The 57671-nt window shown below is 71.8% G+C and carries 48 protein-coding genes and 4 pseudogenes (1 of these 52 running past the window's edge); 36 read left to right on the top strand and 16 right to left on the bottom strand.

All coding sequences use genetic code 11. The features are described 5' to 3' along the window. The 5 genes from dnaE to R6Y94_RS07650 form a co-directional block, all read left to right on the top strand. Positions 1-3170 carry the 3' portion of a DNA polymerase III subunit alpha gene (dnaE, locus tag R6Y94_RS07670; RefSeq protein ID WP_412102700.1) on the top strand. 418 nt of this gene lie to the left of the window's left edge, so 3170 of the gene's 3588 nt are visible here — the last part of the coding sequence; the start codon falls outside the window, past its left edge; the stop codon is at positions 3168-3170. Beyond that, a complete protein-coding gene (locus R6Y94_RS07665) occupies positions 3167-3487 on the top strand; it encodes a DUF6300 family protein (protein WP_318395059.1) in 321 nt (106 codons plus the stop codon). The genes dnaE and R6Y94_RS07665 overlap by 4 nt, the downstream gene beginning before the upstream one ends. 697 nt (positions 3488-4184) lie before the next feature. After that, entirely contained in the window at positions 4185-5093 is a 909-nt protein-coding gene (locus R6Y94_RS07660; RefSeq protein ID WP_318395058.1) for a polyphosphate polymerase domain-containing protein, read from the top strand. Between the two features lie 3 nt (positions 5094-5096). Then, positions 5097-5774: a DUF4956 domain-containing protein gene (locus tag R6Y94_RS07655; protein WP_318395057.1), complete on the top strand. Its 678-nt coding sequence runs from the start codon at positions 5097-5099 to the stop codon at positions 5772-5774. A gap of 71 nt (positions 5775-5845) precedes the next feature. Then, the gene (locus R6Y94_RS07650; protein WP_318395056.1) at positions 5846-7471 is read left to right on the top strand and encodes a CotH kinase family protein; all 1626 of its coding nucleotides are present in this window, start codon (positions 5846-5848) and stop codon (positions 7469-7471) included. Between the two features lie 247 nt (positions 7472-7718). On the opposite strand, the gene R6Y94_RS07645 is transcribed toward R6Y94_RS07650, so the two are convergent. Then, positions 7719-8330 carry a hypothetical protein gene (locus R6Y94_RS07645; protein ID WP_318395055.1) on the bottom strand — a complete coding sequence of 204 codons (612 nt, stop codon included), beginning with the start codon at positions 8328-8330 and terminating at the stop codon, positions 7719-7721. Between the two features lie 183 nt (positions 8331-8513). Here R6Y94_RS07645 and R6Y94_RS07640 point away from each other — a divergent pair, with 183 nt between their 5' ends. The 8 genes from R6Y94_RS07640 to R6Y94_RS07605 all read left to right on the top strand — a co-directional run bounded on the left by R6Y94_RS07640 (position 8514) and on the right by R6Y94_RS07605 (position 16394). Beyond that, positions 8514-9809: an efflux RND transporter periplasmic adaptor subunit gene (locus R6Y94_RS07640; protein ID WP_318395054.1), complete on the top strand. Its 1296-nt coding sequence runs from the start codon at positions 8514-8516 to the stop codon at positions 9807-9809. A gap of 30 nt (positions 9810-9839) precedes the next feature. Next, positions 9840-10544: a response regulator transcription factor gene (locus R6Y94_RS07635; RefSeq protein WP_318395053.1), complete on the top strand. Its 705-nt coding sequence runs from the start codon at positions 9840-9842 to the stop codon at positions 10542-10544. A gap of 2 nt (positions 10545-10546) precedes the next feature. Next, entirely contained in the window at positions 10547-12040 is a 1494-nt protein-coding gene (locus tag R6Y94_RS07630; protein WP_318395052.1) for a HAMP domain-containing sensor histidine kinase, read from the top strand. Positions 12041-12081: 41 nt separating this feature from the next. Then, positions 12082-13335, top strand: coding sequence for an efflux RND transporter periplasmic adaptor subunit (locus tag R6Y94_RS07625; RefSeq protein ID WP_318395051.1), 1254 nt, complete (start codon positions 12082-12084; stop codon positions 13333-13335). After that, positions 13332-14027 (top strand): ABC transporter ATP-binding protein, encoded by a 696-nt coding sequence (locus R6Y94_RS07620; protein WP_318395050.1) that lies wholly within the window; start codon positions 13332-13334, stop codon positions 14025-14027. The genes R6Y94_RS07625 and R6Y94_RS07620 overlap by 4 nt, the downstream gene beginning before the upstream one ends. Then, positions 14024-15214, top strand: coding sequence for an ABC transporter permease (locus tag R6Y94_RS07615; RefSeq protein ID WP_318395049.1), 1191 nt, complete (start codon positions 14024-14026; stop codon positions 15212-15214). Before R6Y94_RS07620 ends, R6Y94_RS07615 begins: the two co-directional genes overlap by 4 nt. Before the next feature lie 15 nt (positions 15215-15229). Beyond that, positions 15230-15706 (top strand): hypothetical protein, encoded by a 477-nt coding sequence (locus R6Y94_RS07610; protein ID WP_318395048.1) that lies wholly within the window; start codon positions 15230-15232, stop codon positions 15704-15706. Positions 15707-15971: 265 nt separating this feature from the next. Further along, a complete protein-coding gene (locus R6Y94_RS07605; protein WP_318395047.1) occupies positions 15972-16394 on the top strand; it encodes a hypothetical protein in 423 nt (140 codons plus the stop codon). A gap of 72 nt (positions 16395-16466) precedes the next feature. Here R6Y94_RS07605 and R6Y94_RS07600 read toward each other — a convergent pair whose 3' ends face one another. Next, positions 16467-16712 carry a hypothetical protein gene (locus R6Y94_RS07600; protein ID WP_318395046.1) on the bottom strand — a complete coding sequence of 82 codons (246 nt, stop codon included), beginning with the start codon at positions 16710-16712 and terminating at the stop codon, positions 16467-16469. A gap of 82 nt (positions 16713-16794) precedes the next feature. Between R6Y94_RS07600 and R6Y94_RS07595 the strand changes: the two genes are divergently transcribed. After that, on the top strand, positions 16795-17301 hold the full coding sequence (locus R6Y94_RS07595; protein WP_318395045.1) for a hypothetical protein: 507 nt from the start codon (positions 16795-16797) through the stop codon (positions 17299-17301). Between the two features lie 487 nt (positions 17302-17788). Here R6Y94_RS07595 and R6Y94_RS07590 read toward each other — a convergent pair. The 3 genes and pseudogenes from R6Y94_RS07590 to R6Y94_RS07580 form a co-directional block, all read right to left on the bottom strand. Then, positions 17789-18537 (bottom strand): annotated as a pseudogene (locus R6Y94_RS07590) (ISL3 family transposase); the annotation flags it as partial. A gap of 88 nt (positions 18538-18625) precedes the next feature. After that, the gene (locus tag R6Y94_RS07585; protein WP_318395044.1) at positions 18626-18937 is read right to left on the bottom strand and encodes a hypothetical protein; all 312 of its coding nucleotides are present in this window, start codon (positions 18935-18937) and stop codon (positions 18626-18628) included. A gap of 737 nt (positions 18938-19674) precedes the next feature. Next, a pseudogene (locus R6Y94_RS07580) lies at positions 19675-20059 on the bottom strand (sigma factor); the annotation flags it as partial. Between the two features lie 459 nt (positions 20060-20518). On the opposite strand from R6Y94_RS07580, the gene R6Y94_RS07575 reads away from it, so the two are divergent. From R6Y94_RS07575 to R6Y94_RS07560, 4 genes are all read left to right on the top strand, one after another. Further along, positions 20519-21160: a peptidoglycan-binding protein gene (locus R6Y94_RS07575; RefSeq protein WP_318395043.1), complete on the top strand. Its 642-nt coding sequence runs from the start codon at positions 20519-20521 to the stop codon at positions 21158-21160. Continuing rightward, a complete protein-coding gene (locus R6Y94_RS07570) occupies positions 21150-22166 on the top strand; it encodes a C40 family peptidase (RefSeq protein WP_318395042.1) in 1017 nt (338 codons plus the stop codon). The genes R6Y94_RS07575 and R6Y94_RS07570 overlap by 11 nt, the downstream gene beginning before the upstream one ends. Before the next feature lie 24 nt (positions 22167-22190). Continuing rightward, complete coding sequence (locus R6Y94_RS07565) at positions 22191-25574, top strand: BTAD domain-containing putative transcriptional regulator (RefSeq protein WP_318395041.1); 3384 nt, start codon at positions 22191-22193, stop codon at positions 25572-25574. A 268-nt stretch (positions 25575-25842) separates the two neighbouring features. Beyond that, on the top strand, positions 25843-26373 hold the full coding sequence (locus R6Y94_RS07560) for an RDD family protein (protein WP_318395040.1): 531 nt from the start codon (positions 25843-25845) through the stop codon (positions 26371-26373). A 66-nt stretch (positions 26374-26439) separates the two neighbouring features. On the opposite strand, the gene R6Y94_RS07555 is transcribed toward R6Y94_RS07560, so the two are convergent. After that, on the bottom strand, positions 26440-26991 hold the full coding sequence (locus R6Y94_RS07555) for a GNAT family protein (RefSeq protein ID WP_318395039.1): 552 nt from the start codon (positions 26989-26991) through the stop codon (positions 26440-26442). Continuing rightward, positions 26984-28396, bottom strand: coding sequence for an APC family permease (locus tag R6Y94_RS07550; protein WP_318395038.1), 1413 nt, complete (start codon positions 28394-28396; stop codon positions 26984-26986). The genes R6Y94_RS07555 and R6Y94_RS07550 overlap by 8 nt, the downstream gene beginning before the upstream one ends. A 112-nt stretch (positions 28397-28508) precedes the next feature. On the opposite strand from R6Y94_RS07550, the gene R6Y94_RS07545 reads away from it, so the two are divergent. From R6Y94_RS07545 to R6Y94_RS07540, 4 genes and pseudogenes are all read left to right on the top strand, one after another. Next, positions 28509-28982, top strand: coding sequence for an Lrp/AsnC family transcriptional regulator (locus tag R6Y94_RS07545; RefSeq protein ID WP_318395037.1), 474 nt, complete (start codon positions 28509-28511; stop codon positions 28980-28982). Between the two features lie 167 nt (positions 28983-29149). Further along, positions 29150-29488, top strand: a pseudogene (locus R6Y94_RS45060) (glycosyltransferase family 2 protein); the annotation flags it as partial. Positions 29489-29687: 199 nt separating this feature from the next. Further along, positions 29688-30542 (top strand): annotated as a pseudogene (locus R6Y94_RS45055) (YcaO-like family protein); the annotation flags it as partial. A gap of 211 nt (positions 30543-30753) precedes the next feature. After that, positions 30754-33708 carry an AfsR/SARP family transcriptional regulator gene (locus R6Y94_RS07540; protein ID WP_318395036.1) on the top strand — a complete coding sequence of 985 codons (2955 nt, stop codon included), beginning with the start codon at positions 30754-30756 and terminating at the stop codon, positions 33706-33708. Positions 33709-33841: 133 nt separating this feature from the next. Here R6Y94_RS07540 and R6Y94_RS07535 read toward each other — a convergent pair whose 3' ends face one another. Continuing rightward, positions 33842-34747 carry a hypothetical protein gene (locus R6Y94_RS07535; protein WP_318395035.1) on the bottom strand — a complete coding sequence of 302 codons (906 nt, stop codon included), beginning with the start codon at positions 34745-34747 and terminating at the stop codon, positions 33842-33844. A 354-nt stretch (positions 34748-35101) separates the two neighbouring features. Between R6Y94_RS07535 and R6Y94_RS07530 the strand changes: the two genes are divergently transcribed. Further along, entirely contained in the window at positions 35102-35674 is a 573-nt protein-coding gene (locus R6Y94_RS07530) for a hypothetical protein (RefSeq protein ID WP_318395034.1), read from the top strand. Positions 35675-35881: 207 nt separating this feature from the next. Here the strand turns inward: R6Y94_RS07530 and R6Y94_RS07525 are convergent, their stop codons facing one another. Continuing rightward, the gene (locus tag R6Y94_RS07525; protein WP_318395033.1) at positions 35882-37063 is read right to left on the bottom strand and encodes an alanine racemase; all 1182 of its coding nucleotides are present in this window, start codon (positions 37061-37063) and stop codon (positions 35882-35884) included. Positions 37064-37697: 634 nt separating this feature from the next. Here R6Y94_RS07525 and R6Y94_RS07520 point away from each other — a divergent pair. The 4 genes from R6Y94_RS07520 (at position 37698) to R6Y94_RS07505 (ending at position 44908) form a co-directional block, all read left to right on the top strand. Further along, entirely contained in the window at positions 37698-40718 is a 3021-nt protein-coding gene (locus R6Y94_RS07520; RefSeq protein ID WP_318395032.1) for a tetratricopeptide repeat protein, read from the top strand. A gap of 138 nt (positions 40719-40856) precedes the next feature. Continuing rightward, a complete protein-coding gene (locus R6Y94_RS07515) occupies positions 40857-41417 on the top strand; it encodes a GNAT family N-acetyltransferase (protein ID WP_318395031.1) in 561 nt (186 codons plus the stop codon). Positions 41418-41830: 413 nt separating this feature from the next. Then, a complete protein-coding gene (locus R6Y94_RS07510; RefSeq protein WP_318395030.1) occupies positions 41831-44026 on the top strand; it encodes an Hsp70 family protein in 2196 nt (731 codons plus the stop codon). 93 nt (positions 44027-44119) lie between these two features. Continuing rightward, positions 44120-44908 (top strand): hypothetical protein, encoded by a 789-nt coding sequence (locus R6Y94_RS07505; RefSeq protein ID WP_318395029.1) that lies wholly within the window; start codon positions 44120-44122, stop codon positions 44906-44908. Positions 44909-45113: 205 nt separating this feature from the next. On the opposite strand, the gene R6Y94_RS07500 is transcribed toward R6Y94_RS07505, so the two are convergent. Further along, positions 45114-45944, bottom strand: coding sequence for a CDP-alcohol phosphatidyltransferase family protein (locus R6Y94_RS07500; RefSeq protein ID WP_318395028.1), 831 nt, complete (start codon positions 45942-45944; stop codon positions 45114-45116). 113 nt (positions 45945-46057) lie between these two features. On the opposite strand from R6Y94_RS07500, the gene R6Y94_RS07495 reads away from it, so the two are divergent. The 5 genes from R6Y94_RS07495 (at position 46058) to R6Y94_RS07475 (ending at position 50895) form a co-directional block, all read left to right on the top strand. Then, positions 46058-47050 (top strand): zinc-binding alcohol dehydrogenase, encoded by a 993-nt coding sequence (locus R6Y94_RS07495; RefSeq protein WP_318395027.1) that lies wholly within the window; start codon positions 46058-46060, stop codon positions 47048-47050. Between the two features lie 44 nt (positions 47051-47094). Further along, a complete protein-coding gene (locus tag R6Y94_RS07490; protein ID WP_318395026.1) occupies positions 47095-47493 on the top strand; it encodes a 6-carboxytetrahydropterin synthase in 399 nt (132 codons plus the stop codon). Positions 47494-47531: 38 nt separating this feature from the next. Then, entirely contained in the window at positions 47532-48734 is a 1203-nt protein-coding gene (locus tag R6Y94_RS07485) for a glycosyltransferase family 4 protein (protein WP_318395085.1), read from the top strand. A gap of 9 nt (positions 48735-48743) precedes the next feature. Beyond that, positions 48744-49604, top strand: coding sequence for a class I SAM-dependent methyltransferase (locus R6Y94_RS07480; protein WP_318395025.1), 861 nt, complete (start codon positions 48744-48746; stop codon positions 49602-49604). 109 nt (positions 49605-49713) lie between these two features. Then, entirely contained in the window at positions 49714-50895 is a 1182-nt protein-coding gene (locus R6Y94_RS07475) for a lysylphosphatidylglycerol synthase transmembrane domain-containing protein (RefSeq protein WP_318395084.1), read from the top strand. 95 nt (positions 50896-50990) lie between these two features. On the opposite strand, the gene R6Y94_RS07470 is transcribed toward R6Y94_RS07475, so the two are convergent. Continuing rightward, the gene (locus R6Y94_RS07470; RefSeq protein WP_318395024.1) at positions 50991-51683 is read right to left on the bottom strand and encodes a RibD family protein; all 693 of its coding nucleotides are present in this window, start codon (positions 51681-51683) and stop codon (positions 50991-50993) included. 228 nt (positions 51684-51911) lie between these two features. On the opposite strand from R6Y94_RS07470, the gene R6Y94_RS07465 reads away from it, so the two are divergent. Next, complete coding sequence (locus R6Y94_RS07465) at positions 51912-52619, top strand: GTP cyclohydrolase II (RefSeq protein WP_412102698.1); 708 nt, start codon at positions 51912-51914, stop codon at positions 52617-52619. A 116-nt stretch (positions 52620-52735) separates the two neighbouring features. Next, on the top strand, positions 52736-53242 hold the full coding sequence (locus tag R6Y94_RS07460; protein WP_318395023.1) for a GNAT family N-acetyltransferase: 507 nt from the start codon (positions 52736-52738) through the stop codon (positions 53240-53242). 60 nt (positions 53243-53302) lie between these two features. On the opposite strand, the gene R6Y94_RS07455 is transcribed toward R6Y94_RS07460, so the two are convergent. Genes R6Y94_RS07455 through R6Y94_RS07435 form a run of 5 tightly spaced genes read right to left on the bottom strand, consistent with a single transcriptional unit; the run spans position 53303 to position 55570 of the window. Continuing rightward, complete coding sequence (locus R6Y94_RS07455; RefSeq protein WP_318395082.1) at positions 53303-53884, bottom strand: suppressor of fused domain protein; 582 nt, start codon at positions 53882-53884, stop codon at positions 53303-53305. 2 nt (positions 53885-53886) lie between these two features. After that, positions 53887-54333, bottom strand: a complete 447-nt coding sequence (locus R6Y94_RS07450; protein ID WP_318395022.1) for an HNH/ENDO VII family nuclease — start codon at positions 54331-54333, stop codon at positions 53887-53889. Then, positions 54326-54808 carry a hypothetical protein gene (locus R6Y94_RS07445; protein ID WP_318395021.1) on the bottom strand — a complete coding sequence of 161 codons (483 nt, stop codon included), beginning with the start codon at positions 54806-54808 and terminating at the stop codon, positions 54326-54328. Before R6Y94_RS07445 ends, R6Y94_RS07450 begins: the two co-directional genes overlap by 8 nt. Positions 54809-54818: 10 nt before the next feature. Then, complete coding sequence (locus R6Y94_RS07440; RefSeq protein WP_318395020.1) at positions 54819-55154, bottom strand: hypothetical protein; 336 nt, start codon at positions 55152-55154, stop codon at positions 54819-54821. Continuing rightward, a complete protein-coding gene (locus tag R6Y94_RS07435; protein ID WP_318395019.1) occupies positions 55151-55570 on the bottom strand; it encodes a YbaB/EbfC family nucleoid-associated protein in 420 nt (139 codons plus the stop codon). The genes R6Y94_RS07440 and R6Y94_RS07435 overlap by 4 nt, the downstream gene beginning before the upstream one ends. Before the next feature lie 319 nt (positions 55571-55889). Here R6Y94_RS07435 and R6Y94_RS07430 point away from each other — a divergent pair, with 319 nt between their 5' ends. Together R6Y94_RS07430 and R6Y94_RS07425 are read left to right on the top strand one after the other, a co-directional pair. After that, positions 55890-56870, top strand: a complete 981-nt coding sequence (locus R6Y94_RS07430; RefSeq protein WP_318395018.1) for an acetylxylan esterase — start codon at positions 55890-55892, stop codon at positions 56868-56870. Next, entirely contained in the window at positions 56863-57585 is a 723-nt protein-coding gene (locus tag R6Y94_RS07425) for a hypothetical protein (protein WP_318395017.1), read from the top strand. The genes R6Y94_RS07430 and R6Y94_RS07425 overlap by 8 nt, the downstream gene beginning before the upstream one ends. Positions 57586-57671: the final 86 nt, after the last annotated feature.

Genomic DNA, 57671 nt, shown 5'->3' with positions numbered 1-57671 from the left:
TCCGCTTGCAATCCCGGGCCTGGCTGGAGGGCCATGTCCAGAAGTACCCCCGGATGGACGACGAACTGCTCGCCGAGCACCGCCAGGGCATCATCGCCACGACCGGCTGCCCGTCGGGCGAGGTGCAGACCAGGCTACGGCTCGGCCAGTACGACCGGGCGGTCGAGGCCGCCGCGCGGTATCGCGACATCTTCGGCAAGGACAACTACTTCCTGGAGCTGATGGACCACGGCCTGGCCATCGAGCGCCGGGTTCGGGACGAACTGCTCAAGCTGGGCAGGGAACTCGACCTGCTGCCGCTGGCCACCAATGACTCGCACTACGTCACGGAAAGCCAGGCCGGGGCGCACGACGCTCTGTTGTGCGTCGGCACCGGCAAGCGACTCGCCGACACCGACCGCTTCCGGTTCAGCGGCAGCGGCTACCACCTCAAGTCGGCACAGGAGATGCGCACACTGTGGGACGATGCCGTACCCGGAGCCTGCGACAACACACTGCTGATCGCCGAGCGAATCGGCGACTACGCCGAGGTGTTCGCGCACCGGGACCTGATGCCCCACTTTCCCGTCCCGGAAGGCGAGACCGAGTCAAGCTGGCTGCGCCAGGAGACCCTGCGAGGAGCACGTCGCCGCTACGGCGAGAACCTGCCGCAGGAGGTGCTCGACCGAGTCGACCACGAACTGTCGGTCATCGACACCATGGGCTTTCCCGGCTACTTCCTGGTGGTCGCCGACATCTGCCGGTACGCCCGGGAGCACGGCATCGGCCTTGGCCCCGGCCGCGGCTCGGCCACCGGCTCGATCGTCGCCTACTGCACGGGAATCACCGAACTCGACCCGATCGAACACAAGCTGATCTTCGAACGCTTCCTCAACCCCGAGCGCGTCACCATGCCGGATGTCGATCTGGACTTCGACGACCGGCGGCGCGACGAGATGATCGACTACGTCACCCGCAAGTACGGCGAGGACCGGGTCTGCCAGATCGTCACGTTCAGCACCATCAAGGCCAAGGCCGCCGTCAAGGACTCCTGCCGCGTCCTGGGTCTGCCGTACGCCCTGGGGGACCGCATCACCAAGGCCTTCCCGGCGGCGGACGGCGGCAAGGAGATCCCACTGGCCGCCATCCACGACGAGCGCCACTCCCGCCACGGCGAAGCGGCCGAGTTGCGCCAGATGTACGAGCAGGACCCGGAGGTCAAACAGGTAATCGACACCGCGGTCGGCCTCGAGGGCCTCACCCGGGGCACCGGCATCCACGCCGCCGGCGTCATCCTCTCCAGCGCTCCCCTAGTCGACGTGATCCCACTGGTCAAGCCGAAGGCCGACGGCCCGGTGATCACCGGCTTCCCCTTCACCCAAGCCGAAGCCATGGGCCTACTGAAGATGGACTTCCTCGGCCTGCGCAACCTCACCGTCATCGGTGACGCGATCGCCAACGTCCGCGCCAACAAGGGCATTGACATCGACATCCTCGACGTCGCGCTCGACGATGCCAAGACCTACGGGCTGCTGGCACGCGGTGACACACTCGGGGTCTTCCAGTTGGACAGCGGCGGGATGCGGGTCCTGCTGAGACTCATGCAGCCCACCACCTTCACCGACATCGCCGCAGTGAACGCGCTGTATCGACCCGGCCCGATGGAGATGAACGCCCACACCAACTACGCCCTGCGCAAGACCGGCAAGCAGCCGGTCGAACCGCTCCACCCGGAACTCGAGGAGGCGCTCGAACCCATCCTCGGTGACACCTACCACCTGGTCGTCTTCCAGGAGCAGGTCATGGCCATCGCCCAGCAGCTCGCCGGGTACTCCCTCGGCGCGGCCGACCTGCTGCGCCGCGCGATGGGCAAGAAGAAGAAGGAGGTCCTGGACGCCGAATGGGACCGCTTCTCCGCCGGGATGCGCACACGCGGCTTCTCCGACCAGGCGATCAAGGCGGTCTGGGACGTGCTGGTCCCGTTCAGCGGCTACGGGTTCAACAAGTCACACACCGCGGGGTACGGCCTCGTCTCCTACTGGACCGCGTACCTCAAGGCCAACCACCCACACGAGTATCTGGCCGCACTGCTCACCTCGGTCCGGGACGACAAGGACAAGATGGCCGTCTACCTGTCGGACTGCCGACGTCTGGGCATCCGGGTGCTGCCCCCCGACGTCAACGCCAGCCAGTTGGACTTCGCCGCCGTCGGCTCCGACATCCGCTTCGGCCTGGGTGCGGTACGCAACGTCGGAGCCGCCGTCGTGGAAGCCATCACCACCACCCGGGAGGCCAAGGGCCCGTACACCGACTTCAACGACTTCCTCGGCAAGGTCCCGCCTGTCGTCTGCAACAAGCGGGTCATCGAATCACTGACCAAGGCCGGCGCGTTCGACGGCCTACGGCACCACCGCAAGGCCCTCGTCTCGGTCCACGAACAGGCCGTCGACGCGATCATCGACGTCAAGCGCAACGAGACCCACGGCCAGGACTCGCTCTTCGGCGTACTGGGCCAGAGCGCCGGCTTCTCGATCGCCATCCCGCAGGAAGAGTGGGACAAGGCCACCCTGCTCGCCTTCGAACGCGAGATGCTCGGCCTGTACGTCTCCAGCCATCCACTCGACGGCACCGAACACATCCTCGACGCCAACCGTGACACCACCATCGCCGACCTGCTCACCTCCGGACGGCAGGATCGGGCGATCCAGGTCAGCGGCATCGTATCCGGCCTACAACGCAAGATCACCAAGCAGGGCAACCCGTGGGCGATCGTCACCCTCGAAGACCACGACGCCGCCGTGGAGTGCCTGATCTTCCCCAAGACCTACGCCGTGTACGGCGACGCACTGGCCCAGGACCGGGTGATCTCCGTCCGAGGCCGGATCAACATCCGCGACGAGACAACGAGCGTCTACGGCGAGGAGATCACCCCGCTCGACCTCTCCCATGCGAACACCGAGCCACCCGTAGTGATCGCGCTCCAACAAACTCAGGTGAACCCGCGGCTCGCCCAGGAACTCAAGCACATCCTGACCACCCACCCCGGTCGCGCGCCCGTACACGTACGCCTGGACAGCCACGACGGAAGGAGCGTGCTGTTGAACCTCAAGCCGTTCCAGGTCGCCCTGGGGCCGGCGTTCTACGGCGATCTCAAGGCGCTGCTCGGAGCGGACGCGATCGGACGCGCATGACCGACTGGCCGTGCCACCGATGCGGCACAGACAACGTCCTCGCCGTTCTGCGCCGTCCCGGCACCTGGACCAACCTGTCAGGAAACCGGGTCCGGGTTGTCCATAAGCTTCATCTGTGCGCCCGCTGTGACGCGGACGATCCCCTGTCCGGCCCGGTCGTCGAATATCTCACCGCCGACGAGGCCAGACATCCGGGTGACGTTACTCGGCTCGCATGGGATCTGCTCCGCTGGATCGATCAGGCGCGACCGACGAAACCGGCCGAGAACGCGCTGACAGCAGAGATCGACGCCTGGTACCGCGGCGACCTTGACTAATCGCCTGGATACGTAGCTGCACCGAGCAATGATGAGGCGCGCTTAGCGGAGCCGACAGGGGACCTGAACGTCCACCGACAGTACCGTCGCTGTCCCGAGATAGGTCACCGCTCCTCACGGCCGCGACGATCGCCGGGGTGGCCGGCCCTCGTCGCGAGCGGGGCGATCGCTGCCGCGCCGCTTCGGGGCTTGCCACCGGAGTACGTGGCCCAAGCGCGGTGACCCGGCGCCACGGCAAACCGCCCCGGCCTTCGGGCCGTACGGAGGCCAGCCACTGGGCCGCCGCGTGGGCGATGAGGGGGCGGTCGGCGGCGAGGAGTGCCTGGATCGCCAGTGCGGTGGCGTCCACGTCGCTGACGCAGGTGGTCTGGGCGAACTGCAGGGGAAGCCGCCGTCGGGGCAGCGGCTGCCGGTCAGGAAGGAGATCGCCGCTGGGGGTGCTCCGCCGGCCCGGTCGAGCGCCAAGGGGGCGAGGGACTGGCTGAACATGTTGCTGAAGTCGCCGAATGCGGAGCGGTCGGTGAACCTGCCTCCAAATGTTGGTCATGACAGTCATCAACCCGCCGTACACCTTGCGTTCACGTCTAGTTCTGACGTGGTTCAAAGCTGGCTTTGAGGTTCATCTGGTTATGTCGCTTTCGTCCTTACCGTAAGCAGATGGGCTGTGAGAATGCGACTGCCGTTCCGACGACGTGCTATGCCGCCGGATCGCCCCGGCGGCGGTGAGCCGTCAGACTCCGACCGTTCGACGCCGCCGGGCAGCCCGGCTTCGGGCCGTAGTGGTGATCATGTCGGTCATGCGCTGCGGGCGCCGAGCGCGCTGCACGCCTTCAACCGCTACGAGATCAAGTATCTGATGCCGAGCACCGCGGTGCCCGCGCTGCGCACGGAACTCGCCAGGCGGCTCGATGTCGACAGTCACGGCGTCGGTGGCGGCTACGGCGTCTGGAGCGTCTACTACGACACCCGTGATCTCCGGTTCTACTGGGAGAAGATCGAGGGCTTGCGGTTCCGGCGCAAGTTGCGGGTGCGGCACTACGGCGACCGGTCGACCGTCGACGACGACAGCACGGTGTTCGTGGAGATTAAGCAGCGGATCAACCGGGTCACCCAGAAGCGCCGGGTGGCGTTGCCGTACCACCTCGCTCGTGAGCTGTGCGACCGCCGGGTGATGGTCGCGCACGAGCCGGGCCAGCGGGCGTTCCTCGAAGAGGTGTTGGATCTTCTGTGCCGGCTGGACCTGCGCCCGGTGGCGATGACCGGGTACCAGCGTGAGGCGTTCGTCGGTCGCGACGCCGAGGTCGGTCTGCGGGTCACCGTCGACCACCGGGTCCGTGGCCGCGACCGCGACTTCCATCTCGGCGCCGATGCCGAGAACCGGCTGATCGTTCCGGCTCGACTGACGGTGGTGGAGCTCAAGGCCAACGAGCGGGTGCCGTACTGGCTCACCGACCTCGCGGCCGGTCTGAGCATGTCGGTGGTGCGGATCTCGAAGTACTGCCAGAGCGTCGAGGCGTTCGGCCGCGTACCCCGATCGGTTTTTCATGTTTCCGATGACGACCCCGCCGGCGCCCCGGTGTCGGCTGCTGCCCGAAGTGAGGCCTGACCCATGCCATTCGACGTCCAGGATCTGTCCGGCACGTTCAGTGTCGGTGACATCGCGATCGCGCTGTCGCTGTCGTTCGTGCTGAGCGCCATGATCGGCTGGGTCTACCGGTTCACCCACCGCAACGTCTCCTACAGCCAGTCCTATGTGCAGACGCTCGTCATCCTCGGCATGCTCATCGCGTTGATCATGCTGGTGGTCGGGTCGAACATCGCGCGTGCTTTCGCTCTGGTAGGTGCGCTGTCGGTGGTGCGGTTCCGCAACGCCATCAAGGAGACCCGCGACGTCGGTTTCATCTTTCTGGTGATGGGTATCGGGATGGCCGCCGGTACCAGGTTCTACACCCTGGCGATCGTCGCCGCCGTGGCGATCTGCCTCATCATCCTGGTGATGTACCGGTTCAACTGGTTCGCCTCCAGCATTCAGCGGCAGGTGGTGAAGGTTCAGGTGCCGCCGGACGGCGACTACACCGCACACATCCAGGACGTGCTCATCGCGCACACCAGTGAGTTCGAGCTGGTGAGCATGGAGTCGATTCGCGGCGGCGCCCTGACCGAGATGATGTACACCGTCCGGCTCAAGAAGGGCCACGGACCTGGCGACCTGATCACGGCTCTCGGCGAGCGGACCGGCGGGCAGCGGGTGACCGTGCTGACCGGCTACGACCAGACGGACCTGTGATGACGCCGTTACAAACGTCTACGGCGCCTCCGCGGGTTGCGGTGCGGCGGAGGCTGGCGCACCGGGTTCCGGTGCGGGTGCGGCACTACTGGAAGCTCCTCGCCGCGTGTGCGGTGTTCGTCGTCGTCTGCGCGGTGGTGTTCAGCACCGTGCGGGTCACACCGCTGGTGACCAGCGGCAGCGACAACAGCGCCGACCAGGTCACCCAGAACATCGTCGGAACGACGGAGCTGTTCGACGCGACCGTGGCGCATCGGATCACGCTGACCTTCCGCGACGAGGACTACCAGCGGCTGCTCGACGATCTCTGGGAGGAAGACGAGAAAAACTTCCTCGAGGCCGACCTGACGATCGACGGCACCCGTATTCCCAGCGTCGGTATCCGGCTGAAAGGCAACTCCACGCTCGGTGGGCTGACCCGTAACGGTGAAGCCCGGCAGCGGGGGTTCGGCCGCGACCGGCCCCCGGGCGCCGGGCAGGAGCCCCGACCGGGCGGCAACGGCCCCGGCGGGGGTTCCCCGGGCGGCGGCTTCCCTGAGGGTGGCCCGGCGGGTGCGCCGGGCGGCGACCAGGCGGGCGGGGCGCGGGGCGGTGCTGGCCCAGGGGGGTTCGGCCGGGCGTCGCTCAAGGCCGAGGAGCCGGAGAGCCTGCCGTGGCTGATCCGCTTTGACGAGTTCGTCGAGGGCCGCCGCTACCAGGGCCACCGCGAGATCGCCGTGCGGGTTGCTGGGATGGGCGGCGGCAGCACGGTCCTCAATGAGGCGGTGTCGCTGCAGGTGTCGGCCGCTGCGGGTGAACCCGCCCAGCGGTACGCGTACTCGAGCTTCACCGTCAACGACCGGCCCACTACTGCCCGGCTCCTCGTCGAGCACCCGGACGAAGGCTTCGCCGACACGCTGGGCGGCGACGGTGTGCTGTACAAGAGCCTGGCCACCGGCCAGTTCACCGACCAGGGCGACGACCCGACCAGCTACGCCGACGACTTCAAACAGGTCACGATGAAGGGCAGCCAGGACCTCCAACCCGTCATCAACCTCATCAGGTGGGTCAACACCAGCAGCGACGCCGACTTCGCCGCTCACCTCGGGGATCATGTCGACGTGCAGGCGCTTGCCCGCTATCTGGCCGTGCAGAACCTGCTGCTCAACTTCGACGACATGGCCGGGCCTGGCCGTAACTACTACCTGTGGTACGACCTGGGCGCGAAGAAGTTCACGGTCGTCGGCTGGGACTACAACCTCACCCTCAGTGGTGAGGCCACCCAGGGCCCGCACGACACCGGTCGGAGGGGCGGTCGTTTCCCGCAGGCCGGAGGCGCTCCACCTGGCGGCTTCCCGCCACCGGAGGGCGTGCAGCCGCCTGAGGGCGTGCAGCCGCCGGCGGGTATGCCGGGTCCGGGCGGCGACGCCGTCGGTGGGCGGGGTCGGCCGGGCGGGGTCGGCGGCAACAAGCTCAAGGAACGTTTCCTTGCCAGCGCTGCTTTCAAGCCGGTGTACGAGAACGCCTATCGCGACCTCTATCGGAAGATCTACGCGGACGGCACGGCGTTGAACGCCGTCGAGAGCATCACCAAGGTGCTATCCACCGTCGACGGCTACGACGAGCAGAAGACGACTGCGGACGTCGAGCGACTGAAGACGCTCGTCGGGCAACGTACGTCGCACCTCGCCACCCACAGCGTCATCACCAGCGGGTGAGGCGTTAACCGGGCGACAGGATGCAGGACTCTGCGGCCGGCGGTGTGCGATGCGGGCACACCGCCGGCCGTGGGCGGCGTGCAGTTGCGGAGCGGTGCTGGTCCCGGATCCGCCCGGTTGCCCAAGCGATGTCGGTGACGGCGGGATGGCGGGGTCGATGGGCCCGTCCCCCATGGGTGATGACGCGGGACACAGCACGCGTGCTGCGGATTTGCGCGGGCTCCTGCCGATCGGACCGAACCTCGGCCTACGGCCTGGCGGTTGCGGTCGGGCGGAGCACGTCACACGCCTGCATGGCCTCGGCGACCTTCGGGTCCGTGGTAGCCGGGTTGGCCCGCAGGTCGACACCCCGGTCGGCGAGGCAGTTGCGGTACGCCGCACCGGCGTCGCGGTTACCGCCGCCCGGCCCGCCTTGGCCGCCGGGTCCGTTGCCTCCCGGGCCGCCGCTGGGCCGCACCGACTCGCAGGCCTCCTGTGCCTTCTGCCAGGTCGCGTCGTCGACCCCTTCGGGGCGGAAGCCACCCATCCGGCCGCCACCTGGTCCACCCGACGGGAACGCGGTCGGCCGGCCGGAGGGGAACGCGCTGGGACGGCCGGAGGGAAACGCGGTCGGCCGGCCGGAGGGGAACGCGCTGGGACGGCCGGAGGGAAAGGTGTTCGAGATGTCGATGCCCTGGTCGCGGAGACAGTCGAGGTATGCCGACGCCCCGTCCGGCGCGCCTGCGGAGCCCTGGCCGGGGCCGCTGGACCCACCCTCGCCGTCCGAGCCGCAACCGGCCGCCATGAGCAGCGCCGCCGACCCGACGGCCAGCGCCAGGGTCCATCGTGTGCGGGGAGACTGTCGCGTGCGCAGAGACACAGGTCCTCCATCCTCGTCGTGCCGCCTGGGCTCGGGAACGTCTCGCGGCACGCCGGCCAATGCAACCGCTACTACCTCCACGCCAGGTCAGGCCAAGCTCAAAAAACCCTTCGAATCGACTCTGAGGAAACTCCGAGGTACGGCTCAGCCGCCTGCGAGGTGAGGCACCGATACTCGCCGCTCATGGGCTTCCTCCGAAGAAGATGGCGCGGCCGCGGCCGGATCGCCGTGTGCGGCGTCGCCGCGCTGGTCGTAATCGGCACTGCGGTGGCGTGGACGCTGCTCCGGGCAGAGCCGGCCCCGTCGGGCGGGAGCGGCACCGCGCGGGTCGACCGGGGTGAGGTGGTCACGGCTGTCGCGACGACCGGATCGCTGGAGCCCGCGCAGACCCGCACGCTCGGCTTCGCCACCGACGGCACGGTGACGGCGGTGGAGGTACGCCCCGGCGATCAGGTGAAGACCGGTCAGGTGCTCGCCGAGATCGACGCCACCGACGCGAAGGAGCGGGTGGACGAGACGCGGCAGGCGCTCGAGGACGCGGAGGAGGCGCTCGAGGACGCGGAGCAGGCGCTCGAGGACGCGGAGCAGGCGGCCGACGTCGGGACGGCAGCTTGCCCCGTCGCCACCCCCCGATCCGGGCAGGCCGTCCCGATTGTCCTGGTCGCCACCGGCGGCGCGACGCCATCGCCGTCGGCGTCACCGAGCGGCCAGCCGTCCCCGTCGCCGACCCGAACGACTCAACCGCCGGCAGGTCAGCCGACGGCGAGCCAGCCGCCGCGCTCCGGCGGTGACCAGGCACCAGGGGGAAGCCAGGCGCCGGGCGGCGGCCGGAGTGCCGAGTGTTCCGGTCAGCGGGCCGGAGACCCGGTGCTCGCCGCGCAGCAGCGGGTGACGAGTGCCGAGGTCGCGCTCGCCGAGGCGGAGGAGCAACTCACCGGTACGAAGATCAAGGCACCGATCGGCGGAAAGGTGCTCACGGTGGCCGGCGCGGTGGGTGCCGAGGTCGGCGCCGGCGGCACGTTCGTGACCCTGGCCGATGTGGCTGGCATGCAGGTGGCGGCCGATGTCCCGGAGGCCTACGCGGGCCGTCTGAAGATCGGCCAGAGCGCCACCGTGACGCTCGCCAACCGGCCGAATGACGAGTTCGCCGCCCGCGTCGTGCGGATCGACCCGGTGGGCGCCGCCGATGGCAACCTGGTGCGGTACGGCGTCGTCCTCGCTTTCGAGGAGGTCCCCGCGGAGCTTCTCGTGGGGCAGAGCGCGAACGTCCGGGTGCGGACCAGTGAGGTCGCCGGTGTGCTGCGGGCGCCCTCGACGGCGGTACGCGGCGACGGAACCGTCGTGGTCAGGACGGCCACCGGCGATCAGGCCCGCGCCGTCGGCGTCGGGCTTCGCGGCGACCAGTACACGCAGATCACCAGCGGGCTCATCGAAGGCGACGAGATCGTCACAGCTGGCGTCGAGGAAAGTCCCAGCTAACTCTGAGGTACCTCCGATAGAAGTGATGACGTGGCTGGACGGTTGACCCGAGTGCTCGTCGTCGACGACGAGCCCAATATCTGTGCCCTGCTGTCGGCGACGCTGCGGCTCATCGAGTTCGATGTGCGGGTCGCCGGTGGCGGGCACGAGGCGTTGGTGGCGGCGGTCGAGTTCGAGCCGGACCTGGTGGTGCTCGACGTGATGCTGCCCGACCTCGACGGCTTCCAGGTCGCGCAGCGCCTGCGGTCCGGGCCGGGGCCGCACGTTCCGGTGCTGTTCCTGACCGCGCGCGACGCGGTCGAGGACCGGATCTCCGGCCTGACCGTCGGCGCCGACGACTACGTCACCAAGCCGTTCAGCCTGGAGGAGGTCGTACTCCGTATTCGGGCGATCCTGCGTCGCAGCCGGATCGAGCCGGACGACGACACCGGCGTGCTGCGTTACGCCGATGTCGAACTCGACGAGGACGCGCATGAGGTGCGTCGCGGCGGCCGGCTGGTCGAACTGTCGCCGACCGAGTTCAACCTGCTCCGATATCTCCTGGTGAACGCGGGCCGGGTGGTGAGCAAGGCGCAGATCCTGGACCGGGTCTGGAACTACGACTTCGGCGGCGACGGCCGGATCGTCGAGTCGTACGTCTACTACCTCCGCAAGAAGATCGACTGCTGGGAGCCGCCGTTGATCCACACGGTCCGTGGTGTGGGTTACGCGCTGCGCCGGCCCCCGGACGAATGAGAATGCCCAGGTGGCGGCACTGGACGCTGCGGTCCCGCCTCGTCGTCGCCGTCGCCGCGCTCAGCGCGGTCGCCCTGGTCGTGTCGAACGCGGCAGGCATCGTCCTGCTGCGTCAGTACCTTACCGACCAGATCGACAACCAGCTCGCCGGGATGCGACACGTCGCGGCCCGCCCGGTGCCGCCTCCTGACCAGACTCGCGACAATCCGTTCCCCCGGGGCCGTTTCGACATGTACCGCACCATCCTTGTCTTCGACTCCGACGGTCGCCAGCTGCCATCCCCGTCACCGGAGGAGATCTCGCCGCCGCAGGTGGGGGCGTTCGCCGCGCTACGGGAGAAGGCGCGCGACGGGCCGTTCACCGTGGAGTCCGTCGACGGCGAGGACCACTGGCGGGTGGCGGTGGTCACCCAACCCGACGGCGGGGTGGCCATACCGGCGATCTCGCTTCGTCAGGTAGAGGCGACGGCGGACCTGCTGCTCACCATCGACCTGGTCGTGATGCTCGTCGTGCTGTTCCTGCTCGCGCTGGTCGCCGCCGCGGTGGTCCGGATCGGCCTGCGCCCGCTGATCCGGATGGAGGGCACCTCCGCCGCGATCACCGCCGGTGACCTGACCCACCGTGTGGACGACGCCGACCCGCACACCGAGTCGGGTCGGCTGGGAATCGCGTTGAACTCGATGCTTGACCGGATCGAGTCGGAGGTCGCCGCGAGGACCGCGTCCGAGCAGCGGCTCCGGCAGTTCGTTGCGGACGCGTCGCACGAGCTGCGTACCCCGCTCACCTCGATCCGCGGCTTCGCCGAGCTGTACCGGCGCGGCGGGGCGCCGCCCGGACGGCTGCTCGACGAGACGATGTCCCGGATCGAGGGCGAAGCCGCGCGGATGGGGCTGCTGGTCGAGGACATGCTGCTGCTGGCCCGGCTGGACCGCCAGCGGGAGCCGCAGCGGCGTCCGGTCGACCTGCTCGCGATCGCCGCCGACACGATCCGCGACGCGCACGCCCGCCGCCCCGACCGCCCGGTCCGGTTGGCCAGCTTCGGCGGCGACCAGTGCGCCTTCGAGGCGGTGACGGTCCTCGGCGACGAGCACGGGCTGCGCCAGGTCGCCACCAACCTGGTCGCCAACGCGCTGCAGCACACGCCGCAGCACGCCGACATCACCGTACGGGTCGGCCGGCTTGCGGCCTACCGACCCCGTCGTCACACGGCCGCGACTGTCGGCGAGGAGCCGCCACGTCGTACGCCGCTCGCCGTGTTCGAGGTCGCCGACAACGGCCCCGGCCTGCCACCGGAACACGCCGGCCGGGTCTTCGAGCGGCTCTACCGGGCGGATCCGAGCCGCGCCCGCAGCAACGGCGGCTCCGGGCTCGGCCTGTCGATCGTCGCGGCGATCGTGCACGGTCACGGCGGCCGGGTCGAACTGGAGACGAGCCCCGGCCAGGGCGCGGCGTTCCGGGTGCTGCTGCCCACCGGTTCCCAGTCAGCTTTGAGCTAGCGCGGGGCTTGCTCCGAGCCGCCTCCTGCAAGCTGTCGCGCATGCGCCACACCCTCCCGAGGCTGGGCAGGCCGTCGCTTCGAAGACTGCGGACGTCGCCAGCCCTGATCGTCAACGTCATCCTCGCCCTGGCGGTGGCCGGCGCGGCCACCTGGGCATACACGTCGTTCAGCACCGCGGAGGCCGCCGAGCCGGGCTCCGGCGGCAGCCGCACCGTCGCCGCGGCCCAGGGCACGGTCACCGCGACGGTCTCCGCCGCCGGCAGCGTCCGCAGCGCCTCGACGGCGACGGCCACGTTCGCCACCTCCGGCACCGTCACCGCGATACGGGTGCAGGTCGGCGACAAGGTGACCAAGGGCCAGGCACTGGCGGTGGTGGACGACACCGCCGCGCGGCGGCAACTCGACGCCGCCCGGACCAACCTCGACGCCGCGCAGGCCGCGCTCGACCGGGCGCAGGACGCCGACGGCGACACCTCCGAGGCCGAGGCGCAGGTTGACCAGGCCGAACTCGACGTCGACGAGGCCGAGGACGCCGTCGCCGGTACCACCCTCAAGGCGCCGATGGCCGGCACGGTGACCGCCGTCAACGGCACCGTCGGCGGATCCGCCTCCGGAAACGGCGGCACCGGCAGCAACAACACGAACGGCGGCGGCAACGCACCGGGCGGCACCTCCAACAGCGGCGGCGACACCGGGTCCGGGTCGGCGGCCGGCTTCATCGAGATCGCCGACCTGACCCGGCTGGAGGTCTCCGCGTCGATCGCCGAGGCGGACGCGACGAAGCTCAAAACCGGCCAGACCGGCACCGTCACCTGGAACGCCCTACCCGAGGCGCGGTCCACGGCCAAGCTCGCCGCCGTCGACCCGAACGCGACGACGGCGAACAACGTCGTCACCTACGGGGTGACGTTCACCCTCGACGACCTGCCCGACGGGGTACGCGCCGGCCAGAGCGTCAACGTGTCGGTCACCGTCGGCCAGGCCGACAACGTCGTCTACGTCAACTCGGCCGCCGTCACCAGCGCGGGCAACCGGCACACCGTCACCGTCATGGACAACGGCCGGCGAACCGTTCGCGCGGTCGAAGTCGGCCTCGAAGGCGACAGCACGACCGAGATCACGTCCGGGCTGACCGCCGGAGAGCAAATCCTGATCGACACGCCCAACAACTCCTCCAACCAGGGAACGTCGCCGGGCGGCGGCTTCCCCGGTGGCGGAGCGGGCCCCGGCGGCGGCGGTTTCCCCGGCGGCGGAGGACCCCCCGGCGGCGGACGGCTCGGAGGTGGCCGATGACTGTCCTCGACATACGCACCGTCACGAAGGTGTACGGCCAGGGCGCCGCCACGGTCCACGCGCTACGCGGCGTGTCACTCACCGTCGAACGCGGCGAATACGTGGCGATCATGGGCTCGTCCGGCTCCGGCAAGTCCACCCTGATGAACATCCTCGGCTGCCTCGACACCCCCACCACCGGCCAGTACCTGCTCGACGGCGTCGACGTGAGCCGGCTCAACGACCGCCAACTCGCCCTGGTCCGCAACCACCGCATCGGCTTCGTCTTCCAGTCGTTCAACCTGATCCCCCGCACCACCGCGGTCGGCAACGTCGAACTGCCTCTGGCCTACGCCGGGATCAGAGCGGCCGAGCGCCGTCGACGGGCCCGAGCCGCGCTGGACCTGGTCGGGCTCGCGCAGCGCGGCGACCACGAGCCGAACCAGCTCTCCGGGGGGCAGCAGCAACGCGTCGCGGTGGCCCGGGCCCTGGTCACCGAGCCCGCCCTGGTACTCGCCGACGAACCCACCGGCAACCTCGACAGCCGGTCGACCGACGACATCCTCGGCATCCTCGACGACCTGCACGCCGCCGGCCGCACCATCCTGCTCATCACCCACGAAGACGACGTGGCCGCCCGCGCCAGCCGCCTCATCCGGCTCGTCGACGGCCAGATCGTCACTGACGTCCGACAGCAGCGGGTGCCGGCATGAGCATCCTCGAGGTGCTGCGGTTCGCGATACGCGGGATCGGCGCCAACAAGCTGCGCTCCGGCCTCACCATGCTCGGCATCCTGATCGGCGTCGCCGCCGTGATCCTGCTGGTCGCCGTCGGCAACGGCTCCGCACGCCAGGTCGCGGACCGGATCGAGGCCTTGGGCACCAAGACCCTGACCGTGCAGGGCGTCGGCGGCAGCGGCGTCCTCACCCCGACCGTCGCCGACGCGCTCGACGACCCGGTCCTCGCTCCCGACGTCGCGTCGGTGTCACCCGTGGCCAGCACTCAGGCGACCCTGACCTACCAGGGCACCGACCACTCCGTGCAACAGCTCGTCGGCAGTACCCCAAGCTACTTCGCCGCATCGAACTCGCCGGTCGGCGCCGGAGCGGCGTTCACCGCCGACGACGTCACACAGGGCCGCCCCGTCGTGGTGATCGGGCAGACCGTCGCCGCCGAACTGTTCCCCGGCGTCGAACCCGTCGGCAAGGCGATCACCGCCAACGGCGCCCTGTTCACCGTCATCGGCGTACTGGACGAGAAGAGCAGCGCCTCCGGGTTCATGGACGCCAACGACGTCGCTATCGCACCACTGACCGCGGTCCAGCAGGCACTCACCGGCTACGGCACGCTCACCTCGATCGTGGTCGAGGCCCGCACCACGCAGAAGGTGACCGACGCACAGGCACAGGTCTCCCTGATCCTGTCCCAGCGAATTAGGGCGCCCGCCGCCTCGAACAGCCAGCCATACCGCATCCAGAACGCGTCCCAGCTCCTGCAGACACAGACCGAGACGGCCGACACGTTCACCACACTCCTCGGCGCCGTCGCCGGCATCAGCCTGCTCGTCGGCGGCATCGGCATCACCAACATCATGCTCGTCACGGTCACCGAACGCACCCGCGAGATCGGCATCCGCAAAGCCCTCGGCGCACCACGACGGGCCATCCTCACCCAATTCCTGGCCGAGGCCACGATGCTGAGCCTGCTAGGCGGAGGCTTGGGCGTCGCCGCCGCCTACATCGGCAGCAACTTCACCATCGTCGGCGTCCGACCGGTCATCGTGCCCAGCTCGATCGTGCTCGCCCTGTGCGTGTCGGTCGCGATCGGGCTCTTCTTCGGCAGCGTGCCCGCCAACCGAGCGGCCCGACTCCGCCCCATCGACGCCCTTCGCTACGAATAACCCCAGGAGAACCCCGTGACCGCATCCGCACTGGACGCCGAACTGGCCGCCGCGGCGAACCGCCGCCGGTGGAACAGGACGACACTCGTCCTCGCTGTCGCGCTACTCCTCGTCGGCGGCTTCGTAGCCGGAATCGAGGCACAGAAAGCATTCGGCGCGCAACCCACCACCACAGGACCAGGCGGCTTCCGGGGACAAGGCGGCTTCACCCCACCCACCGCCTACCCGGGAGGTGGCGCACCCGACGGCGACACTCAAGGCGGACGAGGACGAGCCGCAGCCACCACGGGAACCGTGAAACTCATCGACGGCACCACGATCTACCTGCAGACAGCGTCAGGCGACGTGATCACCATCCGCACCGACGGCGACACGACGGTACAGGTCCCCGGCGAACTGAAGGAACTCAAGGCCGGCGACAGGGTCAGCGTCAACGGCGACACCGACGCCGAGGGCTCGGTAACCGCATCGACGCTCACGAAAACCAACTGAGGTGACGACACCGCTCCCCTCCCTCCCAGGACTGTCGCCGACACGCAGCAAGCCCCCGCAACCACACGAACCACAACACCAACACCCCGGATCGCCACCGACGACACTCCTCGGCCGCCAGGCCGCGCCCTGCCGCGACCGGAACCGGCCGGAACCGAACCGCGCGCAAGGCGGCGTCAGAAGCCGCTCGCTGACCAGCCAATAACGCTCAACACACGCGGCCGACCGGACGACTGCTCGCCGCGCCAAGTCAACGGAGAACGCGATGAACGACGCGTCGAACACCGGCGGAACCATCTGGGTGTTCGGTGACATCACCCGCGTCGCCGGCCTGAGCCTGCACCTACCGGCCACATGGTCCACACGACCGGGCCAGGACATCACCAACGTCAAGGACGACGACCTCGTGTTGCTGGTCCGCCCGACCATCGACGAAGTCGCCGCCATGGACCGAAAACTCGCTCAACGACCACAACTGGTAGTACTGCTCGACGAATCATGCCCGGCGGCCACCATCGCCGCAGTACTCGAAGCAGGAGCCGACATCTGCGTCCGCGCCACCTCAAGCGCAGTCCTGGCCAGCCACCTACTGGCCTGCCGCCGTCGGCTGCGCCGCGCGGGCAGGCCCCTCCTGGGCCGTGACGCGCACGGCAATCAGGCTCCTGATTCCATCACCCTGCGCCCCTGACGGGGGGGCAAGGTGGGCCACGACAGCAGACTCAGTGCAAGTTCCGCAGTCGCCCCTGGTACGGAGGCCGGTTCAGCTCGGACGAGCGTCACTGCCCGACCCGTTGTCGACAGCCGCGCGAACCGCAGGCAGGCGACTGGTCAGGATGCGGGCGTACGCCGCCAGGACGTCCGTGGACCGCTCGACCTGTTTCCACCATGATTCCGCCTCAGCGGTCGATACGGGGCTTTCGGATGAGGCGTCGGTGCCCTCCGGTCGCGCGAGCCGCACCGCGACACCGAGAACGTGATCGACAGCCTCGAGCACCAACGCCGCCAACGGCAGGAACAGTACCGACGCTTGCGGGGCATGCCGAGGGCAACGAGGCATCCACGACCATCAGCCGCACACGGAGTACGACGTGCCCCTTCTCAAACACTCACTCAGGCAGGATCACCAAAAGATCCGCGAAGGCTGGCGACCACTGGACCCCGGCGACCGGAGGACGCTCGGCTACGAGTCAAGGACCGGATTGGTTACGGGAGCATTGGGCAAGCTGGTCACGGACAAGGAGTTGGCCTATGCCTGGCTATACGGCGACCTCGTGCACGCGGACGACAGGGCGGAAGATCGCGTACACGGGCACGACATCGATGCCCGGTTTCAGGCAGGAACTTTTCTCATGGCGCACGTCGCGATACAGGCAATTAAGACGCTCAACTTCTTGAGGCACTTGCAGTCTGAAGGATATACAGGGCTCGAAGAGGATGTTTTCACCGAACGTGTCATCGCTCGCCCTCGGCGCGATTTGACGCACGCAAAATTCGCCACCGCGCCCGTCGGAACACCGGTGGCTGCTCTCGAAGCCCTTCTGGACGGCTTTTCCGCCCATCCGGACGCGGGCGATAGCGATTCCGAGGCAACCTGACACGGAACTACAGTAGGAGCCTGAATCGAGCCTGATAGTTCATTACCGTTGAACCCTGGTCTACCGGTCGCGACGGCGGGCAGGACCGGGAAGGTTCCCGTGTTCACTGACTGATCGCTCGTCGGAATAGGCACCCGGCTATACCCCCGCGGCATCGCCACGGCTACCCCGCAGCACTTCACCATGGCCTCCCGGACCGTGTGGCATCCACGATCCGAAAGTTGCCCACCGATCAACAGCGGCGAGCACGCACCGCAACCAGCCCTCATCCACCAGGTTCGAGCTGACGTCACCTTAGGAGGCTTCACACACCGGTTCCTCTCGTACACCTCTCCCACTCGCTCGCCGGACCCGCACCATCTGGCGGTGCTGTCACGTCCCGGCTTTGTCAGGGCCGCTTGCCACCCTCCCCGACACCTCCCGGATCAGGCTGCCCCCAGCTTCACTGACCTGCTGCGACAGGACAGCGGTGAAGGTCTCTCACCCCCACTCGATCAATCAGCGCCTCACGGCGCACGTGCCACAGATGCCGCCTGTCCGCGACCTGCACCGCGTTGGGCAAAGCGCGGCGGATGGCCTCGGCGTAGGTGGCCGAGCCGTCGCGGCACACGACCCCGACGCCGGGATGCTCGCGCAGCCACGCTTCCAGCGTGTCGGCGGTGCGGTCGGGCAGTACCTCGATCCGCTCATGTGTCTCGGCGTCGATCACCACGGTGGCGTAACGGTGCCGCCGGCGCAGAGCGAAATCGTCAACGCCGATCACACGGGGCGTCCGCCCCGTGGGCAACGGGATGCGCAGCAGGGCGCGCAGGGCCGTGTGACGGGACAGGCCCATGGCCAGTATCGCCAGCAAACGCGACCCTGCCCGGCCCGCTAGCTCCTTGACGACGGCCTTGACCTGCCTGGACAGGCGGGCCGTGCGGCGCTGGTGTCGCTCCAGCACCCCAGGAACCTGTTCACGGAAGGTGTGGCGGCAGCCGCGCGTGGGACACACCAGACGCCGCACCCGCACGCGGACCACCACCCGCCGCCCGTCGACCGGAACGTCCGCCACCGTCCGCCAGTGATAGCCGTGGACCCGTCCCGACGAAAACCCCGCACATCGGGCAGACCGCGGTGTCCCGCGGCGTCCGGGCCCGCACCACGATCCGCTCACCGTCGTCGACCACGACCTCGATGACCAGCGGGGACAACCCCCGAGAACACCGCCTGCACAAGCTTGTTGACATCCTCCACATAGGGAACAACGACCCCCACCACCCTCCGTCACCACCGAATGTGAGACAGGGCCGTTAACTTGACACTCCCCGGTGAGGTCGCACTCTCACCTCGGTTCAGCTCGCCGCTTCCGATCGCGGCTCCTGGCCAAGACCAGCGGGAGGTACCGGAAGCCGAGCCACGTGCCCCAGCCGAAGGACGCGAACGCCGCAAGCCCACAGATCAGCGCCAGCACACCACTCCCGTGTCCCATGCCCTGAATCAGCAGGAGTCCCAGACCAGGAAGCGCGAACATCGCGCCGGCATCGCGGATCGGGCCAGGAAAATCCGGCATATGACCGGTCAACACGATCAAGAGGCCCGCGCCGACGAGGCCGCCTCCCATGACGAGCCCAGTAACTGTTGCCAGCGTCGACATCTTCACATCCTCACGTGTGTTCCACGGCTACACACCCCACCGGCCCGGCACTGCTCCAAACGGGACCGCTCCACTGTCGACGGACATCTACGGCGGAACGGTCCGAGCAGGAATGCGTCCTGTCGGGCCAGAACCTGTGGTCGTCGAACGGGGCCGCCAACCTCACAACAGATCCTATATCCGTCCGATCTCCTGCTTGTCGCTGACCATCCAAATCGCTCCGGGGCGGTAGTCATCGCGCCTGCCCCACGCTTCGAAGGGTTCAGACCAGGCAGTGTAGGTCAAGCCGGCGTAGGCTCCAACTCCCGTTCAAATCCCGCCGCCGGTCGCGGCCCCTACAGGGCCACCAAAGGCACCAATTCCTACACCGACAGCTGCACCCGCTCCCCCGCCAATCCCAGCGTTGGTTGCCATTTCGCTCCTAATGTGTCCCCAGTCGACGAGTTCTCCACTCGACTTCTTCTCGGGATATTTTTCCTTCCATACGTACTGGAAGAAGAAGCAGGAGCCGCTTGTCCGGCACTTCAGGCTTCCCCCGTTTACCGCCGCGTCGCCCAAAAGATATGTTTAACCTTCCTCTGCCTTGCACGTCGTTGACGTCCACTTCGCACGCTCCGACTACATTGCAGTTATAGGTCGTCCCCATCCCACGGCCACCGTTCTGGACGATGCAGGACCCAACGGAGTTGCAGTCGTAGATGACCCTTCGACCATCGCCGCCACCCTTCCCGGTTATGGACGTGCGCACGCGCTGCCACGACGTCGGCCGGGTCGCTGGGCAACGGCTGAAGCCAGGTCACGTCCGGCCCGCCGACCTCCAACGGGTGCGGCGCCCGACTCGGCGCGCCCGGGCCGGACGGCAGCGCGCGGCGACCGCCTCGCTCCAGGGCCCGCAGGCACGCGTTGGTCGCGATTTGGTACAGCCAGGTCCGCAGCGACGAGCGCCCCCTCGAACCTGCCGTACGCCCGCCAGCCCAGCGCAAACGCCTCCTGGTCCAAGTCTTCGGCGTCATCGATCGAACCGAGCATCCGGTAGCAGTGCACCAGCAGTTCCCGCCGTAGCGGCTCCGCCTGGCGCACGAACTCCTCGCCGTTCGGTACGGCCTCCACCACACGCGACATCGGCAACTCCCTGACCCAATCGCGCAGACCCGACCACAGATGAAGATCCCAGGACTGGCGTGGACTCATCGCCACCGACGTGTGCGCTCGTCCACACCTTCCGGCGCACTCGCGCCCGCACACAGGGCCGGCCAACAGCATCTGTGTGGCGGACGGCGGGAACCGGCGCGCCGACGCCGCAGCCGTCTCTGAGTATCCGCATCTGCCGCAGTGCGCGCGCATGCCAGGTCCTCTGTGAGCTACCCACAGTGACGACCCCATCAGGCGTATGGCACACGGTCATGCGTCCGCGGCGGTACGGGCGGAGTACGGACAGTGCCGTGCCAGCGACCATTCTTACCGTTCCCACCAAGCCGCCCGGAAACCGGGCTTGCGCTGCCGGAACGACAGGGGAACGTGATGAGGACGGGGTTTGCGGAGCGATCGCCGCGTTCGACAGCCAACCGGCTTCGAGCGGGAGTGGCGACGGTGGTGGGCGCGGCACTGGTGTCGCTCGGTTCGATCGTGCTGTGGCCGATGTCGCCGGCTTCCGCCGACGTCGGTACGAGCGCGGCGACACTGTGCGATGTGGATCTGGAGTACGGCGAATCGGGAAGCTGCGTCGAGCGGTTGCAGCGGCGGCTCAACGAGTTGGGCCTCAACTGCGGCAACCAGCTCGCCGTCGACGGGGTGTTCGGTGCGGCGACACGGATGCGGGTGTTCGCGTTTCAGGGACGCAACCGGCTGGCCATGACCGGGGAGGTCGGGCCGGCGACCCGCTCGAAGCTCGCCAACCCGGACGAGCGGCTCGCCGTAGCCTGCGACTCGACGGTGGAGAGCCAGATCCGCGCCGTCTTCCCGGATTCGATCGCGAACAAGGCGGTCCGGGTCGCCCGGTGCGAGTCAGGGCTCAACCCGATCGCCGTCGGCCTCAACACCAACGGGACCAAGGATGTCGGGGTGTTTCAGTTCAACACCGGCGGAACGTTGCAGGAGTACCTGCCGGGAAGCACCGTGGCGGTGAAGATCGACAGGGCGCTGAGTTCGGCGGACAACATCCATGCCGCCTATGACCTGTACCGGGCTCGGGGCTGGCAGCCGTGGACCTGCGGTGACGCCTGACTTCACCTTCCCGATCTTCGGTCGAAAGCGACAGGACGCCAGGGGTCACGAGCCTCGCCGACCCCGCGATGAAAAGGAGATCCCCACCGTGCAGAGAAAACATCTGAGACCCAGAATCACGACGTCGATCGTGGCCTTCGTCGTCGCGGCCTCCAGTGCCGTCTTCGTGGCCGCGCCTTCGGCGTCCGCCGACGGTCTGTCCAACCCGAGCGGCACGCTCACCGTCTCCTGCCCGGGCGCCGACGCCTTCATCCAGGTCGACTGGAAAGGCGCGAACGCGGTGACCATCCGGTGGCGTGTCGACGACACCGGCACGGCGGCCAACTTCTCACCGGTGCTGCGGATCCAGGCCCACGACTCCGACCACACCGCGGCGCCCTTCGTCTTCCCCGGCGACAACGCCTATTACATCCTCAAGTCGGGTAACGGCACCCACGAGGTCGGCCTCAAGTCCGACTGGAACCCCAGCAACCTCGCCGACATTAATCACCTTAAGGTGAGGGTCCAGAACGGGACGACCGAGCAGGGGACCGCCTGCTTCCAGGAGAGGAACATCTTCAACTGGACCAGGATTGCCTATCGGAGAGCCGTCGACAAGCAGGGTGCCGACTACCGCTTGGGTGGTACGGGTCCGGACTATGACTGCTCGGGGCTCGTGCTCAAATCCTACAACGAGGTGGGGAACCTCCCCGACTTCGACATGAACAGTGTCCGCACCGCCGAGCAGATCTACAACTGGGCTCGGACACACACCTCCCCCGCGAAGAAGTACGCCAAGCAGGTTTCGGCTGCGGACCTGAAGATCGGTGACCTGCTCTTCTACACGAACACCGCCGACAACGGCCGCTTCATCACACACGTCGCCTTCTGGGCCGGGGACAACACCCTCTACGACGCTCACAGTCCCGGGGTTCCGGTCGGATTCCACGCCAACACCTCGTGGTGGAGCAGCCGCTTCGTCACCGCCTACCGCATCCTTGGCGTTTCGGACGTCGCCAGCGGGTGACGTAGTTCCTCCGCCAGATCGGCGGTGCACCGGGACACCGATCCCGGCGTCCTGTTCCAGCCAGGACGCCGGGATCGGCGTGCGTCTTCCTGCGCTGGTCAGCGGCACATAGGATGGGCCGGTGCCGCGAAGATCGCAGTGCAACGATCTGACCACCCGGTGTGGGTACAAGTGACGGCGACAAGCTTCGGCGGGCTGCTTCGAGCCCATCGCCGCCGTACCGGAGTGACGCAACGGCAACTCGCCGGCCGGGCGGGCATGAGCGCGGGCGCGATCCGCGATCTGGAACAGGGCAGGACGAGAAGCCCGAAGCGGGACTCGGTCCAGGCCATCGCCACCGCACTCGGGTTGAGCGGGCCCGACGTCGAGCAACTTCACGCCGCCGCCGAGGCCCATCGCGCACAGCGCGCCGAAGCCGGTCCGGTCCGTGGCGGCCCACTGCGCATCCGTGTGCTCGGTCCGATCGAGGTCTGGCACGGCGATGTCCAGGCATCCCTCGGCTCCGACCTACAACGCACGCTGCTCGGGCGGCTCGCACTCGGCGCCGGCGCGGCGGTCGCCCAGGACGAACTCATCGAACTCCTGTGGCAGCACGGCGAAGCCCAGAACCCCGTGAACCTGCTGCACACGCACGTCGCCAGGTTGCGGCGGCTGCTTGACTCCGACTCGCGGACCGACAGCGTGCTCGTCGGCGGTCAGACCGGGTACCGGCTCGCAGTCACCGCCGATCAACTGGACCTGCTGGCGTTCCGCGATCTCACCGCGCGGGCGGCGTACGACGCGCCGGAGGCGGCGTTGACCCGGCTCGCCGAAGCCGTCGCGCTGTGGCGCGGCGAGATCGACGCGGAGCGGGTGGCGTCGAGCCCGCTCTACACCGCCGTAGCCACCGAGTACGCCACCGCCGTCCAGGCGTTCGCCACTCTGGCGCGTGATCTCGGCAAGCCGGAACGGGCGTTGAGACCGGTGCTGAGGCTTGCGAATCGGCGCGAGCTGGACGAGCCGCTGCACGTCGAGCTGATCCTGACCCTGGCCGCGAGCGGCCGGCAGGCGGAGGCGCTCGCGGCGTACGACCGGATCCGGTCCGCACTCGCCGACCAGCTCGGCATCGATCCTGGCGAGCGGCTGCGCTCCGCCCAGCTCGCGGTGCTCCGGCAGCGGGAGCGGCAGGCCCGCCGGACAGTGGGGCGGATCGCGGTCCAGCAGGCGCCCGCCCCGCCGCCGGACTTCGTCGGCAGGGCGGACGAAATGGCCGTGATCGAGGCTGCGTTCGCCAGGGCGGGCCAGGAGGCCGGATCGCCCTCGTCCCGGATGGTCCTGATCGACGGCATCGCCGGAGTCGGCAAGACCGCTCTGGCGCTCGCCGCCGCGCACCGCTTGCGGGCGAGGTATCCCGACGGTCAGCTCTACGCCGACCTGCGCGGCACCTCCGCGACCGCGCCGGAACCGATGCGGGTGCTCGGCCGGTTTCTCCGCGCGCTGGGCGTGCCGAGCAGGCGGATCGGGACCGACGAGACCGAGGCGGCCGCGTTGTTCCGCAGCGAGCTCGCCGACCGGCGGATGCTGGTGCTGCTGGACAACGCACATGACGCCGACCAGGTCCGGCCCCTGCTGCCGGGTGCGGGCGGCAGCGACCTGATCGTGACCAGCCGGCGCAGGATGCTCGGCCTCGCCGGTGCGAGCGTCGTCCACCTCGAACCGCTCAACCCGGCGGAGTCGATCACCCTGATCGCCGCGACCGCGGGATCCCATCGGATCGACGCCGATCCCGACGCGGCCGGTGCGCTCGCCGAGGCCTGCGCCCGGCTGCCGCTCGCGCTGCGCATCGCGAGCGCCCGACTGGCCACCCGGCGGGCGTGGACCATCGGCGACCTGACCCGCCGGCTGTACGACGACAACCGAAGACTCACCGAGCTGTCCACCGGTGAGTCGAGCGTGCTCACCAGTTTCCAGCTCAGCTACGCCGATCTGAGCGATGCGGCCCAGCGCGCGTTCCGGCTGTGCAGCCTGCACCCCGGCGACGACTTCGGCGCCGACAGCACCGGTGTACTGCTGGCGATGCCGGCGGCCGAGGCCGATCGCGTGTTGGAGGACCTGCTCGAGGCGAACATGCTGATGCAGTACGCGACGGACCGCTACCGGTTCCACGACCTGCTGGGTCTGTACGCCCGCCGGCTGCTCGCCGACGACACCGAGTGCGAAGCCGCGCGTTCCCGGCTGTACACCTGGTACGCCGACGCGGTGACGGCCGCGATGGAGTGGGTGTACCCGCAGCTCGTCCGGCTCGACACGCATGCGGAGCGGGACAGGTTCTTCGCCACCGAGGCCGACGCGCTCGCCTGGCTGGACGTCGAGGTGCCCGCGTTGGTCGCCGTCGTCAGGCACTCGGCCGGGTCCGCCGACCCTGCGCTGTCCTGGCGGATCACCGACCAGCTCCGCGGGTACTTCCTGATCCGCCGGCACATCGACGGCTGCCTGCCCGCGGTGGAGGCGGGTCTGGACGCGGCCGCCAGCGCCGGCGACGACGTCGCGCGGACCGCGATGTTGATCAGCCGTGCCCAGGCACTGTGGTCGGTCGGTCGGGACGAGGAGGCGCTTTCCGACTGTCTCGCCGGCGAGCAGCTCGCGGTGACCACCGGCTGGACGACAGCCGCGGCGTACCTGTCCCATCACATCGGGTGGCTATATCTGGAGCAGGGCAAGCTCGCCGACGCGGAGCAGTGGCTGCACCGCGCGCTTGAGTTGACCGAGGACGACCACCTCGGCCACGTGCGGGCGGTCGCGCTCAACGGGCTCGGGGTGATGCGGATGTGCCAGGGCGAGCTGTGGGACGCCGCCGACCTGCTGAACGCGGCGCTGAAGATCAATGAGGTGACCGGCCGGGAGACGTCCGCGCTGGCCAATCGGGGCAACCTGGCGAGCGCGCTACGTCAGCTCGGTGCGGAGGCACGCGCCTCCGAACTGCTCGTCGACGTGCTCGCGGCGTACCGGAAGGGATCGAACCAGCGCGGCGAGCTGTCCACTTTGGACGAGTTGAGCCAGCTCTACAGACAGCGCGGAGACGCCGCCACCGCACTGGAGGTGGCCAGCCGAGCGCACGAGATGGCGGTCGCGGTCCACGACAGGAAGGCCACCGCACAGACCTCGGCCACTGTGGCGGAGGCGTACCTCGCGCTCGGCAACACCATAACGGCGGCCCAGTGGTTCGAGCACTGCGTGACGATCGCGCACCACACCTACCCGTTCGTGGCGGCACGGGCACTGGTCGGCCTCGCCACCGCCCGGCTCTCGGCAGATGACCCGACCTCGGCGAGCTACACCGCCGAGCAGGCCGTGGCGATCGCGGGCTCCTGCGGTTTCCGGCTGCTGGAAAGGCGGGCGTTGGCGGCACTGCACGCGTCGACAGGGTGAACGAACCAGTCGGCGGCCGGCGTGCGGTGAACCTTTCCAACCTGAACCGCGCGGCGCTCACCCACCACGTTCGACCTCGCGCTCCGACGGACCGCAAGGGGAGGTTGAAAAGGTGCAGTGGTGAACCCGGCGGGGGCCGGAGTTCTTTTGTGGCGGGTGCCCTGCTAATAGTGTCAACGTGACCGACCAACCTCCATACCCGTCGCAGCAGCCCGAGCCGTCATACCAGCAGCTTCGGCAATACCCCCAGCCGTCTACGGAGTACCAGATGTCACAACCGGCCCACCCGGTGCCGGTCGCCCCGGATGGACGACCGCTGGCCGGTCCGGGTCAGCGGCTCGGCGCCCGAATCATCGATTCGATCATCGTCATGCTGACCCTGCTGGTGGTGGCCGGGCTCGTCATCGGTGGCGGCGTCGCGCTCCTCTCCGCCGCCGCCGGCGACGACTCGCCGATCCTGCCGATCACGGCGATTGTCGGCATCATCGCGATTGTCGTCGGCCTCCAGTACACATATGAGGTCGAGATTCCGCTGCGCTGGAACGGACAGACCCCCGGCAAGCGCATGCTGAAGGTCGCAGTCACGCCGTTGGAGGCGGGTACTCCGCTCCGCCGCGGACAACTGACCTACCGGTACCTGGTGATGCTGGGTTTCAACCTGCTGTCGAACTGCTACATCGGGCTACTGGACCCGCTGTGGTGCCTGTGGGACAAGCCTTACCGGCAATGCCTGCACGACAAGCCAGCGAAGACGGTGGTCGTCAAGGTCGATCCGGCCGCGCAACCCACGCGGCACTGAGCCCGATTTCCACGCCGCCTCATCCGGGCACGGTCAAGCCGACAGGTCCATCGCCGCCGAATCCGGCTACCGGCCCTGCCACTCCTCCGCGAGAAGTCCGTAGATCACGTTGTCCGCCCAGGCGCCCTTCGTCCAGTAGTCCCGGCGCAGCTGGGCCTCCTTGACCATGCCGACCCGCTCGCACAGCCGGGCCGACGCCGCGTTCAACGCGTTGAGCTGCGCGATCACCCGGTGCATCCCGCAGTACTCGAAGGCGACACCGAGGAACGCGCGTACCGCCTCGGTGGCGAAGCCACGGCCGGAGGCCGACGGGTGGAAGGCCCAGCCCAGCTCGCCCCGGGACAGCGTCTCGTCGGCCGGCCACAGGATCAGGTCGCCGACGACCTCGCCCCGGTGCTCCACCACCACCGCCAGGCGGGAGTCGACTCCCGTGATGCTCGTGTGGTGGATCCGCTTGCCGACCATCTCGGCCGTGAACTCGCGCGTCCACGGCTCCCAGGGGATGTAGCGGGCGACCACCGGGTCGCTGTAGTAGGCGTGCAGCGCGTCGACGTCGTCGGCTCGGTAATGGCGGAGCAGCAGTCGCTCGGTACGGATCGGCAGGGCCAGGTCAGACATGTCCCCCAGTATCAGACCGACGGCTGCCGACAGCAGCATCGCCGGGGGCGACGAAGCCGCTGACGCGCTCGTCGGGAGCGGCCGGGCGCCCTCGCCGGACGGATATCGCCAACGCGGTCACGGCGGCGGCGGGAATCAGGGCGTACCCGCTGAAGGCCAGCACCACGACGACCGCGACGAACGCGACGGCGGCGACCGCCCGCAGCGGCCCGGTCAGCACCCGACAGGCGGCGGCGGTACAGCCGAGGTAGACCACCAGGAAGAACGTGGTCGGCACGTTGACCAGGGTGGCCAGGTCGACCACGCCGGCACCGAGCAGCCCGATCAGCACGGCCCCCGAGCCGACGAGGGCGGCGAGCAGCCACGGTGGCATGGCGTCCCGGGCGGCCGCCGCGCGCTTCGAGTCGCTTCCCGGCCCGGAGCCGGGGAGGCCGATCCGGGCGCCGAGGGTCGGTGCGGTCGCGGAGCCGAGGGTCGGTGCGGTCGCGGAGCCGGGGGTCAGCGAGCGTGCCAGGCTGCCGGCGCCGGCGAGGTACGCCAGAATCGCGCCGACGGTGAGCACGACCGCGCCGACGACGGCGATGGCCTGCCCGGCCGGACCGACCGCGAGGGTGAGCAGCGCGGCGAGCGGCACCGACGTGTTCGCCTGCGGGCCGAGCGCGGCCACGGTGACGGTGCCGAGCGCCAGGTAGATCACGGTGGTGGTGCCGAAGGCGATGCCGATGACGACCGGGAGTTGCCGGCCGGGCCGGGCGAACCGGTTGGTCAGCGGTGCGATCGCCTCCCAACCGACGAAGGCCAGCATCAGGGTCGAGGCCGCCGGGCCGATCGCCGTCCAGCCGTGCGGTGCGAACGGCGTCCAGTTGGCGGCCCTGCTGGCCGGTGCGGCCCCGGCGACCGCGCCGACGACGATCGCGACGAGCAGCACGACCAGGCCGAACTGGACGGTGGCCGAGGTACGGACGCCGCGCAGGGTCACCGCGAGGGTGCCGAGCAGCAGCAGTGCCGCGGTGGCGGAGGCGAGCCGGACGTCACCACCGAGCAGGTCGGCGACGTAGTTGCCGCAGGTGACGCAGACGATCGGCGCGCCGCTGACCACTCCGGCCAGGAAGCACCAGGCGACCGCGCGTCCGGCCCGGGGGCCGAGGCCCGCCTCGGCGTACGCCCGGACTCCGCCGGCCGACGGGTTGCGCACGCCGAGGGCGGCGAAGACGACCGCGAACAGGCCGGACGCGACCAGTAGGCCGGCCCAGGCCAGGATCGACGCCGGTCCGGCCAGGGTCACGGCCAGGCCGGGCAGCAACAGCAGGCCCGGCCCGAGCAGGGCCCCGACGTAGAGCGCGGCGCCGCGCGGCACACCAAGATCGGGTACGACGGGATCGCGCTGGCGGGTCAGGCTGGTCATGCGATGCAGTCTGGCAGCGCGGGTGCGGCACGCGATGGCAAATGTGCGCGCCGGCCCGGCCTGAAACGCAATATAGTTGCGTTGAAGAAGCGGTTTGCGGCAGCATGTGCCAATGGCTGCGTACGACTCCACGGACCGGGCGATCCTGGACCGCCTCCAGGCCGACGGGCGGATCGCCAACGTCGACCTCGCCGAGGCGGTCGCGCTGTCGCCGTCGGCCTGCCTGCGCCGGGTACGCGCCCTCGAACACGACGGGCTGATCGCCGGTTACCGGGCCGAACTCGACCGGGCCCGGCTCGGGCTGGACCTGACGGTCTTCATCGAACTGAAGGTCGGGCAGCACTCCCGGGAGACCGCCGCCCGGATCGAGTCGGTGCTGACCGGCATTCCCGAGGTCGTCGCCTGTCACGTCATCTCCGGCTCGGCCGACTTCCTGGTCGAGGTGGCGGTGGCCAACCTCGCCGCGTACGAGCGGCTGCTGATCGACCAGATCCTGGCCATCCCGGCGGTCGTGGACACCCGCAGCACCTTCGCCATCCGCACGGTGAAGACCCGTGGACCCCTGCCGCTGACCCAGTTGCGCTGACCGAGTTGCGCTGACCGAGTTGCGCTGACCGAGTTGCGCTGACCGAGTTGCGCTGACCGAGTTGCGCTGACCCGTCCGGCTGTTTCCGGCCGGGCCGGCCATCTCCTGCCGACCCGGCCATTTTCCGGCCGGCGAATTCGCGGGACAATTTCCGGGTAATCTCTTTCGTGATCTGTGCCCGGGACGAGCGACCCGACGTGCTCCGGCGTACCGTCGACGGGCTGCGGGCGACCAGCCCAGGCCGGGAACGCGAGATCGTGGTCGTCGACGACGGCAGTGTCGAGCCGGTCGGTTCACTGGGGCCGGGCGTGGAAATTGTTCGCAATGCCGTACCGGCCGGTGTCTCCCGGGCCCGACGGCAGGGGTTCGCACTCGCCGGTGGAGACGTGCTGGTCTGTCTGGACGCGCATATGACCTTCGATCGGGACTGGTTGTCGCTCATGCTGGACCACGTGGATTCCGGTGCCCTGCTGTGCGCGTCGTTCTGGGACTACGAGCGTACGGTCGGCGGTTTCTACGGCGCCGACTTCGAGTGGTGCGGCGAGCGCGACTACGCCGCCGGGCGGAGCCCGGGTTTTCGGCCCCGCCACCGGGTGCGCCATCCGGGGCCGGGCGCCGCCGAGGTGCCGATGGTGCTCGGCGCCTGCTACATGATCCTGCGCAGCAGCTACCACACCCTCGGCGGCTTCTCACCGCTCTTCCGGTCTGGGGCGCCGACGAGCAGGACCTTTCGGCCCGGGCCTGGCTCGCCGGGCTGGGCGCCCGCTGTGTCGCCGACGCCCGGGTGGCGGCTTCGGGCTCGCCGCCTTCGAGGCGCGGGCGCCGCTGGAGTGGCTGCCGGTCGCCGACCTGGTCACCGGAGCACGGCGGCTGGTGCCGGTGGAGTTCGTCCATCCGCGCGCCCCGCTCCGCCGGCCCGCACTCGTCGCCGAGACGTCGAGCGGATCGGCCGCGCACACCGAGCCGGGCCGGGCCCGCCTGGCGGCACTCTGCGAGGTGGTGGAGCGGGACGCGGCGATGCTGCTGTGGCACCGCCGCCCGGCCGCACCCGTCGTACCCCTCGGGGAGCTGCCGGAGGCCGCGGCCCGGGCCATGGCCGAACTGGCCCGGGCCGGTTACGTCGGCCGGGTGGCCCGGATCGACCGGGACATCGCCGTCCCCACCTTCCTGGCGATCGCGTTGCGCGGCCGGGCCTTCCGGTACGGGTTGGGAACCCATCCGGATCCGGACGCGGCGGCGGAGCACGCCGTCGTCGAACTGGGCTCCGCGCTGCGTCCCGGGGCGCGGACGGGCCGCTATCCGCACCTGCCGCTCGACCAGGTACGCCGGGCCGAGCAGCATGCGGCGCTCTACGACGACGGGCCGCTGCACGACGTGCTCCGGACGTTCCTCGCGGACACCCTCGTCTCCGGCACCGGCCGCAGCCGGCCCGGCCCACGTCCGGGCCACACGCCCGCCACAGTGCTCGGGGTCCTCGGCGAGAATGGGCTGTCCGGTTACTCCTGCGACCTGACCCCGCCGGAGCTGGCCGACTGCGGCATCTCCGTGGTGCGGGTCCTCGTCGGCGGCCTCATCCCGCTCTCCTTCGGCTACCGGCGCCTCCGGCTCGGCTGCGCACGCCTGGTCGGCAACACCGCCCCGGGGCGGTGGCCGGCCGGGGGACGGCGACCGGGCGGCAGTCGCGAAATAGGCTGCTGGGTGCGGGTACGGTGCGGCATCCTGCTGTCACGGCGTCACGGAACGTGGACCGGGTCAGGAGGTGCGGCCGGCGATGGCGGTGGAGCTGCTGCTCTTCGGCGACGTGCGGGCCTTGGTCGACGGGCGGCAGGTCGATCTCGGGCACGCGCGGCAGCGGTGCGTACTGGCGGCGCTGCTGGTCGACGCCAACCGGATCGTGCCGGCCGACCGGCTGCTGGACCGGGTGTGGGGCGAGCAGCGGCCCCGGCACGCCCGCAACGCCCTGTCCGGGTACGTGTCCCGGTTGCGTACCCTGCTCGGCGGCAGCGGCGGGCTCGCGATCACCCGCCGGTCCGACGGGTACCTGTTGACTGTCGACCCGGACGCGGTCGACCTGCACCGGTTCCACCGGCTGCTCGCCCGGGCCCGCGCCCTGAACCGGCCCGAGGGACCGCGCACCAGCGACGGAACGCCGGCGGCGCACACCGGCGGGGAAACCGCGGCGGCACTGTTCGAAGCGGCGCTGTCGCTGTGCCGGGGCGAGCCCTTCGGCGGCCTCGACACGCCCTGGCTGGCCGGGATCCGTACCGCGCTCGCGGCCGAGCGGCTGGCCGCCGAACTCGACCTGGCCGATCTCGCCCTGGCCGCCGGCCGGCATGCCGAACTCCTCGGTGGGCTGGCCGCCCGCGCCGCCGCGTACCCGTTCGACGAGCGGATCGCCGGGCAGGTGATGACCGCGCTGTACCGCTGTGGCCGGCAGGCCGACGCGCTCCGGCACTACCAGGACGTCCGGTCCCGGCTGGCCGAGGAGCTGGGCATGGACCCGGCGCCGACGCTGCAACGGCTCCACCAGCAGATCCTGACCAGCGACCCAACGCTGGAGAACCCGCCGGTGCCGGCGCCGGCCCCTGAACCGGGACCGGCCGGCACCGCCGCGACTGGAGCGCCGTCCGTGCCGCGGCAACTGCCGGCGCCGCCGGCCGCGTTCACCGGCCGGGAGTACGAGCTGACCGAGCTGGACGGGCTCGTCGACCCCGCACCGGGCGTCGGTGCCACAGCCGTGGTCTCCGGCTCCGCCGGGGTGGGCAAGAGCGCGCTCGCGATGCACTGGGCACACCGCAGCGCCGGCCGCTTCCCCGACGGACAGCTCTACGTCAACCTGCGCGGCTTCGACCCGGACGGCGTGGTGGTGGACCCGGCGGAGGCGGTGCGCGGCTTCCTCGACGCGTTCGGGATCGCCGCCCGGCGGATACCGGTCGGGCTCGCCGCGCAGACCGCGCTCTACCGCAGCCTGGTTGCCGGCCGGCGGATGCTGGTCGTCCTCGACAACGCCCGGGACGCCGCGCAGGTGCGCCCGCTGCTGCCCGGCGCACCCGGCTGCGCCACCGTGGTGACCAGCCGAGACCGGCTCGCCGGCCTGGTCGCGATCGACGGTGCCAGGCCGGTCAGCGTCGACCTGTTCCGGCCGGCCGAGGCCCGCCGGTTCCTGGCCCGGCGACTCGGCGCCGACCGGGTGGCCGACGAGCCGGCCGCGGTGGACGAGATCGTGGCCAGGTGTGCGCGACTGCCGCTGGCGCTGGCCGTGGTGGCCGCCCGGGCCGCCGCCTACCCGGGCTTCCGCCTCGCCGACCTCTCCGCCGAGCTGCGGACCGCCGGCGGCAGCCTCGACCCGTTCGACGGCGGCGAACCGGCGGCGGACGTCCGGGCGGTCTTCTCCTGGTCGTACCGGGCGCTGCCCCCCACTGCCGCACGACTGTTCCGGCTGGTCGGGCTGCACCCCGGAGCGGAGTTGACCGCGCCGGCCGTGGCCAGCCTCGCCGGCCTGCCGGTGGGGGCGGCACGCCGGTCGCTGACCGAACTGGCCCAGGCGCACCTGCTCGACGAACGGTCGCCGGGCCGGTACGCCAGGCACGACCTGCTGCGGGCGTACGCCGCCGAACGGGCCGAGGTGGAGGAGACCGCCACCGACCGGCGTACGGCGGCCAACCGGCTGCTCGACCACTACCTGCACACCGCGTACGCGGCCGACCGGCTGCTCTATCCGCACCGGGATCCGATCGTGCTGGCCGAGCCGGTGCCGGGTGCCGGGCCCGAGTCCTTCGCCGACCAGGCCGGGGCGAGAGCGTGGCTGCGTGCCGAGCACCCGACCCTGCACGCCCTGGTCGACTGGGCGGGCCGGACCGGGTTCGACCGGCACTGCTGGGAGCTGGCCTGGAGCCTGACCAGCTTCTTCAACCTCAGCGGGTACTGGCACGACCAGGTCGCCGTGCAGAGTACCGCGCTGGAGGCGGCGGGCCGGACCGGCGACGAGGCGGCGCAGGCGCACGTACACCGGAATCTGGGCCGGGCCCAGACCCAGCTCGGTTGCCTCGAGCAGGCCCGGACCCACCTCGCCGAGGCGGCGCGGCTGTTCGTCGCGGTCGGCGACCGTGCCAACCAGGCGCAGACGCAGGTGAACATCGCGCGGATCCTGGAACAGCAGGGTCGTGACCTGGCGGCGCTGCACCACGACCAGCGCTCGCTCGACCTCTATCGCGAGGCCGGTCACCTGACCGGACAGGCCCGGTCGCTGAACAACATCGCCTGCATGCTGACCCGGCTCGGCGAGTACGACCAGGCCCGGGAGCTGTGCCGGCAGGCGCTCCGGCTCAACGAGGAGATCGGCAACCGGCACGGGGCGGCAACGAACTGGCAGAGCCTCGGCTATCTCGAATGCGCCGCCGGGGCGTTCGGGGCGGCCGTCGCCGGCTGCCGGCGCGCGCTCGACCTCTTCGCCGAGGTCGGCGACCGGGCCGGCGCCGCCGAGACGCTGACCTGCCTCGGCGAGGCGCTGGACGGCGGCGGCGAGATCCCCGCCGCCGTCCAGGCGTGGACACGTGCCCTGGTGCTGTACGACGAGATGGGCCATCCGGACGCCGACCGGGTCCGCCGGCTCCTGCTCGGGGTGCAGGAGGCCGGCCGGGTGCAGAGCGTGCTCTCCGCGGGTACCGCCGTCCGTGCCGCCGTACGGCCGGACACCGCCGGGCCGGGCCGGCCTCCGGGAAGCTGACGGCGGCCAGCCGGCGGCCGTGGCTGCCGGCCGGCCGTACTGGATCCGAAGCCGCTCCGCCTGGATCCGAAGCCGCTGCGCGGACCGGACCGCTACGCGGGCCGCCGCCCTGGACGGCGACGGCCCGCTCGGGTCAGGAGGCACAGATCGCCTGGCTGACGATGAAGTCCCAGTCCTGGCTGACCGGAGTGTTCTCCACCGCGAACGCCTCGACGTCGTCGAGCGCGTTGGCCGGGTAGACCACCTGGAGGGACACCCCACCGGGCGCGGTGTCGGAGATCGCCGCACCCGCACCGTGCACCCGGGTACCGCTCGGGCAGTGCGCGAACGCGATCTTCTCCGACTCCGAGTCGCTCTGCGCCGAGGCGGTGGTGACCACCTGGTAGCCGGCCGGCTGGTTCACGCAGACCGCGTACGCGTCCACGGTCCAGTTGCCGGCGTAACCGTCCGCGTCCTCGTGCGCGGTCGCCCGGAAGATGTCGCCGCTGGCCGAGGCCCGGGACACCTGGAGTGCCACGTCACGCCCCGGGTTGACGATCCGGGCGCCGCCGCCGAGGGCCCGCCTGGTGCCGCAGACCGCCCGCGCCTCCAACTCGACCGGGGACGAGGTCGCCGAGTTCTGGGTACCCACGACGCCGTAGCCGGAGAGTCCGGACGGGCTGGCGCAGATGGCGTACGCCTGCACCCACCAGTCGCCGGTCATCGCGGCCGTGGTCTCCGAGCCGGTCACCACGTAGCTGTCCCGGGTACCGTCGGTGCGGTGCTCCGGGAAGAGCTGCACCAGGGTCACCTTGGCGCTGTCTGCGGCGGCCACCGCGAAGGCCCATCCTCCGCCGCCGATCACCCACTTGCCGGCCGGGCACTGGGCCCGGGCGGTGTGGGTCTGCTGCGAGTCGATCGCCGACAGCGGCGACGTCACCTTCTCGATGCCGGTCACCGCCGCGGCCGGGCCGGAGCCGGCAAGCTGGATCCCGACCTGGGCGGCCACCACCATCGCGGCGGCACCGGCCAGGGCGAACCAGCGGTTCGTGCGAGTCATCGCCTTGTTCCCTTCTCGTTCCGGGTCGACGATCGGCCCGGGCAACTGCCGACAACGGTGCCCGGCGAGGTTTCGGCAACTGTTCGGTGACGATGAAATGGCAGGTCACGAGCCTGTTTCGGAGCGGAGCCGACGAACCGAAGACCGCGCTGATCGTCCCGGGACGACATGAAGCCGATCTGAAGCCGCCGACCGCCAGACTCAGCCGGCGGAGGTAGTCGGTCGGCGGCGGACCCGGGGGCACGGACGGAGCCGGTCGGCGGCGAACCCGGGAGCCGGTCGGCGGCGAACCCGGACCGCTACCCCGTTCGGAGGGGCGAACCGGAGAACTTCCGGCGGTAAGGAGGCCAGGGCATGGATTTCTCGTCGGTAGGTAGCGCCCGGGCCGAGGCGCCGCGTTGGCACGCCGTCCTGCACCGCTGGCCGAGCCTGCTCGGACTGGCGGTCGCCGTACCGCAACTGGTGCTCGGCGCGGATCACGAGTCGGTGGCCATCGTGGTCGGTGTGGCCACGCTCTGCTACCTCGGCGCCGCCGCGTTCGATCGGCCGTGGGTGGCCTGGGCGGGAATTCCGGGCGGGAGCCTGGTGATCGCGGTCAGCAAGATCACCGGACTGGCCTGGTGGGCCGGTCTCGGCATCGCGGCGGTCGCGCTGGTCCTCGTCGGCCTGTTCGGCCGGGCACCCCGTCCCGCGTTCACCGCGCAGGTCGGGGCCCTGATCGGGTACGGCGGCCTCGCCGTGGCCACGCTCGCCGTCGCGCCCCGCGCCGGAATCGTACTGGCCGGCCTGCTACTGGCGAGCCACGCAGTGTGGGACCTCGTCCACTACCGACGCAACCAGGTCGTTCCCCGGTCGCTGGCGGAGTTCTGCATGCTGCTGGACGTGCCGCTGGGGCTCGGCGTCGTCGTCCTCGCCTTCCTCGACTGATCGGCCCCGGGCAGCGGTCGGGGCCGGGCAGCGGTCGGGGCCGGCGACTCCCCGGCAGCCGGGTCAGGAATCCGGGTCAGCCGCCGCCACCCCGTGGCTCGGGCCGGCACCGTGGCGCACCGGCCAGTTGCACCGATGTTCATCTACCCGGTCGGCGGCGGGGAGCCGGCCTGCCAGGCCGTGCTGACGTGGTGACGAGGGCCTCGGCTACCAGCCGCGCAGCCGGGGCCAGATCTCCGTGGCGTAGCCGGTGGTTGGGTCGAGCACCAGGTACTCGTCGTGCTGGGCGGCGGTCGCGCAGGCATGGATCGGCAAGATGCGAACCCGGGTACCGACCGGAAGGTCGGGCAGCGCGGCAGGGCTGCCCGGGCGGACGGTCAGGATGCCGTGTTCCTGGCTGGCGTCGGTCATCACCAGGTCCGGATAGAGCGGCCCGTCGAGCCGGGCGACCAGGCCGTAACCCTGGTCGACGGGCTGCGCGGAGGTACCCCGGTCACGCGAGGTGGCCATCCAGCCGCCGTCGGTGATGGTCCAGCCCTTCTCCGGCTGGTGCCCGATGACCGTGACCACGACGGACATCGCCAGGTCGTCGACGGTGCAGACGCCGATGCCGGCCATCACCAGGTCGAAGAAGACGAAGTTTCCGGCCCGGACCTCGGTGACCCCGCTGAGGTCGGCCGCGAAGTGCGCGGTCGGGGTCGAGCCGACGCTCACCACCGGCGCGGCGAAGCCGGCGGCCCGGAGCCCGGCGGCGGCCCGGACACCGCTGGCCCGCTCGTTCTCCGCCGCCACGACCAGTTCCGCCCTGGACCGGCTGTGGTAGGACCCGCCCGCGTGCAGCAGCACACCTCGGGCCTCGGCTCCGCCCCGCTCCAGCGTCTCGGCGATCCGCACCGCCGTCGGGTCGTCCGGGCGTAACCCGCCCCGGTGCCCGTCGCAGTCGATCTCGATCAGTGCCGGGACGCGTACCCCGGTCCGGGTCGAGACGTCGGCCACCGCCTCGGCCTGGGCGACGCTGTCGAGCAGCACCTGGAGGTGCACCCCGGCGCGGTGCAGCGCCACCACCCGGTCCAGCTTCTGCGGGGCGAGCCCGACGGCGTACAGGATGTCGGTATAGCCCTGCACGGCGAAGACCTCCGCCTCGCGCAGCGTCGACACGGTGATCGGCCCCGGCTCGCCGTCGAAGAGCAGCCGGGCGACCGCCAGCGACTTCGCCGTCTTGACGTGCGGCCGCAGCGGGGTGCCCAACCCGACCAGCCGGGAGCGGAGCCGCGCGATGTTCCGGCCCACCCGCTCCGGGTCGACCACCAGGAACGGGGTCTCGGGCTGGCCCTCGGCGGGCCGGGCCTCGCCGCCCGGCGCCGGACGGGTGTCACTGGTCAGGGGCACGACGACTCTCCTCCGCGTTGCGCGGCCAAGTCTAGGCGGACGGCCCTGGTCCGGGCCGGACCCGCCCGCTGCCCGGGTGCCCCGCCCGCACCCGCCGCGGGCAACCTCACGTCAGCGGGTCGCCGCCAACCCGTCGACCGGAGCTCCCGGCCCGGATCGGCTGATCGCCCCGACCCACGAGCGGCTCCCGGACACCCACCGGTCTGCTCCGGCTGTCATCGCCGCTCCTTCGATCGTCCGATCGGTCCGCCCCCGGTCGTCGATCCGACGGCGTCCTGTCACGGCGCGTGCCGGGCACGGGCTCGGGTTGGCGCTGCTGCGCCGGCCACGCCCGGGAACGGAGTCGGATGCGTGACAGGGCGGCTGGTCCGGACCGACGACCGGGCGGTGAACCGGCCGGCGCCACCCCCCGTTGAGCGAGCCGACCACCAGTCGTTCCGTCCGTCACCGAACGCCCCCGCCGCCCGGTCGTGGCCCGAACCAATATGGACACTGAAAACGTATCGAGGCGTCGTGGAGCGGATCAGGAGCGAAACCGGCAGTGCCGCTCGTCGATGACCAGGCAGAATGGAGCGTATCCGGCATCGGCGACGCAGCCGGCGTTATCGGTGCCGGTCGGTGGGGGGCGGGGTCAGTGCGGGACGTGGCCTGGGGACGGTACGTGCGGAGCCGGCGCAAGGAACTGGGCTGGACCCAGGAGGAGCTGGCCCGGCGTGCCGGGCTGAGCGTGCGGACGGTACGCAACGTCGAGGGCGAGCGCCCCGGCGCCGACCGGGGCGCCTCGGTCCACCAACTCGCCAGGGTCCTGGGGCTGCGCGGAGACGACGACCTCGGCCAGCCGGAACCGGGTGAGCCGGCCGGCTGGGTACGGCTCGCCGTGCTCGGTCCGCTGCGGTTGAGCCGGGGCAGCGAGCCGGTGCCGCTGACCGCGGCGAAACCGCGCTGCATGCTCGCCCTGCTCGCCATCCAGCCCGGCACCGACGTCGGCCGCGACGAAATCGCCGACGTGCTGTGGCCGGACACCCCACCGGCGACCTGGCACAACCTGCTGCACACCTACGCGGCCCGGCTGCGCAGGCTGCTGCCGGCCGGGCCGGGGTTGCCGCGGATCGACAGCACCGCCGTCGGCTACCGGCTCTCCGCCGACGCCCGGCAGCTCGACGTACTCCGGTTCCGGCAGCTCACCGACGACGCCGGCACTGGCCGGCCGGACGCCGAGCGGCTGGCCGAGGCGCTGGACTGCTGGCGTGGCCCCGTCGGCGCCGACCTGCCGGACCAGCTCGGACAGCATCCGGCGGCGGTCGCCCTGCACCAGCGCCGGATCACCGCCGCGCTGGACTACGCCGATCTGGCCCTGGCCGAGGGTGAGGCGGCGGCGGTGGTGCGCCGGCTCGGCGTACTCGTGGAGCTGGAACCGGTGCACGAGCCGCTGCACGCGCGACTGGTCCGCGCGCTCGCCGGATCCGGCCAGCGGGCCGCCGCGGTCGACGCGTTCCACCGGATCCGCGCCCGGCTCGACGACGAGCTGGGGCTCTATCCGGGTGCCGAGCTGGCGGCGGCCCTCGACCACGCGCTCCGGGACGACCAGCGGGGCGCCCCGCCTCCGGCACCGCCGCCCGCGCAACTGCCGACCCGGGTGGCGGCGTTCGTCGGACGCACCGGCGAGCTGGCCACGCTGGACAAGCTGCTCTCCGCCGACGAGCCGGGCGCGACGGTCGCGCTGATCCACGGTACGGCCGGGGTGGGCAAGACCACCCTCGCCGTGCACTGGGCGCACCGGGCGGCGTCGCACTTCCCGGACGGACAGCTCCACCTCAACCTCCGGGGATACGACCGGGCCGGCGCCGTACTCGATCCGGCGGCGGCGACTCGCGCCTTCCTGGAGGCCCTCGGGGTACGCCCCGAGCGGATCCCGGAGAGCTACCTCGGGCAGCAGGGCCTCTACCGCAGCCTGGTCGCCGACCGCCGGCTGCTGGTGCTGCTGGACAACGCCCGGGACGCCGAGCAGGTCCGGCCGCTGCTGCCCACCGCCACCGGCAGCATGGCCCTGGTCACCAGCCGGGACAGCCTGCTCGGGCTGGTCGCCACCGACCGCGCGCACCCCGTCCCGCTGGGCCTGTTCACCCTCGACGAGGCCCGGGACTTCCTCGCCGACCGGATCAGCGACGACCGGGCCGGCACCGAGCCGGAGGCGGTCGAGCAGCTCATCGGCTGGTGCGCCCGGCTGCCGCTCGCGCTCGCCGTCACCGCCGCGCTGGCGGTGTCACGCCCGGGACGGTCGCTGGCCTCGCTCGCCGCCGAGCTGGCGGAGGCCGGCGACCTGGACACCCTCAGCGCCGGTGACCCGGCCACCGACCTGCGGGCGGTCTTCTTCTGCTCGTACCGGACGCTGAGCGTCGAGGGGGCGCGACTCTTCCGGCACCTCGGACTGCACCCGGGGCCGACGATCACCGTGCCGGCCGCGGCCAGCCTGCTCGGTGCCACCCGCCGGACCGTCCGGCGCCTGCTCGACGAACTGCACCGGGCGCACCTCGTCGCCACCGACGAGCCCGGCCGGTACGCCCTGCACGACCTGCTGCGGGCCTACGCCGGAGAACTCGCCGAGGCCGACGCCCCGCCGGCCGAGCGCGCCGAGGCGCTGGACCGCATCCTCGACCACTACCTGCACACCGCGCACGAGGCCGACCGGCGGCTCTACGTCCGCAGCGATTCCATCACGCCGGCCGAGCCGGCACCCGGGGCCGAGCCGGAACGGTTCGCCGACGAGGCGTCGGCACTCGCCTGGTTCGACGCCGAACGGCTGGTCCTGCTCCGGGTGATCGACCTGGCCGCCGATGCCGGCCGGGCCACCCACACCTGGCAACTCGCCTGGTCGGTCAGCATGTTCCTGAACCGGCGGGTGCACTGGCAGGACTGGGTGCACGTGCAGCAGCGGGCCCTGGAGTCGAACGCGGACCGCGACGACCTCGGGCAGGCGCAGGCGCACCGCTTCCTGGGCCTGGTCTACCTGCGGATGTCCCGGGCCGACGAGGCGCACGAGCAGCTCCGGCAGGCCCTCGAACTGTTCCGTCAGCTCGGTGACCGGCCCGGCGAGGCGAGCACCGAGCGCGGCATCGGGCGGGCGTACGCCCGGCAGGGCCGGCACGACCGGGCGTTGGCGCACACCGAGAAGGCCCTCGAACTGTTCCGGACCGCCGGTAACCGGGTGGGCACGGCGAGCGCGCTGAACGCCACCGGGTGGTACCACGCGCAGCTCGGCGACTACCACACCGCGCTCCAGCGGTGCCGGGAGGCGGTCCGGCTGCACGAGGAACAGAAGGACGTCAGTGGACTGGCCAACGCCTGGGACAGCCTCGGGTACGCGTACCACGGGCTGGGCAACCACCCGGACGCGATCGCCTGCTATCAGCGGGCGGTCGAGTTCTTCCGGGCCGCCGACGACCGGTACGGCGAGACCGACGCGCTGACCAGTCTCGGCGACACCCAGCTCGACGCCGGCGACCCGGGAGCGGCACTGAGCGCGTGGCGGGCGGCGCTGGCCATCCTCATCGACGTCGGCCACCCCGACGCGGCGCGGGTACGCGCCCGGATCGCCGGCCTGGGCCGTCCCGGCGGGCCGGGCGTCCCTGCCGGGCAGCCGTCCCACCGGACCTGACGAAGGTTCCGGGCGGGCACCCGGCCGGTCCGCCCCGGAGCGGAAATGCCCGCGAGCCGCGCGTGGCCGGCTGGTAGCGTCCGGTGGTCGACGGGGCAAGGTCGGGCGTGAGGGCGGCCGGCGCGACGGGGGTGGCGGATGAGCGTGGCGGCCGTGTCGTTCCGGGATGCTGCAGTCGGCGACGCCGAGCGGGTCGCGGGGCTGCACGCCGAGAGCTGGCGCCGGCACTACCGGGGCGCGTACACGGACTCCTACCTGGACGGTGACGTGTTCGCCGACCGGCTGGCGGTCTGGTCTGCCCGGCTGGCGGACCCGGCACCGCACGGGGTCACGGTGCTCGCCGAGGTCGCCGGGGAGTTCGCCGGCTTCGTCCACGTCGTCCTCGACGACGACGTTCGGTGGGGCTCCCTGGTGGACAACCTGCACGTGGTCCGGGCACACCACCGGCACGGCATCGGCGCCGCACTGATGCGCCGGGCGGCCGGCGCGGTGCTGGAGCGGGGCGCCACGGGCGCGATGTACCTGTGGGTGCTGGAGCAGAACACCGCCGCCCGGGCCTTCTACTCGGCGCTCGGCGGCCGGTTCGCCGAGCGGTCGTACACCCGGCCGCCGGGCGACGTGCCGGGCCGGCTCAACGGCAGGCCGGCGATGCTGCGCTGCGTCTGGCCGGACGCGGCCGCCCTGCTGCCGCCGGGGTAGCCCAGGCGGCCCGGCAGCGGCGGCACCGGACGCGGCCGCACGCCGTGCGCGCCGCCCGGAGTCCGCCGGACGGCGCCGTCAGCGGTCGCCGGTCGGCGCGGCGGGCCGGCAACCCCGATCAGGTTGCCCTCGGGATCGGTGAAGTGCCCGACCGCGAGCGGCCCGCCGCTGGCCGGGGCCGGACCCAGCACCCGGGTACCGCCGAGGCTCTCGGCCTTGCGCAGGGCTGCCTCGACGTCGGGGTCGGAGCCGCCGTCCCGTTCTCGACCTCCCTCGCCGGTATCCGGCCGTCGGCATCGAACACCAGGACCAGATCCGACCCGCGACCGCGCTTCGCGAGATCGGCCGGTACCTCGTCGTCGCCCGGGGCTGGCCGCCGTCCCGGGCCATCGACGGCCGACTAGGCTGCCGGGGTGGCGGACGGTGGGTTCCGGTTGAGTGTGGACTATGGCACGTCGCACACGGTGGCCGTGCTGCGCTGGCCGGACGGGCGTACCCGTCCACTGCTGTTCGACGGTTCGCCGCTGCTCTCCTCGGCCACCTGTGTGGAGGACGGCGGCACGGTGCTGTCCGGTCAGGACGCCACCGGCGCCGCCCGGCGGCGGCCACAGGGCTTCGAGCCGCACCCGAAGCGGCGCATCGGCGACGGCACTCTCTGGCTCGGCGACCGGGAGGTCTCCGCCACCTCGCTGGTGGCCGCCACGCTGGCCCGGGTCGCCGACGAGGCCGCCCGGGTCGCGGGGCCGGGCGAACTCGGGTCCGTGCTGCTCACCGTGCCCGCCACCTGGGGGCCGACCCGGCGGTCGCTGCTGGTGGCCGCCGCCGTCGAGGCCGGCCTGCCCGAGCCCCGGCTCGCCGCCGAGCCGGTCGCCGCCGCGAGCTACCTGGTGGGGGCCGGTGAACTGGCCGTACCGGCCGGTGGTCAGGTTGCCATCTACGACCTCGGCGCGGGCACCTTCGACGCGACCGTGGTCCGCCGTACCGCGACGAACGGCTTCACCGTGCTGGCCACCGGCGGGCTGCCGCAGACCGGCGGGCTGGATCTCGACGCGGCGCTCGTCGGGCATGTCGGTCGACTACTGGCGGACCGCGATCCGGTCCGGTGGCGGCGGCTGACCGCACCGGACGACGACGCCGACCGCCGCGCCGCGCAGAGCCTCTGGGACGAGGCCCGCCGGGCGAAGGAGAGCCTGAGCCGTACCTCGGTCGGTTACCTGCACGTCCCGCTCTTCGACGAGTCGGTGCCGGTCGGCCGGGAGGAGTTCGAACAACTGGCCCGGGTGGTGCTGGACCAAACCGTCGAGGTGACGGTGGCGGCGGTCCGCTCGGCCGGCCCCGGAGCGGGACCGACCACGGTCGTCCTGGTCGGGGGCGCGAGCCGGATCCCGCTGGCGGCCACCCTGCTGCACCGGGCCCTCGGGGTGGCGCCGGTCGTCACCGAGCAGCCGGAACTCGTGGTGGCCGAGGGCGCCCTCGCGGTGCCGCCGGACGACATGCTGCCGCCCGGCTCGGCCCCAGCACCGCCCGCCGCTCCGGCGCCACCGCCCGGACCAGCGGCGCCACCGCCCGCCCCTCCGGCACCACCGGCCGGGCCTGCGACACGACCGCCCGCCCCTCCGGCACCACCGGCCGGGCCTGCGGCGCCGGTGCCCGGCACACCCGCCCGCGCGTCGAGGAGCGACCCGCCGGCCGGCGTTGCGGGCCGGCCGGCGCCGTCCCGGGAACGCGGCCGGGTCCTGCTCACCGGAATGTTGCTGCTGGTCATCCTGGTCGGCGCCGTGGTGCTGCGCCCGTGGAACTGGCCCGACGACGGCGCTGCCGGCCCCACGCCCGGCGCGCAGGCGTCGCCGGCCTTCGCCGAGGGCACCACCATGCAACGGTTGCAGGCAGCGGGGCAGATCACGATCGGCAGCAGGTTCGACCTGCCCGGCACCGGTTACCGCGAACCCGACGGGACCATGACGGGGTTCGACGTGGAGATCGGCCGGCTGATCGCCGGCGAACTCGGCCTCGACCCGGCCGACGTGCAGTGGACGGAGGCTCCGTCGGCGGCCCGGGAGCAGCTCGTCGAGCAGGGCCGGGTCGACCTCGTCATCGCCACCTACACCATCACCGAGACCCGTGCCCAACGGGTCGCCTTCGCCGGTCCGTACCACCTACCGGGGCAGCGACTGCTGGTACGCGCCGACGAAACCGCGATCACCGGCCCGGAGTCGATACCGGCCGGCCGCCAGATCTGCACCGTCACCGGTACTCCACACGGCAGCCGGCTCGCAGAGCAGCTCGGCCGGTCGTTGGCAATGACGTCGCTCGGCAGCTATCAGGAGTGCGCGGAGGCGCTCCTGAGCGGCAGGGTCGACGCGATCACCGGGGACGGGCCGGCCCTGGTGGGCCTGGTCGCCGGCAGCGACACGGGATTCCGGCTGGCGGGCCGGGCATTCGCTCCGCAGCCGTACGGGATCGGCCTGCGCCGGGACGACGAGCCGTTCCGGGCCTGGCTCGCCGAGACGTTGCGGCGGATCATCGCCGACGGTCGCTGGCAGACCGCCTGGCAGCGCACCCTCGGCCGCTACGACGCGCAGGAGCCGACCGTTCCCGAGGTCCGCTGAGTTTCCCGATGCCCACCCACCCGGGACATTTCCGGCGACCGCTCCGGGCGAGCCGCAGCCGCCGGAGCGGATCCCCGGCCGAGAATGCATGACATGTCGACGCTATCCGCGAGACCGGACGGTGCGGCCGGGTGGCCGTCCCGAGCCGTATCCCGGCCGGGGTCGGCGGCGAGACCGCTCGTCGCCGGATCGAACCTGGACTACTACCTGGTCCGGCCCGACAACCGGGACTTCGCCGGCCCGGCGGGGATCCTCGTCGAGGAGTTCGGGTCGGGCGAAGACCATTCGGCTGTCCGGCTCGACAGCACCGGGTGGACGGCCGGCGGCTCCCGCTGGCGGGGCGCCTCGGCGTTCAGCCGGGGCATACGTACCGACGCCGCACTGCGCGACCGGGTCGTCGGCGCCAACCGGCAGGAGGTCGAGTTCGTCTACCGCCATCTCGGCGGGGGCGAACTGCCGGGCGAGGAGGTGCTGCGCGGATACTTCGACGCCGGCATCCGGCTGCCCACCTCGGCACCGCTGCGGCTGAACCCCGGTCGGGCCACCGCCGGCTTCACCGAGACCCGGGTCTACCGGGTCCTCTTCACCGCCGGGCTCGACCCGGACGAGCTGACCGGGCTGCTCGCCACCTGGCGGATGACGCCCGGCCACGGCACCACCGGCGTCCTGGCCGGAGTCGTCGGCACCGCTCGGCGCCGGATCGGCGCCGACGCCTTCACCTGGGAGCTACGCCGGATCGGTGCCGGCGCCGCCTGGTGCCTGGACCTGACGGCCGACCTGGCCGGCAGCCGCGACGACGCCATCGGTCCGCTGCTGCGCGAGCTGACCACGGCGGCCAGGATGGCGGGGCTGATCCCGGTGACGCTCGAGCGCTTCCGCTGACCGACCGTGCCGGGAAGCGGCAGGTGCCGCGCGGCTGACAGTCGTTCGAGGGCGGTGCGGACCAGCCGGCACCGCGGCACAGGCCCGGCCACGCACCACCGGACGACCGCCGGATCGGTGCAGCCGGGCACCCCGAACGGCGCCACGCGTTCGCCCCGACCGTCACCTGCGGCCCGGACGGACCGCGAGGAGGAGTGGGAGAGGTTCAGCGGAAGCCGGTCGGCACCGGGTCCCGGTGGCGGGCCCGCCACAGCCAGCCGACGTCCCGGCCGAAGGACCAGCAGAGCAGCGCCAGCGCCAGCCCGACCGAGGCGTACGCCAGCGAACCGGGCAGCAGGCCGGAACTCGCCGCCGCGAGCACGATGCCCTGCATCGCGGCGACGGTCTTCCGGGAGAACCGGTGCGGCAGGGCCGCCCTGAGCCACGGCAGCGCCCAGGCGGCCGCGACGAAGACGTACCGGAGGGCGCCGATCGCGAGTACCCAGGCGCCGACGGACTGCGCGAGATAGGCGCTCAGCACCAGGATGAGGAAGGCGTCGACCTCCATGTCGAACCGGGCGCCGAGCGCGGAGGTCGTGCCGGTGCGCCGGGCGACCTGACCGTCGACCCAGTCCAGCGCCAGCGCCACCCCCGCGACGGCGACCAGCAGCCCGACCGGGGCCGGCGACCAGAAGGAGGCCGCCACCAGCGCGGTCACCGCGCCGACCAGGGTGGCCCGGGCCAGGGTCACCTGGTTGGCCGCGCCGAGCATCCGGGCGCCGGACCGGCGCATTCCACGACCGAGCAGCAGCCAGGTGACCACCGCGTACGCCGAACCGGCCAACCAGCCGGCGGGGCCCAGCCCGACCGTGGCGGAGAGCGCCGCCAGCAGGACGAACTGGACGGCCAGCCCCACCGCCGGCCCGTCCACCTCGGCCGCCGAGCCCACCTGGACCGGTACGGGGCGGCCGTCGACGAGCGGCGCGGACACCGTCCGGTGCCGCACGGGACGCAGCCGGACCAGGGATGTTGCGATCGGATGATCACTGACAGTCAACGTTCCTCCGTTACGGTTTGGCACGATCAGCGCGCCGCGTATCGTTGCCGCTGCCCACCCCCGTGGAAACGGAAAACATCCGCGTTCGGTTCATCGCGCCGGGAAAGGAGTTGATGACAGTGCGTGCCCGGGCCTTCTGGCTTGCCGCACCCGGCAGGGGCGAGATCCGGCCGGTTCCGCTGGCGCCGCCCGGTGCCGACGAGGTACTGGTCCGCACCCTCCACTCCGGGCTGAGCCGGGGCACCGAGACGCTGGTCTTCGCCGGCAAGGTGCCACCCAGCCAGTACGCGACGATGCGCGCCCCGTTCCAGGACGGCGACTTTCCCGGCCCGGTGAAGTACGGCTACCTCAACGTCGGCCTCGTCGAGGCGGGACCGGAGCGCCTGGTCGGCCGTACCGTCTTCTGCCTCTACCCGCACCAGACCCGGTACGTCGTCCCGGCCTCGGCGGTCACCGTCGTACCGGACGGGGTGCCGGCGGCCCGGGCGGTGCTCGCCGGCACCGTGGAGACTGCGGTGAACGCGCTCTGGGACGCCGCGCCCCTGGTCGGCGACCGGATCGCGGTCGTCGGGGCCGGGATGGTCGGCAGCGCCGTCGCCGGGGTCCTCGCCCGGTTCCCCGGCGCCCGGGTGCAGCTGGTCGACGCGGACCCCGGCCGGGCGGACGTCGCCGCCGCGCTCGGCGTCGACTTCGCGCTGCCCGCCGAGGCGGCCGGCGACCGTGACCTGGTGGTGCACGCCAGCGCCACCTCGGCCGGGCTCACCCGGTCGCTGGAGCTGCTCGCCCCGGAGGGCACCGTGGTCGAACTGAGCTGGTACGGCGACCGCCAGGTGAGCGTGCCGCTCGGCGAGAACTTCCACTCCCGTCGACTGGTCGTCCGGAGCAGTCAGGTGGGCACGGTGTCACCGAACGTACGTGGACGGCGTACCTTCGCGGACCGGCTCGGGCTCGCCCTGGAACTGCTCGCCGACCCGGCGTTCGACGCCCTGATCACCGGCGCGTGCGACTTCGAGGAGTTACCGGAGGCACTCCCCCGGCTGGTCAGCGGCGAGCTGCCCGCCCTGTGCCACCGGGTCGACTACGGTGACGCGGCCACCGACCAGTAGCCGTCGCCGCGCATCCCGAGCGGGAAACACCAGGAGGAGAATCCTTGTTCAGCATCACCGTTCGTGACCACATCATGATCGCGCACAGCTTCCGGGGCGAGGTCTTCGGCCCGGCGCAGAAGCTGCACGGGGCGACCTTCGTGGTGGACGCCACGTTCCGCCGTCCCGAACTCGACGCGGACAACATCGTCGTGGACATCGGGCTGGCCTCCGCGCAGTTGGCCGAGGTGCTGGGCGAACTCAACTACCGCAACCTGGACGACGAGCCGTCGCTGACCGGGATCAACACCTCGACCGAGGCGCTCGCCCGGATCATCGCCGACCGGCTGGCCGAGCGGGTGCACGCGGGCTCGCTGGGTGCGGGAGCGCGCGGGCTGGCCGGGATCACCGTCACCCTGCACGAGTCGCACATCGCCTGGGCCAGCTATGAGCGGACCCTGTGACCGGACCGGATCCCGGCTGGCCGGGTGCGTCCGGGGAGATGGCCGGCACGGTGAGCGCCGGGACCGCGTACGTGGTGCTGCCCGGTGACATCGACGATCCGGCCACCCCGAGCGGCGGCAACCACTACGACCGCCAGGTCATCACCGGGCTGACCGGGCTCGGCTGGCGGGTGCGCGAACTCGCCGTACCGGGTAGTTGGCCCCGGCCCGCCGAGGCCGGTCGGGTGGCGCTGGCCGCCGCGCTCGCCGGCGTACCGGACGGCGCGGTGGTGCTGCTGGACGGGCTGGTCGCCTGCGGGGTACCGGAGGTCGTCGGTCCGGCAGCCGTTCGGCTCCGGGTGGCGGTGCTGGTACACCTGCCGTTGGGTGACGAGACCGGGCTGCCGCCCGAGGTGGCGGCCCGGCTCGACGAGTGGGAACGGCAGACCCTGCGGGCCGCCCCGGCGATCGTGGCGACCAGCGCCGGCACCGGGCGCCGGCTGGTGGAGCGGCACGGGCTGCCCGCCGCGCGGGTGCACATCGTGCCGCCCGGGGTCGCGGCCGCACCGCTGGCCTCGGGTACGGACGGCGCCGCGAGCCTGCTCTGCGTCGCCTCGGTCATCCCACGCAAGGGGCACGACGTACTGGTCGAGGCGCTGGCGACGATTCCGGACCGGCCCTGGACCTGCCACTGCGTCGGCCCCGTCGACCGCGATCCGGGCCACCTCGACCGGCTGCGCCGGCTCGCCGGGGCGGCCGGGCTGGCCGACCGGATCCGGTTCGTCGGGCCGCGTACCGGCACCGAGCTGGCCGCCGACTACGCCGCCGCCGACCTGCTGGTGCTGGCGTCCCGGTCCGAGCCGTACGGCATGGTCGTCACCGAGGCGCTGGCCCGGGGCATCCCGGTGCTGGGCAGCGCGGTGGACGGGCTGCCGGAGGCGGTCGGGCGAACGCCGGACGGTGCCGTACCCGGGCTGCTGGTGCCGCCCGGTGATCCGGCGGCGCTGGCCGGGGCGCTGCGCCGCTGGTTCGACGAGCCGGAGCTGCGCCACCGGCTCCGAGCCGCCGCCCAGGACCGCCGGGCCGACCTGCCCGGCTGGAAGGTCACCGCCGCCCGCCTCGGCGAGGTACTGAGCGCGCTGGCCCGGCAACCGGGCCTGCCTCGGCGGCCAGCACCGGCCGGCGACGCCCCGTCATCACCGACCGGCGACGCCCCGTCACCACGGGCCGGTGACGATCCGTGGGAAGGAGCGCAGACGTGAAGGGACACCATGACTGAACGCGGCGAGCGAACCGGGCAACCCGACGGCGGGGACGACGATTCGCCGTACAGCCTGGCCTGGCTCGGCCTGCGGGAGCCGGCCGACGCGCGGGCCCGGGCCAGTGAGCTGGTCGAGCCGCTGCGCGGCCTGCCGGCCGGCACCGGTCCGACGGTGATCCGGGACCTGGGCTGCGGCAGCGGTTCGATGGGGCGCTGGCTCGCCGGCCGGCTGCCCGGTCCGCAGCACTGGGTGCTGTACGACCGGGAAGCCGGGCTGCTCGACCACGCCCGGGAACACCTGCCGGCCACCGCCGCCGACGGCTCGCCGGTCAGCGTGCGGACCCGGGAGTGCGACCTGACCCGGCTGACCGCCGACGACCTCGCCGGGGCGTCGCTGGTCACCGCGTCCGCCCTGCTCGACCTGCTCAGCCTCGCCGAGGTGGAGCGGCTCGTCGCGGCCTGCGTCGACGCCGGATGCCCGGCGCTGCTGACCCTCTCCGTGCTGGGCGAGGTGGAGTTCTCCCCGGCCGATCCGCTCGACGCCGAGATCGCCGCCGCGTTCAACGCGCACCAGCGGCGCAGCACCGGCGGCCGGCGGCTGCTCGGTCCGGACGCCGTGCAGGCGACCGCCGAGGCGTTCCGCCGGCTCGGGGCGGAGGTGCGGGTCCGGCCCAGCCCGTGGCGGCTCGGCCCGGCGGAGGCGGAGCTGACCGCGCAGTGGCTGCGTGGCTGGGTGGCCGCCGCCGTCGAGCAGCGGCCGGAGCTGGCCGTCCCGGCCGCCGGCTACCTGGAGCGTCGGCTCGCCGCCGCGACCGCCGGTGAGCTGCGGGTGGTGGTCGGGCATGCCGACCTGCTCGCCACGTACCGATGACCCCGTGCCGGGCCGCTCGCCGCGAACGGATGAACCGCAGCCCCGGTTGCCTCGTATAACTGCGAGAACCGAGTGAAGGAGGCTGGCGGATGTGCGGGGCGAGGACGGCATGGCGGGCAGTTCCGGCGGACCGGGCGGCGTCGTGAGGCGTACGTTCTGGGCCTGGGCCCGCCTGCTCGGCGGTGCCGCCATCCTCGGCTTCCTGCTGTGGCGGCTCGGCACCGGCGCGTTCCTGGACGGGCTGCGGGTGATCGACGCCGGCACCCTGCTCGCCGCGCTCGGGATCGGGCTGCTGACCACGGTGTTCAGCGCCTGGCGCTGGTGCCTGGTGGCCCGGGGTCTCGGCATCCGGTTACCGCTGGGCAGGGCGGTCGCCGACTACTACCGGGGGCTCTTCCTCAACGCGGCCCTGCCGGGCGGCGTACTCGGGGACGTGCACCGGGCGGTGCGGCACGGCAAGGACGTGGACGACGTCGGCTTGGGTGTCCGGGCCGTGGTGCTGGAACGCTCCGCCGGGCAGATCGTGCTGGTCACCGTCGGGCTGGTGGTGCTGCTGGTCGGCTATCCCGTCCCGCTGCTGGCCCGGGCCGAGCTCGGCCGGACCGGCCCGCTGGTGGCCGCCGTCCTGGGAGTGGCCGGGGTGCTCGGTCTCGCCGGCTGGCTCGTCCGGCGGTCGCGACGGCGGCTCGACCGGCCCCGCCACCGGGACGGGCAGACTCTCGTCGCCCGGCCGGGCGGTCCCACTCCGGACGGCACCGACCCGGACCCGGCCGGGCCCGTTGGCTCGCGGTGGGTTCGGGCGTGCCGCACCGCCGTCTCCGACGTACGGCTCGGGCTGCTCGCCCGGCACAGTTGGCCGGGGATCGCGCTCTCGTCCGCCGTGGTGCTGGCCGGCCATCTCGGCACGTTCGTCGTCGCGGCCCGGGCCGCCGGCTCGTCGGCGCCGCTCGCCCGGCTCGTACCCCTGATGCTGCTGGCCCTGATCGCGATGGCGCTGCCGCTGAACGTCGGCGGCTGGGGGCCCCGGGAGGGCGTCACCGCCTGGGCCTTCGGCGCCGCCGGGCTGGGCGCCCCGCTCGGCCTCACCGTCGCCGTGGTGTACGGGGTACTCGCCTTCGTCGCGAGCCTGCCCGGGGCGGCGGTACTGGTCGCGCGCTGGATCGGCCGGATCCGTACGACCGGGACGCCCGCCGCCACCGGGACATCCGCCGTCGCCGGGACGCCCGCCATCGGGACGCCCGCCAACCGGGCAACGCCGCCCCGGCTCCGGCTACCCCGAGCGGTCGCGTGACCGGCGGTACAACCTGCCGCACGCCCTGCGCCGCCCCGGCGGGCCAGGCGGCTGTGCCCGCTCGCGGCCGGATCGCTGCGCGCCGCGCTGACCGGTCATGTCGCGGCGAACCGTTCCGAGAGGGCGTAGCGCAACAGCACCACGTCGCCGATCTGGCAGACCTCGGCCAGCTCCGCCCGGCGGTCTGGTCCCCACGGGAACCGGCCGTCGCCGACGAAGCGCGGCGCCCGGGAGTCACCGACGAAGAAGGGCGCGACCACCAACTGCAACTCGTCGGCGAGGCCGGCGGTGAGGAACTGGGTATGTATCGTCCCGCCACCCTCGACCATCAGCCGAGCCACCCCCCGGGCGTGCAGGTCGGCCAGCACCAGTTCGAGGTCGACGGGGTCACCGCTGTCCACCACGGTCGCCACCTCGCCGAGACGCTTGCGGGCCTCGTCCAGGCTGGCGCTCGCGCAGTAGACGAGCTTGTCGATGTCGCCGGTGACGAAGAACCGGGCGGTCGGGTCCAGGTCGGCCCGGCCGGTCACGGTCACCTTCACCGGTGTCGGCCGCAGCCCCCGGGCCACCCGCTCGGCCCGGCGTTGCGGCGACCGGACCAGCAGGCGCGGATTGTCCTGCCGGACCGTACCCGCACCGACCAGGATCGCGTCGCATTCCGCCCGTACCGCGTCGACCCGGTCGAAGTCGGCGTCGTTGGAGAGCAACAGCCGCGACCCGGTGGCATTGTCCAGGTAGCCGTCGATTGACATGCCGCAGCTCAGCAGTACGTACGGCCGGTCGCCCACTGATCGCACCTCTCCGTCGATGAACAGCCCGCGCGGTGGATCAGTCTTCCGCATCGTCGGCGCCCGTCCCCGCCGACCTCGCCCCGATGCCGGTCAGGTGGCCCGCATCGGATGACCGCGCACCGGGTACCAGCCTCCACGCTCTTTCGATGCGTTCGCGGGCAGAACTCCGACGGAGGCACCCTAGATCGTCAGGGCGTACGCACCCGACCCCAAGAGGGAGAACTGATGCCGCACACACCGCCCCAGGTAACCACCGCTGAGGCGCCCGAAACGCTCACCGCGCCCGGGCCGCTGCCGGCCGCCGCCGTGCGCCGGCAGGTGACCGTACCGCTCCGCTTCGCCGACGGCTACACCGCCACCGCGCGCGTCTTCACCTTCGACGGGCTGGTGGACGGCCGGGAGCATCTCGCGCTCGGTCTGGGCGACTGGCGGGGCAGGCTCGGCCAGTCCGTCGACGGCGTACCCGCGCCGCTGGTGCGGCCGCACAGCGAGTGCATGACCGGTGACGTGTTCGGCAGCCAGCGGTGCGACTGCGGCCCGCAACTGCGGGAGGCGGTCGAGCGGATCAGCGACCATGGCGGATTCCTGCTCTACCTGCGGCAGGAGGGCCGGGGCATCGGGCTGTACGCGAAGCTCGACGCGTACGCCCTGCAGGACGTGGGGCTGGACACCTACGAGGCCAACGTGGCACTCGGACACGGCGAGGACGAGCGCGACTACACGGTGGCGGCGCAGATGCTCCGTACCCTCGGCGCGGACCGGATCGCGCTGCTGAGCAACAATCCGGACAAGGCGGAACAACTCGGCCGGCTCGGCGTGCAGGTCGCCGAGCGGGTTCCCACCGGGGTGCACCTGTCCGCCGCCAACGCCCGATATCTCAAGACGAAGGCCAACCACACCGCGCACACCATCGACCTGCCGCTCGCCGACTGAGCGGCGGGCTTGCCCGACGCCTGTCCCGCCCGTTCGTGGGGCCGACCGCCCCGGGCTGGCCGGCCCGGCCGCGTCCGTGGGCCGACCGCCCTCGACAGAACGGTTAGGGTGTCAGGATGTCGTCGCCGGTGCCGTCGTCACTGCGCCTGGAGAAGGTCACCCCGGAGAACGTGGTGGCCGCCTGCCGACTGCAAATCCGCCCCGACCAGGAGGGCCTGGTCGCGCCGGTGGCCCAGTCGCTGGCCGAGGCGTACGCCCAGCCGGAGGTCGCCTGGCCCCGGCTGGTCTACGACGGCGAGCGGCTCGTCGGTTTCGTGATGGCCTTCCTGATGGTGCGGTTCGACCCGGCCGACCCGCCCCGCTCCGGCCTCTGGCGGTTGAACATCGCCGCCGACGAGCAGGGCCGGGGGTACGGTCGGTTCGCCGTCCAGGCGGTCTGCGACGAGCTACGCCAGCGTGGGCAGGACCGGGTCTTCGTGACCTGGGTGCCGGGCGAGCGCGGGCCGGAGCGGTTCTACCGGCGGCTCGGTTTCCGGCCCACCGGCGAGCGGATCGAGGATCAGGTGGTCGGCGTCCTCGACCTGACCGAACCGGCCGCAGCGGAGGAGTTCACGCCAGCCTGACCCCGATCGTCCGGCCACACCCCGACGCCGCCGGGACACGGCGCGCCCGGTTCCGGCGGCTCAGACCACCGGGGCCCGGTCGAGGTCGGTGATGTCGACCTCGTGCCGTTCGAAGAGTTCCTCCAGTGCCTCGGGGCCGTTCTCCTCGGCGTAGTCGGCCTCGCTCTCGCTGACCGGTACGGCGAGCAGCCAGGCCACCGTCCTGGTGCCGATCGCCATCGAGCCGAACTCCCGCTCCCAGAGGTAGGGATCGGTGAGGAAGAAGTGCGGTAACCGGGTGTCCGGCAGGTGCATGCGCAGCACCTCGCGGAAGCAGGCGCCCGGCTCCGGCTCCCAGCCGTCGTTGATCCAGAAGAACGCGGCGGTGCTCAGCGCCTCGGCAAACCGCGGATGCAGCGTCGAGTCGGCGACGGCGAGCAGTTCGACGCCGAGCGGCGGGTCGACGTCCCGGGGAATGGCGACCTCGGAGAGGCCGATCGTGCAGTAGGCCGTGACGTCCGGCCAGGGGTGGTCGATGGAGTGCAGGATCGCCACCTTGCTCGCCCCGTCGGCGTCGAGGTACTCGACGACCCGTGGGCTGCCGCCGAAGACCGCCGCGACGGTCTTCGCGATCACCTTGTTCTCGTTGCTGACGTTCGGCATGCTCACGGTCCCAGGTAGTCGTCGGTATGGTCCTCACCTGCGTGACCTCGGTTCGACGATGGTAGCTCCGGACGATAGTGCGCCGGGTCGTTGTGCTCGTCGAGGAACTTCTTGCGGCCGATCCGCCGCCGGCGTGCGCTGGCCTGGTGCTTGCGGAACTCGTACCCGGGCTTGTGCCCCATGTCCCAGCGCGTCCACCGGCGGATGACCTTGCCGGTCAACGGGTCCCGGACCTTGCCGTCCGGGCCCTTGTTCGCCTGCCACACCTTGTCGCGTACGCCCCGGCGGAACGTCTTCGGCCGGCGGTAGGGATCCCGGCGCAGCTTGGCACGCACGCTCTTGGCGACGGGCGGCAGCTTCTCGCCGTCCCGGACGACCGACCGGAGCGACCGCATCACGCCCTTGGCGGCGGCACCAGCGAGTCGTCGGCGTACCCGGCGTCTAGCCATTGGCGATCTTCATGATCGCCTCGTTGAGCAGCCAGTCCAGGGCTCGCCGCAACGCCTCGCGCAGCAGGGCGACCCCGGCGGCCGCCAGACCGCCGCTGGCGATCGCCGCAGCGATCGCGAGCGCCGTCAGGGCGGCCTGGGCGATGATGTTGAGCTTGAGCGCCAGGACGATGGCGGCGCAGGTCAGCAGACCGGTGCCGACGATGTCCGCGCCGGTGGCACCGCCGGCCAGCCGCTGGGCCGGCGCGGCGTCCCTGGTCCAACTGGTCCGGAACACGTCCGCCGCCTCGGCCTGGGTCGCCGTCCAGACGCCGGCCGCCGCGCTGTTGGCGGCCTTCACCTCGGTGTCGAGCTGGCTCGACAGGTCGCCCCAGGTCCGGCCCAGCTCGAACAGCTTGGTCTCGTCGCTCTCCGGCCAGTGGAAGCCGATGGTGGCGAGGAGCTCCACCAGACTGGGCGGCAACTGGATCCCCATCGCGGGCTCCCTAGGGCTGGGGCCACCCCTGGCTGTCCAGGAGGGCGCGGGCTTCTGCCTTACTGTCCTGATCGGCCTCTTCGAAGAGGAACGCCACGATGTCCAGCCGCTCGACGTACCCGTCGATGGTGTCGAGGTTGGAGGTGTAACAGTTCATCACCATCGCGTGCGCGCCCTGGTAGACGTCGGCGATGGTGGCGCCCAGCTCGTCGTTGCCCCACGGCGCGCCGATGGAGTCCAGCCGCTGCTGAAACGTCTGGAGCAGGGCGTCGGTCCGCTCGACGACCCCGGCGAGTTCGTCGGCGGAGTTGCGCAGCCCCTCCGGCGAGACCTCCGTCGTCGTCACCGGGTCCGCCGCTCGATCCGGGCCATGGCGTCGCTCAGCGAGTCGGTTATCGCCCGCATGCTCCGCATGCCCTCCTCGCGGACCTCGCGGAGCTGTTCCGCCAGCGCCGCCGGATCCACCGCGAGGGCCGCGGCGGCCGTCTCGTCGTCGGAACGTGCGGCGAGCCAGGCCTGGTTGAACGCCCGCGCGATGCCCTCGGCCAACTGATCGGCCCGCAGTCCCATGGCGTCGTCGGCCAGCCGGATCTCGTCCACCCGCCCGTCGGCGGCGAGCCGTACGCGTACCCGGCCGTCGAGCGCGCTGCCGGTGGTCGGCTCCCGGCCCGCCTGCTGCCGATCCCGGGCCGCGTCCGCCTCGCGCTGGACGGACTCCATCAACCGGTCGAGGTCACCCAACACCTGCCACAGATCAGACAAGTCACGCCTCCCCACCGTGCCGGCGGTGCGGGCAAGGCGCGTGCTGCGTCCGCCGGGACCTCGAACCTAACGGGCCATCGATATCAGGGCAATCGTCAATACCGGCGCTTCGCCCGGAGGCGGCGCGCCGGCCCGTCCCGGGCGGCGGACGCGGGCGGCGGGCGGGGCGCTCCCGGGTACGCCGCTCGGGACACGGCCGACCAGCCGGTGGGCGGCACCGGCCCGGACGCTACCCTCCGGCTTCGGGACGCCCCGGCTCGCGGCCGGGGCCGCCCGCCGGGCCGCACCCCCGGCCCGCGACGACGAGAGGAGACGGGCCATGCTTGTCGACTGGCCGCTGGACCGGTTGCGCGACTACCTACCGGAACGCGACGAACCGGTAGACTTCGATGCCTTCTGGGCGAAGACCCTGGGTCAGGCGCGGGACGCCGGCACCCCGGCACGGTTCGAGCCGTACGACGCCGGTCTGTCCACTGTGGAGGCCTTCGACGTCACCTTCTCCGGCTTCGCCGGCCAGCCGGTACGCGGCTGGTTCCTGCTCCCCCGGCACCGCACCGGCCGGCTCCCCTGCGTCGTCGAGTACATCGGGTACGGCGGCGGGCGCGGGCTGCCGCACGAGTGGCTGACCTGGAGCGCCGCCGGCTACGCCCACCTGGTGATGGACACCCGGGGCCAGGGCAGCAACGGTTACCTGGTCGGCGACACCCCGGACCCGGACCCGGTCGGCCTGCCGCAGACCCCCGGCTTCATGACCCGCGGCCTCACCGATCCGTCGGCCTACTACTACCGCCGGGTCTTCACCGACGCCGTCCGCGCCGTGGAGACCGCCCGGGCACACCCCCGGGTCGACCCGGACCGGGTGGTGGTGGCCGGCACCAGCCAGGGCGGCGGGATCAGCATCGCCGTCTCCGGCCTGGTCGACGGGCTCGCGGCGGTGCTGCCGAACGTGCCGTTCCTCTGCCACTACCGGCGGGCCACCGAGATCACCGATGCCCTGCCGTACCACGAACTGGTGACGTACCTGCGGACCCACCGGGGCGACGTCGAGCAGGCGTTCCACACCCTCAGCTACTTCGACGGGGTCAACTTCGCCAGCCGGGCCGACGCTCCGGCGCTCTTCTCCGTCGCCCTGATGGACGCGGTCTGCCCGCCGTCGACGGTCTATGCCGCCTTCAACCACTACGCCGGCGAGCGGAAGGACATCACGGTGTGGCCGTACAACGGGCACGAGGGCGGGGCGGGATTCCAATTCCCCCACCAGGCCGAACTGCTCCGCCGGCTGTTCGGCGACCGTGGGTAGCCGGGGACGCAGGGTCGCCGGGCCGGCCGCCGGCTACGGCGCCGCCTTCGACCGGCTCTTCGCCCGGGGCCGCGACGCCGTGCTGGCCGGGTCCCACTACCGCGACTCCCCGCCGGTCGACGGCGGCCGGTGGGGGCTCTCGGTGGTGCTGCCGCCGGATCCGCCGTGCGCCGGCCGGCTGGCGGCGGTGGCCGCCGAGGCGCTCGCCGTGGCCGGCCCGGACCACTGGCCGACCGGCGCGCCGGAGGCCGTGCACTTCACGGTACGGGCACTCGAAGCGCACCGGAGCAGCGTGCCGGACGGCGACCCGCTGGTGGCCCGGGCCGGCTCGGCGCTGCGCCGGGCCGCCGCGGCGTGCCGGCCGGTACGCCTGGCCCTGCACGGCCTGACGCTCACCCCGTCCGGCGTGATGGTCTGCGCGTACCCGGTCGACGCGGCGCCGGACGAGTTCGCCGCGCGGCTCGCCGTCGAACTCGGCGACGACGCCTGGTTCGAGGCCGGCTTCTCCCGGGACATCTGGTACGCCACCCTGGTCCACTTCACCGGGCCGCTGCGCGATCCGCCCGCACTGGTCGACTGGGTGGCCGCCCGCCGTGGCGCAGACCTCGGCGACGCGGTCGTCGGCGCGGCCGAGCTGCTGCGCTTCCGGTTCAACGGGCGCCAGCCGGTACGCGTGCCGCTGGCCGGCGCACCGTTCGGCACCGGTACCGGATAGTCCCGTCACGGGATGCCGCTGGCCGGCTCACTCCGCCGGTACCGGTACCCGATGGTCCCGGCCCGCCGCGACCCTGCCGGCCGGAG

The organism is Plantactinospora sp. KLBMP9567 (genome assembly GCF_033446045.1).
Classification (GTDB): Bacteria; Actinomycetota; Actinomycetes; order Mycobacteriales; family Micromonosporaceae; genus Plantactinospora.
The sequence above is the reverse complement of the archived record's forward strand: the minus strand, read 5'-3'. Positions and strand labels throughout refer to the sequence as shown.

Bases quoted from the DNA above. Each gene is read 5' to 3' on its own strand.
- R6Y94_RS07665 (WP_318395059.1), top strand. From the start codon at position 3,167: ATGACCGACTGGCCGTGCCACCGATGCGGCACAGACAACGTCCTCGCC.
- R6Y94_RS07660 (WP_318395058.1), top strand. From the start codon at position 4,185: ATGCCGCCGGATCGCCCCGGCGGCGGTGAGCCGTCAGACTCCGACCGT.
- R6Y94_RS07655 (WP_318395057.1), top strand. From the start codon at position 5,097: ATGCCATTCGACGTCCAGGATCTGTCCGGCACGTTCAGTGTCGGTGAC.
- R6Y94_RS07640 (WP_318395054.1), top strand. From the start codon at position 8,514: ATGGGCTTCCTCCGAAGAAGATGGCGCGGCCGCGGCCGGATCGCCGTG.
- R6Y94_RS07630 (WP_318395052.1), top strand. From the start codon at position 10,547: ATGCCCAGGTGGCGGCACTGGACGCTGCGGTCCCGCCTCGTCGTCGCC.
- R6Y94_RS07625 (WP_318395051.1), top strand. From the start codon at position 12,082: ATGCGCCACACCCTCCCGAGGCTGGGCAGGCCGTCGCTTCGAAGACTG.
- R6Y94_RS07620 (WP_318395050.1), top strand. From the start codon at position 13,332: ATGACTGTCCTCGACATACGCACCGTCACGAAGGTGTACGGCCAGGGC.
- R6Y94_RS07615 (WP_318395049.1), top strand. From the start codon at position 14,024: ATGAGCATCCTCGAGGTGCTGCGGTTCGCGATACGCGGGATCGGCGCC.
- R6Y94_RS07605 (WP_318395047.1), top strand. From the start codon at position 15,972: ATGAACGACGCGTCGAACACCGGCGGAACCATCTGGGTGTTCGGTGAC.
- R6Y94_RS07585 (WP_318395044.1), bottom strand. From the start codon at position 18,937: ATGTCGACGCTGGCAACAGTTACTGGGCTCGTCATGGGAGGCGGCCTC.
- R6Y94_RS07560 (WP_318395040.1), top strand. From the start codon at position 25,843: ATGTCACAACCGGCCCACCCGGTGCCGGTCGCCCCGGATGGACGACCG.
- R6Y94_RS07555 (WP_318395039.1), bottom strand. From the start codon at position 26,991: ATGTCTGACCTGGCCCTGCCGATCCGTACCGAGCGACTGCTGCTCCGC.
- R6Y94_RS07550 (WP_318395038.1), bottom strand. From the start codon at position 28,396: ATGACCAGCCTGACCCGCCAGCGCGATCCCGTCGTACCCGATCTTGGT.
- R6Y94_RS07545 (WP_318395037.1), top strand. From the start codon at position 28,509: ATGGCTGCGTACGACTCCACGGACCGGGCGATCCTGGACCGCCTCCAG.
- R6Y94_RS07540 (WP_318395036.1), top strand. From the start codon at position 30,754: ATGGCGGTGGAGCTGCTGCTCTTCGGCGACGTGCGGGCCTTGGTCGAC.
- R6Y94_RS07535 (WP_318395035.1), bottom strand. From the start codon at position 34,747: ATGACTCGCACGAACCGCTGGTTCGCCCTGGCCGGTGCCGCCGCGATG.
- R6Y94_RS07530 (WP_318395034.1), top strand. From the start codon at position 35,102: ATGGATTTCTCGTCGGTAGGTAGCGCCCGGGCCGAGGCGCCGCGTTGG.
- R6Y94_RS07515 (WP_318395031.1), top strand. From the start codon at position 40,857: ATGAGCGTGGCGGCCGTGTCGTTCCGGGATGCTGCAGTCGGCGACGCC.
- R6Y94_RS07505 (WP_318395029.1), top strand. From the start codon at position 44,120: ATGTCGACGCTATCCGCGAGACCGGACGGTGCGGCCGGGTGGCCGTCC.
- R6Y94_RS07495 (WP_318395027.1), top strand. From the start codon at position 46,058: ATGACAGTGCGTGCCCGGGCCTTCTGGCTTGCCGCACCCGGCAGGGGC.
- R6Y94_RS07485 (WP_318395085.1), top strand. From the start codon at position 47,532: ATGGCCGGCACGGTGAGCGCCGGGACCGCGTACGTGGTGCTGCCCGGT.
- R6Y94_RS07480 (WP_318395025.1), top strand. From the start codon at position 48,744: ATGACTGAACGCGGCGAGCGAACCGGGCAACCCGACGGCGGGGACGAC.
- R6Y94_RS07475 (WP_318395084.1), top strand. From the start codon at position 49,714: ATGGCGGGCAGTTCCGGCGGACCGGGCGGCGTCGTGAGGCGTACGTTC.
- R6Y94_RS07465 (WP_412102698.1), top strand. From the start codon at position 51,912: ATGCCGCACACACCGCCCCAGGTAACCACCGCTGAGGCGCCCGAAACG.
- R6Y94_RS07460 (WP_318395023.1), top strand. From the start codon at position 52,736: ATGTCGTCGCCGGTGCCGTCGTCACTGCGCCTGGAGAAGGTCACCCCG.
- R6Y94_RS07455 (WP_318395082.1), bottom strand. From the start codon at position 53,884: ATGCCGAACGTCAGCAACGAGAACAAGGTGATCGCGAAGACCGTCGCG.
- R6Y94_RS07450 (WP_318395022.1), bottom strand. From the start codon at position 54,333: ATGGCTAGACGCCGGGTACGCCGACGACTCGCTGGTGCCGCCGCCAAG.
- R6Y94_RS07445 (WP_318395021.1), bottom strand. From the start codon at position 54,808: ATGGGGATCCAGTTGCCGCCCAGTCTGGTGGAGCTCCTCGCCACCATC.
- R6Y94_RS07430 (WP_318395018.1), top strand. From the start codon at position 55,890: ATGCTTGTCGACTGGCCGCTGGACCGGTTGCGCGACTACCTACCGGAA.